At 46.0% G+C, this 57,671-nt stretch carries 53 protein-coding genes and 3 pseudogenes (1 of these 56 running past the window's edge); 12 read left to right on the top strand and 44 right to left on the bottom strand.

Annotated features, from left to right (window positions below; all coding sequences use genetic code 11):
- The 4 genes from AC50YO_RS22130 to AC50YO_RS22145 all read right to left on the bottom strand — a co-directional run.
- Positions 1-135 (bottom strand): Rha family transcriptional regulator (locus AC50YO_RS22130; RefSeq protein WP_494850517.1); only part of this gene is annotated, 135 nt, incomplete at its 3' end.
- Positions 136-155: 20 nt separating this feature from the next.
- Positions 156-422 carry a group-specific protein gene (locus tag AC50YO_RS22135; RefSeq protein ID WP_494850380.1) on the bottom strand — a complete coding sequence of 89 codons (267 nt, stop codon included), beginning with the start codon at positions 420-422 and terminating at the stop codon, positions 156-158.
- A gap of 14 nt (positions 423-436) precedes the next feature.
- Positions 437-1,117 carry a Rha family transcriptional regulator gene (locus tag AC50YO_RS22140; protein WP_494850382.1) on the bottom strand — a complete coding sequence of 227 codons (681 nt, stop codon included), beginning with the start codon at positions 1,115-1,117 and terminating at the stop codon, positions 437-439.
- A 127-nt stretch (positions 1,118-1,244) separates the two neighbouring features.
- Positions 1,245-1,478: a helix-turn-helix domain-containing protein gene (locus AC50YO_RS22145; RefSeq protein ID WP_494850383.1), complete on the bottom strand. Its 234-nt coding sequence runs from the start codon at positions 1,476-1,478 to the stop codon at positions 1,245-1,247.
- A 93-nt stretch (positions 1,479-1,571) separates the two neighbouring features.
- On the opposite strand from AC50YO_RS22145, the pseudogene AC50YO_RS22150 reads away from it, so the two are divergent.
- The 3 genes and pseudogenes from AC50YO_RS22150 to AC50YO_RS22160 form a co-directional block, all read left to right on the top strand.
- A pseudogene (locus tag AC50YO_RS22150) lies at positions 1,572-1,757 on the top strand (helix-turn-helix domain-containing protein); the annotation flags it as partial.
- Between the two features lie 288 nt (positions 1,758-2,045).
- A pseudogene (locus AC50YO_RS22155) lies at positions 2,046-2,234 on the top strand (transcriptional regulator); the annotation flags it as partial.
- 297 nt (positions 2,235-2,531) lie between these two features.
- Positions 2,532-3,695, top strand: a complete 1,164-nt coding sequence (locus tag AC50YO_RS22160) for a site-specific integrase (protein WP_494850385.1) — start codon at positions 2,532-2,534, stop codon at positions 3,693-3,695.
- 64 nt (positions 3,696-3,759) lie between these two features.
- Here AC50YO_RS22160 and glnA read toward each other — a convergent pair whose 3' ends face one another.
- From glnA to AC50YO_RS22190, 6 genes are all read right to left on the bottom strand, one after another.
- Entirely contained in the window at positions 3,760-5,088 is a 1,329-nt protein-coding gene (gene glnA / locus AC50YO_RS22165) for a type I glutamate--ammonia ligase (protein ID WP_494850386.1), read from the bottom strand.
- Between the two features lie 54 nt (positions 5,089-5,142).
- A complete protein-coding gene (locus AC50YO_RS22170) occupies positions 5,143-5,553 on the bottom strand; it encodes a MerR family transcriptional regulator (RefSeq protein WP_494850387.1) in 411 nt (136 codons plus the stop codon).
- 61 nt (positions 5,554-5,614) lie between these two features.
- Positions 5,615-6,901: a methionine gamma-lyase family protein gene (locus tag AC50YO_RS22175; protein WP_494850389.1), complete on the bottom strand. Its 1,287-nt coding sequence runs from the start codon at positions 6,899-6,901 to the stop codon at positions 5,615-5,617.
- A gap of 37 nt (positions 6,902-6,938) precedes the next feature.
- On the bottom strand, positions 6,939-8,222 hold the full coding sequence (gene hflX / locus AC50YO_RS22180) for a GTPase HflX (RefSeq protein ID WP_494850391.1): 1,284 nt from the start codon (positions 8,220-8,222) through the stop codon (positions 6,939-6,941).
- 211 nt (positions 8,223-8,433) lie between these two features.
- The gene (locus AC50YO_RS22185) at positions 8,434-9,405 is read right to left on the bottom strand and encodes an AAA family ATPase (RefSeq protein WP_494850392.1); all 972 of its coding nucleotides are present in this window, start codon (positions 9,403-9,405) and stop codon (positions 8,434-8,436) included.
- Positions 9,406-9,457: 52 nt separating this feature from the next.
- Entirely contained in the window at positions 9,458-10,357 is a 900-nt protein-coding gene (locus tag AC50YO_RS22190) for an RNA ligase family protein (RefSeq protein WP_494850393.1), read from the bottom strand.
- Between the two features lie 622 nt (positions 10,358-10,979).
- Between AC50YO_RS22190 and AC50YO_RS22195 the strand changes: the two genes are divergently transcribed.
- The gene (locus tag AC50YO_RS22195; protein WP_494850395.1) at positions 10,980-11,225 is read left to right on the top strand and encodes a hypothetical protein; all 246 of its coding nucleotides are present in this window, start codon (positions 10,980-10,982) and stop codon (positions 11,223-11,225) included.
- Positions 11,226-11,387: 162 nt separating this feature from the next.
- Here the strand turns inward: AC50YO_RS22195 and AC50YO_RS22200 are convergent, their stop codons facing one another.
- The 16 genes from AC50YO_RS22200 to AC50YO_RS22275 form a co-directional block, all read right to left on the bottom strand.
- Complete coding sequence (locus AC50YO_RS22200) at positions 11,388-12,065, bottom strand: SanA/YdcF family protein (RefSeq protein ID WP_494850396.1); 678 nt, start codon at positions 12,063-12,065, stop codon at positions 11,388-11,390.
- Positions 12,062-12,619: a ribonuclease FAU-1 family protein gene (locus AC50YO_RS22205; RefSeq protein WP_494850397.1), complete on the bottom strand. Its 558-nt coding sequence runs from the start codon at positions 12,617-12,619 to the stop codon at positions 12,062-12,064. The genes AC50YO_RS22200 and AC50YO_RS22205 overlap by 4 nt, the downstream gene beginning before the upstream one ends.
- 174 nt (positions 12,620-12,793) lie before the next feature.
- Positions 12,794-13,444 carry a peptidylprolyl isomerase gene (locus AC50YO_RS22210; RefSeq protein ID WP_494850398.1) on the bottom strand — a complete coding sequence of 217 codons (651 nt, stop codon included), beginning with the start codon at positions 13,442-13,444 and terminating at the stop codon, positions 12,794-12,796.
- Between the two features lie 79 nt (positions 13,445-13,523).
- Positions 13,524-16,085 carry a transglycosylase domain-containing protein gene (locus AC50YO_RS22215; RefSeq protein WP_494850400.1) on the bottom strand — a complete coding sequence of 854 codons (2,562 nt, stop codon included), beginning with the start codon at positions 16,083-16,085 and terminating at the stop codon, positions 13,524-13,526.
- Between the two features lie 155 nt (positions 16,086-16,240).
- Complete coding sequence (gene hfq, locus AC50YO_RS22220) at positions 16,241-16,483, bottom strand: RNA chaperone Hfq (protein WP_494850401.1); 243 nt, start codon at positions 16,481-16,483, stop codon at positions 16,241-16,243.
- 17 nt (positions 16,484-16,500) lie between these two features.
- Positions 16,501-17,469, bottom strand: coding sequence for a tRNA (adenosine(37)-N6)-dimethylallyltransferase MiaA (miaA, locus tag AC50YO_RS22225; protein WP_494850519.1), 969 nt, complete (start codon positions 17,467-17,469; stop codon positions 16,501-16,503).
- Between the two features lies 1 nt (position 17,470).
- Positions 17,471-18,259 carry a class I SAM-dependent methyltransferase gene (locus tag AC50YO_RS22230; protein WP_494850405.1) on the bottom strand — a complete coding sequence of 263 codons (789 nt, stop codon included), beginning with the start codon at positions 18,257-18,259 and terminating at the stop codon, positions 17,471-17,473.
- A complete protein-coding gene (mutL, locus tag AC50YO_RS22235; RefSeq protein WP_494850407.1) occupies positions 18,256-20,310 on the bottom strand; it encodes a DNA mismatch repair endonuclease MutL in 2,055 nt (684 codons plus the stop codon). The genes AC50YO_RS22230 and mutL overlap by 4 nt, the downstream gene beginning before the upstream one ends.
- Before the next feature lie 39 nt (positions 20,311-20,349).
- On the bottom strand, positions 20,350-23,019 hold the full coding sequence (gene mutS, locus AC50YO_RS22240; RefSeq protein WP_494850408.1) for a DNA mismatch repair protein MutS: 2,670 nt from the start codon (positions 23,017-23,019) through the stop codon (positions 20,350-20,352).
- A 203-nt stretch (positions 23,020-23,222) separates the two neighbouring features.
- Positions 23,223-24,641, bottom strand: a complete 1,419-nt coding sequence (locus AC50YO_RS22245) for a putative amidoligase domain-containing protein (protein WP_494850409.1) — start codon at positions 24,639-24,641, stop codon at positions 23,223-23,225.
- Between the two features lie 195 nt (positions 24,642-24,836).
- Positions 24,837-25,400 carry an outer spore coat protein CotE gene (locus AC50YO_RS22250; RefSeq protein WP_494850411.1) on the bottom strand — a complete coding sequence of 188 codons (564 nt, stop codon included), beginning with the start codon at positions 25,398-25,400 and terminating at the stop codon, positions 24,837-24,839.
- A 107-nt stretch (positions 25,401-25,507) separates the two neighbouring features.
- Positions 25,508-26,476 (bottom strand): aromatic acid exporter family protein, encoded by a 969-nt coding sequence (locus tag AC50YO_RS22255; protein ID WP_494850412.1) that lies wholly within the window; start codon positions 26,474-26,476, stop codon positions 25,508-25,510.
- 37 nt (positions 26,477-26,513) lie between these two features.
- Positions 26,514-27,362 (bottom strand): ABC transporter permease, encoded by an 849-nt coding sequence (locus AC50YO_RS22260; protein WP_494850520.1) that lies wholly within the window; start codon positions 27,360-27,362, stop codon positions 26,514-26,516.
- Between the two features lie 43 nt (positions 27,363-27,405).
- The gene (locus tag AC50YO_RS22265) at positions 27,406-28,233 is read right to left on the bottom strand and encodes an ABC transporter ATP-binding protein (protein WP_494850413.1); all 828 of its coding nucleotides are present in this window, start codon (positions 28,231-28,233) and stop codon (positions 27,406-27,408) included.
- A gap of 25 nt (positions 28,234-28,258) precedes the next feature.
- A complete protein-coding gene (locus tag AC50YO_RS22270) occupies positions 28,259-29,269 on the bottom strand; it encodes an ABC transporter substrate-binding protein (RefSeq protein WP_494850414.1) in 1,011 nt (336 codons plus the stop codon).
- Positions 29,270-29,411: 142 nt separating this feature from the next.
- Positions 29,412-30,926, bottom strand: a complete 1,515-nt coding sequence (locus AC50YO_RS22275) for a carboxypeptidase M32 (protein ID WP_494850415.1) — start codon at positions 30,924-30,926, stop codon at positions 29,412-29,414.
- A gap of 134 nt (positions 30,927-31,060) precedes the next feature.
- Here AC50YO_RS22275 and AC50YO_RS22280 point away from each other — a divergent pair, with 134 nt between their 5' ends.
- Together AC50YO_RS22280 and AC50YO_RS22285 are read left to right on the top strand one after the other, a co-directional pair.
- The gene (locus AC50YO_RS22280; protein ID WP_494850416.1) at positions 31,061-31,378 is read left to right on the top strand and encodes an iron-sulfur cluster biosynthesis family protein; all 318 of its coding nucleotides are present in this window, start codon (positions 31,061-31,063) and stop codon (positions 31,376-31,378) included.
- A gap of 50 nt (positions 31,379-31,428) precedes the next feature.
- The gene (locus tag AC50YO_RS22285) at positions 31,429-32,004 is read left to right on the top strand and encodes a beta-class carbonic anhydrase (RefSeq protein ID WP_494850417.1); all 576 of its coding nucleotides are present in this window, start codon (positions 31,429-31,431) and stop codon (positions 32,002-32,004) included.
- A gap of 22 nt (positions 32,005-32,026) precedes the next feature.
- Here the strand turns inward: AC50YO_RS22285 and AC50YO_RS22290 are convergent, their stop codons facing one another.
- Positions 32,027-32,563: a DUF309 domain-containing protein gene (locus tag AC50YO_RS22290; protein WP_494850418.1), complete on the bottom strand. Its 537-nt coding sequence runs from the start codon at positions 32,561-32,563 to the stop codon at positions 32,027-32,029.
- A gap of 133 nt (positions 32,564-32,696) precedes the next feature.
- Here AC50YO_RS22290 and AC50YO_RS22295 point away from each other — a divergent pair, with 133 nt between their 5' ends.
- On the top strand, positions 32,697-33,119 hold the full coding sequence (locus tag AC50YO_RS22295) for a hypothetical protein (protein WP_494850420.1): 423 nt from the start codon (positions 32,697-32,699) through the stop codon (positions 33,117-33,119).
- Positions 33,119-33,400 carry a YxcD family protein gene (locus AC50YO_RS22300; RefSeq protein WP_494850421.1) on the top strand — a complete coding sequence of 94 codons (282 nt, stop codon included), beginning with the start codon at positions 33,119-33,121 and terminating at the stop codon, positions 33,398-33,400. Before AC50YO_RS22295 ends, AC50YO_RS22300 begins: the two co-directional genes overlap by 1 nt.
- A 73-nt stretch (positions 33,401-33,473) precedes the next feature.
- Here AC50YO_RS22300 and AC50YO_RS22305 read toward each other — a convergent pair whose 3' ends face one another.
- The 4 genes from AC50YO_RS22305 to AC50YO_RS22320 are packed head-to-tail and all read right to left on the bottom strand — an operon-like array spanning position 33,474 to position 37,070.
- Positions 33,474-34,706 (bottom strand): beta-ketoacyl-[acyl-carrier-protein] synthase family protein, encoded by a 1,233-nt coding sequence (locus AC50YO_RS22305; RefSeq protein WP_494850422.1) that lies wholly within the window; start codon positions 34,704-34,706, stop codon positions 33,474-33,476.
- Positions 34,655-35,176, bottom strand: coding sequence for an SRPBCC family protein (locus tag AC50YO_RS22310; protein WP_494850423.1), 522 nt, complete (start codon positions 35,174-35,176; stop codon positions 34,655-34,657). Before AC50YO_RS22310 ends, AC50YO_RS22305 begins: the two co-directional genes overlap by 52 nt.
- Positions 35,177-35,221: 45 nt before the next feature.
- Positions 35,222-36,376 carry an NAD(P)/FAD-dependent oxidoreductase gene (locus AC50YO_RS22315; RefSeq protein ID WP_494850424.1) on the bottom strand — a complete coding sequence of 385 codons (1,155 nt, stop codon included), beginning with the start codon at positions 36,374-36,376 and terminating at the stop codon, positions 35,222-35,224.
- A complete protein-coding gene (locus AC50YO_RS22320; protein WP_494850425.1) occupies positions 36,369-37,070 on the bottom strand; it encodes a methyltransferase domain-containing protein in 702 nt (233 codons plus the stop codon). Before AC50YO_RS22320 ends, AC50YO_RS22315 begins: the two co-directional genes overlap by 8 nt.
- Before the next feature lie 181 nt (positions 37,071-37,251).
- On the opposite strand from AC50YO_RS22320, the gene AC50YO_RS22325 reads away from it, so the two are divergent.
- Complete coding sequence (locus AC50YO_RS22325) at positions 37,252-39,171, top strand: glycosyl hydrolase family 18 protein (protein ID WP_494850426.1); 1,920 nt, start codon at positions 37,252-37,254, stop codon at positions 39,169-39,171.
- Positions 39,172-39,268: 97 nt separating this feature from the next.
- On the opposite strand, the gene AC50YO_RS22330 is transcribed toward AC50YO_RS22325, so the two are convergent.
- From AC50YO_RS22330 to AC50YO_RS22345, 4 genes are all read right to left on the bottom strand, one after another.
- Complete coding sequence (locus AC50YO_RS22330; protein ID WP_494850427.1) at positions 39,269-39,670, bottom strand: DUF4259 domain-containing protein; 402 nt, start codon at positions 39,668-39,670, stop codon at positions 39,269-39,271.
- A 41-nt stretch (positions 39,671-39,711) separates the two neighbouring features.
- Positions 39,712-40,875: a hypothetical protein gene (locus AC50YO_RS22335; protein WP_494850428.1), complete on the bottom strand. Its 1,164-nt coding sequence runs from the start codon at positions 40,873-40,875 to the stop codon at positions 39,712-39,714.
- Positions 40,876-40,995: 120 nt separating this feature from the next.
- Entirely contained in the window at positions 40,996-41,724 is a 729-nt protein-coding gene (locus AC50YO_RS22340) for an ATP-grasp domain-containing protein (protein WP_494850429.1), read from the bottom strand.
- Positions 41,725-41,864: 140 nt separating this feature from the next.
- Entirely contained in the window at positions 41,865-42,785 is a 921-nt protein-coding gene (locus tag AC50YO_RS22345) for a GIY-YIG nuclease family protein (RefSeq protein WP_494850431.1), read from the bottom strand.
- 372 nt (positions 42,786-43,157) lie between these two features.
- Between AC50YO_RS22345 and AC50YO_RS22350 the strand changes: the two genes are divergently transcribed.
- Positions 43,158-43,400 carry an antibiotic biosynthesis monooxygenase family protein gene (locus tag AC50YO_RS22350; protein ID WP_494850432.1) on the top strand — a complete coding sequence of 81 codons (243 nt, stop codon included), beginning with the start codon at positions 43,158-43,160 and terminating at the stop codon, positions 43,398-43,400.
- 434 nt (positions 43,401-43,834) lie between these two features.
- On the opposite strand, the gene AC50YO_RS22355 is transcribed toward AC50YO_RS22350, so the two are convergent.
- The 5 genes from AC50YO_RS22355 to AC50YO_RS22375 all read right to left on the bottom strand — a co-directional run bounded on the left by AC50YO_RS22355 (position 43,835) and on the right by AC50YO_RS22375 (position 48,156).
- Entirely contained in the window at positions 43,835-44,323 is a 489-nt protein-coding gene (locus AC50YO_RS22355; protein WP_494850434.1) for a DUF2798 domain-containing protein, read from the bottom strand.
- A 355-nt stretch (positions 44,324-44,678) separates the two neighbouring features.
- The gene (locus tag AC50YO_RS22360; RefSeq protein WP_494850435.1) at positions 44,679-45,488 is read right to left on the bottom strand and encodes a DUF4097 family beta strand repeat-containing protein; all 810 of its coding nucleotides are present in this window, start codon (positions 45,486-45,488) and stop codon (positions 44,679-44,681) included.
- 2 nt (positions 45,489-45,490) lie between these two features.
- Positions 45,491-46,066, bottom strand: a complete 576-nt coding sequence (locus tag AC50YO_RS22365; protein WP_494850436.1) for a DUF1700 domain-containing protein — start codon at positions 46,064-46,066, stop codon at positions 45,491-45,493.
- The gene (locus AC50YO_RS22370; RefSeq protein WP_494850437.1) at positions 46,059-46,403 is read right to left on the bottom strand and encodes a PadR family transcriptional regulator; all 345 of its coding nucleotides are present in this window, start codon (positions 46,401-46,403) and stop codon (positions 46,059-46,061) included. The genes AC50YO_RS22365 and AC50YO_RS22370 overlap by 8 nt, the downstream gene beginning before the upstream one ends.
- Before the next feature lie 220 nt (positions 46,404-46,623).
- Positions 46,624-48,156: a putative nucleotidyltransferase substrate binding domain-containing protein gene (locus AC50YO_RS22375; protein ID WP_494850439.1), complete on the bottom strand. Its 1,533-nt coding sequence runs from the start codon at positions 48,154-48,156 to the stop codon at positions 46,624-46,626.
- Between the two features lie 236 nt (positions 48,157-48,392).
- Between AC50YO_RS22375 and AC50YO_RS22380 the strand changes: the two genes are divergently transcribed.
- Positions 48,393-50,483 carry a methyl-accepting chemotaxis protein gene (locus AC50YO_RS22380; RefSeq protein WP_494850441.1) on the top strand — a complete coding sequence of 697 codons (2,091 nt, stop codon included), beginning with the start codon at positions 48,393-48,395 and terminating at the stop codon, positions 50,481-50,483.
- A gap of 153 nt (positions 50,484-50,636) precedes the next feature.
- Here the strand turns inward: AC50YO_RS22380 and AC50YO_RS22385 are convergent, their stop codons facing one another.
- Entirely contained in the window at positions 50,637-51,713 is a 1,077-nt protein-coding gene (locus AC50YO_RS22385) for an NAD(P)H-dependent flavin oxidoreductase (protein ID WP_494850442.1), read from the bottom strand.
- 277 nt (positions 51,714-51,990) lie between these two features.
- Between AC50YO_RS22385 and AC50YO_RS22390 the strand changes: the two are divergent.
- Positions 51,991-52,860 (top strand): annotated as a pseudogene (locus AC50YO_RS22390) (LysR family transcriptional regulator).
- Positions 52,861-53,130: 270 nt separating this feature from the next.
- Here the strand turns inward: AC50YO_RS22390 and AC50YO_RS22395 are convergent.
- The 3 genes from AC50YO_RS22395 to AC50YO_RS22405 form a co-directional block, all read right to left on the bottom strand.
- Positions 53,131-54,519: an MATE family efflux transporter gene (locus tag AC50YO_RS22395; RefSeq protein WP_494850443.1), complete on the bottom strand. Its 1,389-nt coding sequence runs from the start codon at positions 54,517-54,519 to the stop codon at positions 53,131-53,133.
- A gap of 128 nt (positions 54,520-54,647) precedes the next feature.
- Positions 54,648-56,387 (bottom strand): ABC transporter ATP-binding protein, encoded by a 1,740-nt coding sequence (locus tag AC50YO_RS22400; RefSeq protein WP_494850445.1) that lies wholly within the window; start codon positions 56,385-56,387, stop codon positions 54,648-54,650.
- Positions 56,384-57,671, bottom strand: partial view of an ABC transporter ATP-binding protein gene (locus AC50YO_RS22405; protein WP_494850446.1) — the 3' portion only. Its footprint extends 554 nt past the window's final position; only the last 1,288 of its 1,842 coding nucleotides appear in the window; its start codon lies off the right edge, out of view — the gene reads right to left on this strand; the stop codon is at positions 56,384-56,386. Before AC50YO_RS22405 ends, AC50YO_RS22400 begins: the two co-directional genes overlap by 4 nt.

Genomic DNA, 57,671 nt, shown 5'->3' on the forward strand with positions numbered 1-57,671 from the left:
GGCGTGTGAAAATTCCTCACTACATTCTAGTCCTCTTATGTCCCTAAGAACCTTATCGTGATCTTTCCCAAACACTTCCGATACTGTTAGACTGTCTGTTACTGCTTGTCCATTTTCAATGTGTACTAAGTTCATGTTGTTTCATCCTTTCTTATTTAAGACGAATGTTCTGCTAACCAAGTAAGTAGAAATTCTCTCGACTCCTTGGCAGGGTAGTACCACTTCCCGCCGATTTTGTACTTTGGAAACAATGGATGATAGAAAAATGTTTTTTGAATCGTTTCCATACTCATGCATGTTCGCTTGATCAATTCGTTTGAATCCCAAAACACATATTCAGCATCAACCTGCTTAACCAAATCATCAATACGTTGACGAACAAGGTTACGGGTTTCTTCTTCATTAACTGAGATGGAGATCACAGTATAGTACCTCCTTATGCGATTAATTTAAGGCGACATCTATCATAAAATTGAACTAACGCCTGTTTTCTCTGCTCGAAATCTGGCATTGCCAAAAGCAATCCAATGTCAGCGCGCTGCAGCGATTCAACTGCAAGAATTTGAGTGCTGCTCAAATATGGGCGAATCGATTGCCCCTTTGCTATGCCGTGCAGTTCCCGGAATTGCTTTGCGTTCATCCCAAGCACAATTCGATTAATCATGTCGGCCTCATTGCTGAAATGATGGAAAGAGACGTCCTTGCCCTGCATTTCTCTTGCTGTCTGAATTGCATTGGTGAACGCAGGATGTTCGAGTTTTGCAGTAATTACAGACTTGATGAACAATTCCATTTCGTTGAAGCGCTGAATGTAGGCTTCTTTGAATTTCATTGCTTTTCTGCCGTTAAACCCCATTGCGATAATTGAAAAACCGTCTTTCGTGAGTAAGTATTCAGGGTTCCGTTTACCTGAAGCGTCTTTGTAACGACTGAGCGCAAAATTGCGTTCAGTGAATTCTACACTCGCTCCACTTGTTGGTGCAGTGATCTGCTCAATTGAACGAAGTACATCTGCATGTCGCTTTCCAAACTCTTCGGCTACTTGCCGACTGCTGCAAAATACTTTTCCACCACGTTCATACAGACCGTATTCCGGGTTAAGGATCAGCTTTATCATTTCGTCACCTAACTTTATCAAATTTAATTTTAGTTATAGGCAAAACTAAATAAGACCACAAATAATACTTGCGCAAACCCAAATGAAAGTATATAATTCTAACTGTTGGTAAAACTAAATTTGAGTTTTATCGCAAGTAAAACTCCGGCTTATGCAAGTCGGGAAACAACTCAGTGTCTGAAACTTTAAAATAGAACTGCATTCTTTTGAGAAGCCGTGTCCCTGGAACGGAACGTCCGTTTTCTAATTCCCTTAGATGGGTTTCTGTAATTCCAAGTTCATCAGCAATAAATCTTTGCGTGCCTTTTGCTTCACGCACTTCTTTTAAACGTGTTCTAACGTTTGTTTTTGTTGAAATCATTCACACTCACCTCCTGTTCTAAAACAATAATATCACTCAAATATAATTTGAGCAATAGGTGATTACTAAAATTTTATTTGTGGAGTTGGTATTATGCAGTCCCTTGGTAATAGAATACGAGAATATCGTAAAAAAAGAGGATACACACAGCTTCAAATGGCCGAAAAATTAGAAATGACTGAAGCTAATTTTTCGAGTTATGAGAGAGATAAAAGCAAACCGCCCGTTGAAAAGTTAATTAAAATTGCATCCATACTTGGTGTATCAACAGACTTCTTAATGTACGGCGAGTACACGGCAACCGAACTAGTGAAAATTGAATTAGACCGTTTCAAAGTCAATAAGTTAGTTTTAGAAAATTATCATGAATTACTAGTTTTTTTAATTAATATAGCCAATAAATACGATGGAGTTATAGGGGTAGATTATGCTATTTCTGCTGGAGTCTGCGGTTTGCATCATGCTTGTCAAGAATATGATGAAAATTCAGATATTCAATTTCTTGATTTTGCCTTTATGAAAATCGAAAGCGAAGTACTGGATGCATTAAAAGAGACTGGGTTTCCCCCTATTTGGGCAACACCAAAAGATAAACTAGACCTAAAAAAAATGTTGAAAGAAGATGGTCTAATGTTTGATGGAACACCGCTGACTGAAAGCGACCGCCAACGTGTTATGGACGTTTTGACCGGCCTGTTCTGGGAAGCAAAGCAAATGAACAAACGACCAAAAAAAAGCGATGACCATTCTGATTAAACCGACAACAAGCAGGTGCTGCCATGGATACGTTTCCTTTGCGCCCATGAATCGGGCATTATCAGTTTCACCTTGGCTTCAACCGCTTTGGGCTTGAAGAGCATCCCTATTTCAACGTCTGCCTGCTGACGGCCGGCGATAACTGGAGAGCAGCGAGACCTTAGCGGAGCTGCTTTCCCACAACCGAATACCGAAAGAAATGGACAAATTTTATTGATGAAATCCTTGCGCTTACCAGCCGGAAGGCTGTTTAAATATACCCAAAAACCGAACGTATGTTTGATTGGAGGAATAAAATTGGCAAATTATAAGAAGCATCCAACAGGTTGGGAGTTTCGGCTAAAGTACGCAGACCCCTTTACCAAAAAGGAGAAGGAAAAATCAAGGCGAGGATTTAAAACGAAAGCGGAGGCTGAACTGGCCGCAGGAGATTTTTTAAGAAGCCTTAAACGAGGGTTTGAACAGGAAGATATCCCTCTAGTTGACTACCTTAATAACTGGATCGAGAAATACAAAAAAGGGGTGGTAAGAAAAAATACATTGAACATCCATAAAAACAATGTCAAAAATCACATAACTCCTTATTTTAAGAAGCTTATGTTGCTTAATCTTAAACCTGACATGTACCAATCTTTTTTAGATCATCTTGTAGAAACAGGATTAAGTCGCCGCACCATTGAAATAATAAACTCTACAATGTACGGGGCTCTTGAGCATGCGGTAGTACAAGGCAAACTGGAACGTAACCCCATCATAGGATCAGTTATTAAAGCTAGGAAGAATAAAAAAGTTGTAAGCTTTATAGACTCAGATGACATACCAAAATTTCTATCAGCTGCTCACCATTATGGATATATATACTGGATATTCTTCAATCTATTAATTGAGACTGGTATGCGTAAAGGAGAAGCAGCAGCATTAAAATGGGAGGACATAAATTTCAAGGAGAGGACTATTCGGATTGATGAAACGTTGGATTTCCAAGCTGGAGAAGAGGAAGAGTTATTCGGGGATACTAAAACATTACGGTCAGAACGTTTAATTACCATCAGTACAAGACTTGTAAATGATCTAAAGTTTCATGCAAACTGGCAAAACCAAAATAAGCTCAACCTCGGAAATCTATATCGCCATGATTTAAATCTAGTACTATGCCGAGTCGATGGAAACTTCATGCCAAAATCTTCATTATTCAATGCCTTTCAGCGCATCCTAACCCGAGCTGAGATACCGATGCTCCCTATCCATTCATTACGCCATACTTGTGCAGTTATCATGCTTGAGGCAGGCGCCGACATGAAGTATGTCCAAGAATACTTAGGACATGGCAGTATACAAATTACTTCTGATGTCTATGCTCACATTTCCAAAAAAATTGATGTAAGAAATAGCGACAAAATTGAAGCCTATAAAAACAAAAAGTTCGGGGGCATTTCGGGGGCATCCCCGGAAAAGAGTTAATCCCCTCCAGAGTGCCCCCGAATAAAAACCCCCGAAACCCCGCGCCATTACTGGATTCTTCGTCCTAGTAAAGCGTCAAATATTGATCTCTCTCCCATTGGTGAACTTGCGTCTTATACATGTCCCACTCAATGGCTTTGAGCTCGTAGAAGTGAGCTAGCGCATGATCGCCAAGCGCATCACATACCACTTCGCTGCGAAGCATTTCGTCCAACGCTTCCTTCAGATCTGCCGGTAAGCTTGGAACACCTGATTCGATTCGCTCTTCTTCCGTCATAATATAAATATTACGGTCGATTGGAGCAGGCAATGCTGTTTTGTTCTTAATGCCATCCAGGCCTGCTTTGAGCATGACAGCCAGCGCCAAATATGGATTAGCAGCAGGATCGGGATTACGAACTTCAACACGTGTGCTAAGCCCACGAGAAGCTGGAATTCTGATCATCGGAGACCGATTGCTTGCTGACCAAGCAACGTAACAAGGCGCTTCATAGCCTGGAACCAGACGTTTGTAAGAATTAATTGTCGGATTCGTAATAGCAGCCATTGCACGAGCATGCTCCAATATACCTGCCATATAATAACGAGCTGTATCGCTAAGCCCAAGCTTATCCGATTCCTCGTAGAATACATTTGTATTGCCTTGGAATAAAGATTGGTGGCAGTGCATGCCTGAACCGTTAACCCCAAATAGTGGCTTCGGCATGAATGTTGCATGCAGGCCATGCTGTCTTGCTATCGTTTTTACAACCAATTTGAACGTTTGAATCTGATCGGCTGCTTTAATTGCGTCTGCATATTTAAAGTCGATCTCATGCTGGCCAGGAGCAACTTCATGGTGAGAAGCCTCAATCTCGAAGTCCATTTCTTCAAGAGTAAGTACAATCTCTCTACGACAGTTCTCCCCCATATCCATTGGCGCCAGGTCGAAATATCCGCCCTGATCGTTAAGCTCTGTTGTTGGATCACCATTCGCATCGGTTTTGAACAGGAAAAATTCCGGTTCTGGACCAACATTCATCGCTGTGTAACCCATTTCCTCTGCTTCTTGCAAAGCACGCTTGAGAATACCGCGCGGGTCACCTGCGAACGGTGTACCGTCCGTCATATAGATATCACAAATCAAACGAGCAACACGGTCTTGTGAAACCCATGGGAATACAACCCAAGTATCTAAATCGGGATATAAGTACATGTCAGATTCTTCAATACGAACATAGCCTTCAATTGAAGATCCATCAAACATCATTTTATTGTCAAGCGCCTTGTCCAACTGGCTTACAGGAATCTCAACATTCTTGATTGTTCCAAGTAAGTCAGTGAATTGCAGGCGGATAAAACGAACATTTTGCTCTTGCGCGATACGTTTAATATCTTCTTTAGTAAAGCTCACACGAATCATCTCCTAAGTTTGGTGATGGGTGATGCTAAGTCACTCCAATCAGAATTATCGCTTGTTCAGGAAGCGCGACAATTGGCCTTGAATAAGGGAAGCTTGCCCCGGCCTTTTCTCAATCAATTGTTGCTTAAGCAAACGATGAAGCTGTGCATCGGATAACTCTTTACGCTTTACTTCGGACTGCTCGCTGACGATAGTAGCATCATCGGATTCCTTAGAAACCGGATTCATAACTTGCTTGATTCCAGCGATATTGACACCCTTCTCAATTAACGCTTTAATCTCAAGAAGCCGTTCCACGTCGTTAAATGAGAATAAACGTTGATTGCCTGCCGTTCTAGCTGGCACAATTAATTCATGCTGCTCGTAATAACGGATTTGGCGGGCCGTTAGATCCGTTAGCTTCATTACGATGCCTATCGGAAATAAGGCCATATTTCTACGTATATCATCACCCATGTCGCATCAACCTTCCAGTCCTACATTTATATGTCTAGTTTAACGTCCTTCCAAAAACATGTCAAGTTATGTTAGCTTCTATCACAACCAATCCTCTGTCAACCATGCGATTCAAGGCGGTCAAAACGCCGAATTTGGCATGTGCAAAGGTTAGTCCTCCCTGCATATAAGCAATATACGGCTCTCGGATGGGCGCATCAGCGGATAACTCCAAGCTTCCGCCTTGGATGAATGTTCCTGCAGCCATAATAACGGGATGCTCATACCCCGGCATATCCCAAGGCTCCGGAACGACATGTGCATCAACAGCGGCAGCTTGTTGAATACCCTGAACGAAAGCAATTAAATGCTCGGCACTGCCAAAGCGTACGGCCTGAATCAGATCCGTCCTAGAAGCATCCCAACGAGGCTGTGTCTCGAAGCCAAGCTTTTCAAATAAGGCAGCCGCGAATACACTTCCTTTTACAGCCTGTCCAACCAGATGTGGCGCGAGGAACAGTCCCTGATAGATCGAACGCAGCGTTCCTAGCATAGCTCCAACCTCTACACCAATGCCTGGAGCAATTAGGCGATTCGCTGCTGCTTCAACCGCCGAGGCAATCCCCGTTATATAGCCGCCTGTAGACGCAAGGCCACCACCCGGATTTTTGATTAAAGAACCCGCCATAAGATCCACACCAACCTGTGTAGGCTCCAGCAACTCGGTAAACTCCCCATAGCAATTATCAACGAATACAAGCACATCAGGCTTAATCTGTTTAACCCTGCGAACCATTTCCCCTATAGCTTCCACGGAGTAGGAATTACGCCAGCTGTACCCACGGGAGCGTTGAATACCGATAACCTTTGTGTGCTCGGTCATTTTTTGCTCAATTTCTTCCCAATTCAAATCACCGTTATCTAGTAAAGGAACTTCCCCGTATTTCACTCCCCAATCTTGCAGGGAGCCTGTCCCATCCCCAGGCTTGCCAATCACCTTATGAAGTGTGTCATAAGGCGTTCCTGTCATATAGAGCAGTTCGTCTCCTGGCCTAAGCAGACCGAACAGCGCACAGCTTATCGTATGGGTTCCTGAAGCAAAATGAGGACGAACCAAAGCAGCCTCTGCGCCAAATACATCCGCATAGACGAGGTCAAGCACCTCACGCCCTCTATCGTTGTAGCCATAGCCTGTCGACCCATTAAAGTGGAAATCACTAACTTTATGTCGTTGGAATGCCTGAATCACCTTCCATTGATTCTTCTCTGCAATGCGATCAATTGACCGCAGCTGTTGCTCCGCAAGCTGCTCAGCGGCATCCGCTAGCTGCTCTAGCTGTGTCCAAGTTTCATTATGTTGCTTATTCATGCTGGTATTCCCTCTCCCTATGTTCTCATAACCTATCTCATACAATATATGGCTTCAAACGATGTCCATTCACTTCATAATCTTGACGGCTTACTTGCAACGTGATTCGCATATATTCCGATTCAATTTCCTGCCTAATAACCTCGCCGCTGCGATAGGCTAGAGCGATTAATTCACCGCGGTCAGCAGGAAGAGCAAAGGTAATCGTGTCTCCCGTCAGCTTATCCTGAATCTTTTGACGAAGCAGTAGCTGATCTTCCGGATCATAAGCATTGATAACTAACGTATCGCCTGCTGCATGCGGCAATTCACTGCTTTCTTCCGTACACAGATCTTTTTTATTATAGACTGTCAAGCTGGGCGTACTGGCTGCTCCGAGATCACCTAATATGTTGTCCACGACGAGCATTTGCTCATCCCGCATCGGTGAGCTGCTGTCTACGATATGTAGAACAAGATCGGCTTCGAGAACCTCCTCCAATGTGGCACGGAACGCCGCAATTAGGTCATGAGGCAGGTTCTGGATAAAGCCTACTGTATCAGTCAGAATCACTTCCCTGCCATTAGGAAGCTCTAAGGTTCTTGATGTCGGATCAAGCGTTGCGAATAATTGATTCTCGACATAAACATCTGCACTGGTCAATTCACGGAGCAGCGTAGACTTGCCTGCATTCGTATAACCAACAAGCGCAACTTGGGTAACGCCTGCTTTGCGCCGCCTTGCACGATGGAGCTCTCTATGACGAACGACTTCTTTCAGTTGCGATTTCAGGTCAGAAATTCGATCGCGAATATGTCTGCGATCGGTCTCCAGCTTTGATTCTCCCGGCCCCCGTGTGCCAATTCCCCCACCGAGTCGAGACAGATTCTTGCCATGGCCCGATAGCCTTGGCAGCAAATAACTGAGCTGAGCCAATTCTACCTGAATAATGCCTTCCTTGGTCTTCGCACGTTGAGCAAATATATCCAGAATAAGCTGAGTACGGTCAACTATTTTTAAATCGAGCGCAGCCTCCAGATTACGAACCTGAGCACCCGACAGCTCCTGATCAAAAATTGCCGTTGTTGCCCCCATCTCATCTGCGATGAGGCGCAGCTCCTCTACCTTTCCCTTTCCAATAAACCATTTCGTATCCCGTGCTTCCTTGTTCTGGGTCATTGTGGTCAGAACTTCAGTCCCCGCAGTCTCAGCTAACTGAACAAGCTCTTCAAGCGAATGCTCCGGATCACTAATACCGCGCTTCACCTCAGGAGTAACCAAGCTGACGAGTACAGCCCGTTCATTCATCGTCATCGTCGTATCATACGTTTTATCACTCATGGCCTGCTCCTTTGGTTTACATGACTAAGTTTATCATTAGGGCTTGCGCTGCCAAAGCTATTTTATCATTTTCAACTGATTCGCACATCATCTTATCATTTATTATTAGAATATCCTTGTCGTTCTAAACGAATAATAGCTCCCCAGCTTAGGTTCAAAGCGTTCCAAAACAAAGACATGCAGTTTCATAAAGGGGCTTTCTCATGTCCCTTTATGAAACTGCATTTCCTTCACTTGATTTATAATCTGCTTGATCCGTTAAATCCTGAGGAAGAAGCTCCATTAAATCCTGCCTTGATAAGACGCGATGCTTGCTCATTAGCCTGACAGCTTGCTTCCTGATTGATTTTTCCAGTACATTTCTAATATATCTGCCATTGCTGAAATTATCGCTCTCTAGCTTTTCAGCAGTAATTAATCCTAACATTCTATATTTCGATTCTTTTGCCAAAATATAATCTCTTTCAAGTACCATTTTATCAGCAATTGTCATTAATTCTTCCACAGTATAGTCAGGAAAATCAATTTGTAGAGGAAACCGTGAAGGCAGGCCTGGATTCGTTTGCAGGAAGTAGTCTGTTTCTACAGGATATCCTGCAAGAATGATGACGATATCATGCTTGTTATCCTCCATTGCTTTAACGAGACAATCGATTGCTTCTTTGCCAAAATCTTTTTCTCCGCCGCGCGCCAAGCTATAAGCTTCATCTATGAACAGAATGCCGCCAATTGCTTTTTTTATTAGATCTCTTGTCTTAGAGGCGGTATGTCCTATGTACTCACCCACCAAATCAGCTCGTTCTACCTCTATAAAATGACCCTTGCTCAAAACGCCCATTGCTTTGAATAGCTTGGCGATTATTCTGGCCACTGTAGTCTTCCCTGTTCCTGTATTGCCTTTGAAAATCATATGATAAACCTGATTATCAGATCTAAGCCCTGCCTCGGCTCTTAGTTTGTTTACGCGAAGTATGGCATAAATCTGATAGATTAATTCTTTAACCTCTTTCAAGCCCACCATTTTGTTAAGCTCATTAAAAACCTCCACATACGTCTCTTCTAGCTGCGTCTTTATTGAAACCTCCTCTTGCTTTACTAATTGACCGCCATTACTTTCATTGGACTTAAACACTACATTTATTTTGGCGTTGTTAACCGTAATTTCACGTTCGTTCTGATTCATGCACATCACCTCTAGACTAGTCTATGCCATAGCTTGAGGGATTAATTCTATTTCAATATGCGGTTCTTCCTTCACCAGCTTCTCGTTCATTCAAGATTGATTTGATCATCGAAGGCAAACTCTTACCTATACATCTTCCAATAGCTTTTTCTTCATAGGTGTGGTGTGAATCTGATTCTTCTTTCATAATATCGTCATAAACTCTATTCCCGAGATGCTTTAAAATGATCCCCATATCTTCGATTCCAAATTGCTCATCAAGTACGTTTTCATCAACAAGTTTGTACAATAATTTCTCTACTCTTGCCTTAGTTACACACTCTTCAACAAATAATGCTTCTGGTGATTGGGTCCTCGTAGCTTTTGGTGCTCTCTGTTTGTGAACTTCTTTAAATTCATCAGTAACCACTTTAATAAAGCACTGTTTTCCATAGCTATTTTTATAATGTACGTTCTTAACAACCACTCCCTCGCCTCTTGCTCCTAATACCGACTGGCCAACAAATGATTGCACATGCTCGACAGACTGATACTTGCCCTCATAGAACAACGGAATTAAATTTATGGATAGACGATGAGACTCCTCTTGCACTAGTGAAAAGCTCGCATACTCTCCCATACAGTCATTGTAAATATCGTACAAATAGAACTGGTCCTTATGGCTTCCATAATTCAGCTTGTGCTTGACAAGCCATTCGCCATAATAAATAACACCTACGAGCAATTTAGAGGAATCTAGCGTTTGAGTCCATTCATAGAACCCTCTTAAATTATTCTCGGGGCTTAACTGAGTATTGCGTGAGAATGCTTCAACTATATCTCCAGATCGTTTGAATGAGGCATTAGCTCCATCCAGCTTTTCTTGAATGACAATCTCATCGCCTTCATTCAACACACCTACTGCAGTTTTATGACCAAGACGAATAATATCCGTATACTTATGAACTTCCATTTGATCGCAGCTCCTAGTCGTTTCTTTAATAGTAAGCACGCAAAAAAACACCTTAATCCAATTAGATATAAGATGGTTTTATTGTTAATATATATATAAAAATCTCATTAAATGATAAACATCTCTTTCATTGCCTGTCAATAGGAAGCTATTCTCGCTTCTTAATTTTAACCGCAACTGCTTATTTTTTAAATTTTGATTTGAAAATAACGATGACTCCGCCAAGGAAAATTCCAACTATAGCCCAACCTGCTATAAATAATGCTGAATCCATACCAAACACCCCTTATCTAAAAATGTTCATAAATATGTTGAAATTATAGTTTACTTCTGGAGCTCATCACGTTAAGCTTACAAAGGCGATGTTTGCTGCTATCTTATATTTCTACATAAGATACTTATTTTCAAAACAACAATGTACCAAGCCACAGGTGCAAAGTCAAGTTTGTTCTTACAATGGACATACGTAAGCAGCTTGTATTGTCATTTCAGAATCGCTTACAATAATGAAGAATAAATATTTGCTGCTTTAGAAGGGGATTGAATATCCGCCCGCTATTGGGAAACCCTAATAACTCAAATGTTGATTTCCATTGTTAGTATTTTTAGGAGGGTAATATATATGATTCAGAAACCAACATTCTCACCTGGACAAGAACTAAAATCAGATCAAGATATTCAAAACGCAAAGTCAGCCAAAGTGCCTGTTACGGTCTATCAAGATGCTATGCGTCTAAGACCAGCACAGCCAATAATCGCGTATAATGAAGATATTGTTAAAATTGCTGACGGCACAACTTTTCTTCGCAGAGTCACAAGCTTCTATACTTTGACCGAAGAAGAGCAAGAAGCATATACGGCGAAATAAGAATCTATCTGAGGGGAGGAGCTTAACGCTCTGTACCCAGAGGATGTCGTTCCCATTCCTATTATACATAAGGAGTGAAATTAAAAATCCCTACTGACTCATCTGAATTTCGGATGTCTCAGAGGGATTTTTAATTTTGTGCAACGGCAAATATAAACCAAACTACGTTGTAACATCAGGGGTTCGATAACCCAGCTTGAGAAGGGCTGCATCGAGCTTCCATTTCGTAAAAGCAAGCACCTCTCGCGTCTCATTGTACAGAGGATTAAGAACCTTAGACTCGGTCCCTGCTACATCTACATTCGAATAATTAAGAGCTTGTGCAATATCCAGAGCTCTCGCTGAATGATAATCATGTGTAATAACGAGAAGCTTGTCCCAGCCCTCTGTCTCTGCAATCAGCTTGCTGAATAACAGATTCTCATAAGTGCTGCGTGCTGCATTTTCTAACTCCAGCTTGTCCGCAGGAATGCCTTTGCTAACCAAATAATCGCGCATTCCTTCTGCTTCCGTCTTCTTTGAACTCGCGTAATCCAAGCCGCCAGTCAATATGAGGTACTCAACCGTGCCATTCTTGTACAGCTCATACGCATAATCCAGGCGCTCTCTAAGCGCAGGGCTTGGCGCATCATTCCATAAAGCTGCCCCCAATACAATTCCCGCATCTGCCTTGGAGAGCGTCTTGGAGGAATCATAGCCGTTAATTAACCATAATAAATAACCACACCATATAACGCCCGCGACTATACCCCATGCTATAGTGCGAAACAGGAGCAGCCACGGACGAAATTTCTTCCGTCGTTTGTGTGTTCTGCTCCTCGCCCCAACTACATTTCTCATGATTCACTTAGCTCCCCGGTTCTTTGGGATAAGCTCTTGCGATGCTTCAAGCTTAAGGTGAAATAGCGGAACCTTCCGTTCCGAATACTGGATAGCAATCTTCCTGCCGTCTTGCGTGCCATAGCTGCTTCTTTCCCTGTGACTTCACCAAGACGCAATGCGTCCTCGAGCTCATCTTCATCTAATAAGAACACTTCGCCAGTTGGAAGCACAACTACATCGAGATAAAGGTCATCGAACCAGGGAACCTGCTGGTCTGTCATGCCTTGTGTCTTGCAAATATCAATATACCATTGCACGACACGGCCCTTATCGTCGAACATCGTTGTTACTACAAAATGCTCACCCTTCGGAAAATGCTGCATCCACAAGTAGCCGCGATCTGCCAAGCAAAGTCTTCTGCCGTTATATTCTTTCCAAAGAGGTTCTCGGAGCTCATGAATACGGTAAAATGTGACGAGTCCTTTGAACTCATCGCTGTCTAGCACCAAGCAAGAATAGCTTTTGCGTAAAATCCGGCGCCAGTTAGCCCGATCAGAAAATTTTCGTTTCATACGGAACGTACCTTTCCGTTGAGATAAGCCTCGACGGCTTTCATTGATGATGGATTGCTTTGTAAAAAGCTTACCATATCTTAACGTCCATCTCCAGTTGTCAAGAAAAATAAACCAAGCTTCAAGAAGGCATAAAAAAGCTTCGCCGCTCTTATAGGGCGGCGAAGCTTGGTTTTATTTGACTTCAATCGTTATGGACTCAATAATAACATCCTCAATCGGGGTCGTCGTGTTAACAGGAGATTGCGAAATTAGCTGTACAATATCCATTCCTTGTGTAACCTTGCCGAATACAGAGTAATTCGGTGCTTGATTCAGGTTATCAGCATCAGGGCCTGTACAGATGAAGAATTGGCTTCCTCCTGTATTGGCCTGTCCCATATTGTACATCGCTACTACACCAGTCTCATACTTTAGGTCTGCATCCAGCTCATCGGGAATAAAATATCCCGGGTTGCCAGTACCATTGCCTTTTGGATCGCCGCTCTGAATCATGAACGACTCAATCACGCGGTGAAAGGTTAGACCATTATAAAAGCCTTCCTTCGCTAAAAAGACGAAGTTATTTACTGTAACTGGAGCTTCCTTCGCATACAATAGAACCGAAAAGTTACCCTTATTCGTCTTGAAATTCGCGTGATAAGACTTATTCAGCTCAATTGACATCTCCGGCATTTTGTCCCATTTCATTTGCTTTGCCGATACAGTGGAAGCCGGCTGGCTACCGGACTGCGATTCAGGAGACGATCCGCAGCCTCCGAGTAATGCTGCGGCTGTCAGCAGCATAATGATCGCGCTCCAGCCGCTCCCCTTCTTCTTGCTCATCTCTTACAATCAACTCCTACCCGCTTCAGCCAAATACAGTAACTGCATAAGCATCATGCTATACATCCTTCAGCATCTTTTATTCAAATTCCATAAAGTCCTCACTGCCATCTTCTCCACCGGTCGCTCCAACACTGCCATCACCTGGCTTATTAGTTTGACCATTTCCTTGCCCGTTTCCGTTTCCTTGTCCATTCCCATTCCCAGCCCCGTCACCTGGTACGGTAGGGGTCGGCGTAGGGGTTGGCTCAAGCCCTCCGCCATTACCTGGATTATTCGGATCGGTTGGGGTTGGCGTAGGGGTTGGCTCGATTCCAGGGCTCTCTCCTGGATCCAGGCTTCCATCCGGATTCGGTTCTGGCTCCATCGGAACTTCCGGTATATCAATCTCCGTCTCCGGTATTTGGACCTTGACCGTATTAGACGCTTTACTTTCCAGATTCGCCTCTGCATTATAGGCAACGACATAGTAATCATACGTGATTCCTGGGAAGACACTCATATCATCAACCCCAGTTGCCGTTAGGGAATCAACAAAACGGATAAACTCACCTTGCGATTCATCTTTTCTGAATACTTGATACGTAATGCCTTCGCTGTTCGCAGGGGCTGTCCATGACAGCTGTACCTTCATTTGTTCAGGTATATAAGTCGCATTGAAATTCGATACGCCAGCCTGCTCTGCTGGAACCTCTTCCTTCACGCCTGAAGGCTGCTTGAAGCTAGAAGCCGGAACACCCTTCATCGCTTGGCTCATAACCTTAGAGAACATCTTAGCGGACTGTGAGCTGCCTTTCTTAATAACATGCTGCTCATTAGTAATATCGTAGCCCATCCAGACTGCTGCTGTCCACTCTGGCGTATAACCCACGAACCAAGCATCACGGTTAGCGCTGGAATTAAAATTTTTCAATCCGTGCTGTGTCGTTCCTGTCTTGCCGGCTACTGGTCTATCAATACGTGCACTGGTGCCCGTACCGCCCTTTTGAACAACCTTCTGCAGCATCTCCGTCATATACCAAGCTGCCTGCTCACTGATGATCTGCTTGGAAGCTGGTGCCTTATACGTATAGATGTTTTTCTTCGCACTATTGGTAATCTTGGTAATTGTGTGAGAATCAACTGACTTGCCGCCATTAGCGAATACGCTGTACGCTTCGGCCATCTGCAAAGGTGTCACGCCATGGGTTAATCCACCTAACGCAATAGTCAAGTTACGGTCATTTTTGCTATCTAGCTCAAAGCCGAATTTCTTAGCGTATTCCAATCCGCTCTTCACGCCAACTTCATTAAGCATCCATACTGCTGGCAAATTTCGCGATTGCTTAACGGCTTCCGCCATGGAGATCGGAGTTGCGCCTTTGGAATCTCGCGGACAATAATTTCCAAAGCATTTCTTGTCATTCGCAAGAACCGTCCAGGGGAAGTATTTCCCAGTATCCAGTGCCGGAGCATATGACGTTATTGGCTTAAATGCCGAGCCTGGCTGACGTGGCACCTCTACACGGTTAAGACCTTTTTTGACATAATCACGTCCGCCAGCCATTGCTTGAATCGTACCGTCACGATGATCCATTATAATCATCGCACCCTGTACCTTTTGATCTTCCGGGCTTTCCTCGAAGTTGCTGTCATCAGCAAATTCTTTTTCAACCGTTTCCTGAGCTTTCGGATTCAGTGAAGTATAGATCCGGTAGCCGCCTATTCTTAGCTCTTCCTCTGTCATTCCCTGAGGCATCACCTTAACGGCTTCCTCTACTACATAATCGACATAGGCTTTATACGGATCAGCAAATTTCTCATCCGTATTAGTTGGCTGTACATATTTGGCCGCCTTCGCTTCATCCATCTCAGCCTGTGTAACGAGTCCTTGATCGAACATCAGCTTCAGCACGACTGCGCGGCGCGCTTCGGAAGATTCCAGATCTTTAATCGGATTGTAACGGTTCGGAGCCTTCGGCATTCCTGCCAATGTAGCAATTTCCCATAGCTCCAGCTCTTCAAGCGGCTTGTCGAAATAATAATCGGCAGCTGCCTTCACGCCATATACTTTACCGAAATAAATCCGATTCAAGTACATCGTCAGAATTTCGTCTTTTGTCTTATTATTCTCAAGCGCGACCGCAATAGAAGCTTCCGTCGCTTTCCGGAATAACGTCTTGTCTGCGGTCAGGAACATATTTTTAGCTAACTGCTGCGTTATTGTACTTCCGCCCTCTACTGCACTGCGGGCAATCACGTCTTTTACAACCGCCCGTCCAATGGCCCAGAAGTCAATCCCGGAGTGTTCATAGAAACGTTGGTCCTCTGTAGCAACGAATGCTTGGAGAAGCAGCTTTGGAATTTCATCAAATTCAGCGATTTCACGATTCTCATTCGCATGATAGAGCTTCGTTACTTCCTGTCCATTCACATCATATATGATGGATGCTTCGCCCATGACGAGCATATCTGCTCTTTCCGTTAGAATCCTTTCCCCGTTCAGAATAATAAGCAAATATCCAATGATTCCGCATACGATTGCAATGACTCCGGTAAAAAATAAAGCAAAAAACCATTTTCGCGGTGTCAGCTTTCTTTTTTTCTTGCCCTTTCCCTGCGTCTTGGGCGCAGGTGATCTTCTACTAGGTTGTTCAGCCATGCCGATTCCCCTCCTGTTGTCCGTATAATCGGATCTATCTCTTTATTTATACCCCGGAATAGAAAGAACAACCCTGATGGAGCGGGTTGTTCTACCTTACCGCTATCTAGTTAAACGTTACGCAGGATTAGAAAGTTTCAGTCTCTGCTATGACCTTAGGACTCTGAGCTGCTGTTATCCTGCATAAGAGATACGTTCCGCTGTGGCGTAAACGTCGAAATCGCATGCTTGTACACCATTTGTTGACGACCTTCACTATCAATGATAATAGTGAAATTATCAAACGCTTTAATAACGCCCCTGATTTGAAAGCCATTCATAAGAAACACCGTAACCGGAATGCTGTCTTTGCGCAATTGGTTCAAGAACGTATCCTGAATATTGATCGATTTGTTCATTGGACGTTACCTCCGTCTTAAAAAGATTGATTAGAAGTATATTCAAGATTGTCTTGAAACTTTCCTGCTATTATACCATGAATATGCTCTAAATTGTTGTGAAAATTTGCGTCCATGTCAATCCACGCAATATCCTTCATATGCCGGAACCAGGAAAGCTGACGTTTGGCAAATCTTCTTGTATCTCTTTTGAGCAAGGTAACGGCTGCCTCAAGTGTGCATTCCCCCCGCAAATACATGGCAATCTCCTTATAGCCTAAGCCTTGCATCGCAACCGCATGAGGCGGTACACCGCCAGACAGAAGCTTACGGACCTCTTCTACAAGCCCTTCCTCCATCATAAGATCGATCCGCTGCTCAATCCGCGCATATAGCACGGCACGATCCATTGTAAGGCCTATTAGACATAGTTCGTAAGGAGACTCCTTTTTCTGTCCCTCAAGCTGAGAAGATAGCGTCTGGCCCGTCAAATGGTAAATTTCGAGCGCTCGAATAATTCTCCGCTGGTCATTGGGATGCAGCCGCTTGGCTGAAGGCGGGTCAATCTCCTCCAACCTTTGGTGAAGCGCTTCTGCCCCATGCTCCAGCGCATAACGCTCCTGTTCCTGCCGGAACAGCTCATCAGAGCCGCTCTCAGCAAACTCAAACCCATAGCAGACCGACTCCACGTAGAGCCCTGTACCGCCTACAATAAAAGGCAGCTTCCCTTTTCCTGCGATTTCCTCAATACTGGCTCTGCAGCCAGTCTGGAAATCTGCTACAGAATAAGGGGTCTGCGGATCACAAATATCAATCAGATGATGCTCGATTCCTTCACGCTCCGCAAGCGGAAGCTTAGCGGTTCCGATATCCATGCCTCGATATACCTGCATCGAATCTCCCGATATAATCTCGGCATTCCAAGCTTTGGCAAGTTCGAGGCTTAGCTGGGTCTTGCCAACGGCCGTTGGGCCAATTAGTACAAGCAGCGGCTGCTTCTGTGTCATACTATTGTTCTCGCGCAACTTCTATCACTCCATAAGCAATTTTCGACGTGTTCACATGGCGCCGTTCGAAACCAAGCCTTGCAAATTCTCCGCTGTCCCGGTGCTCTTTCATTACCACAGTCTTGCGTGCAACACGCAGCGCTTCGGCAACCGATTCAGGAGAGAGCGCATTAGCATTCGCAAGCGTCCGCAGCGGCTCAATCGCGCTTGATTCATGAATTGGCTGCCGAAACATCGGATCAAAATATACGACATCAACACTATTGTCCGGCAATCCGCTCAAATAGCGATAATGCTGCTCACAGCGCATCTCTATTCTTCTCATTGCCGCATCTACGTCAGGCAAGCCCGACTTATAAATGGCAAGGCCTTCTCGCACAACCGTGCATAGCACTGGCTCGCTCTCCGTCGCAATAACCGCTCCTGCCTCCCCTACGGCATAGGAGAAAACAAGGGCATCTGAGCCCAAGCCAGCTGTACAATCAACGACAGTGTCGCCTTCCAAGCAGCCTGACAGCACAATCATCGGATCATTTTCCCCCCGCCGTAACCGTTTGACCCTGACAAAGGCCATACTAGGGTGAAAATATAAGGGAGTCTCCGTCTGCCCTTCATAAAACCGAACTTCCCTCTCCGTTACCACAAGGATGCGGATGTTCTCCATTTGCTCTCCCATTTGCCTGAGAGTCTTTCTGCCGCGCGGAATATAAGGCACTTCTAATTCTGCTGCAAGCCTCTTAGCCGTGTCTGATGCTTCCGCTGACGGCTTATCCGCTGTTGTTACAATCATGACATCACCCGTTTGAACATTTTTTCTAGTTGATAGTTAGACATATGCACGACAATCGGTCGCCCATGCGGACAAGTATATGGCTGCTCACAAGCAGCCAATTGCGCTAATAAAGAGTCTCCCTCTTCCCTAGTCTTGCGGTCATTTGCTTTAATTGAAGCCTTGCAGGAACACATAATAGCGGCTTTCTCACGCAGCTTGGCAATATCAATCGCTTTTTTATCCGACAGCAGCAGATCGGCCATCTCTTCGACGATGGCTTGCTCCTCGCCCTTGGGCAGCCATTCCGGATAAGAGCGGACAAGAAAGGTTTGTGCACCGAATGGCTCCAGCTCTACGCCGGCATCGGCAAAAAGAGCAATCATTCCGCGTAATTGCGCTGCTTCACCAGGCGTAAATTCAAGTGTCAGCGGTACGAGCAGCTGCTGGCTTGCCGCAGCTGGATTGCCGAACTTTTTGTAATAATATTCATAATTAACCCGCTCATGCGCCGCATGCTGATCAATCAGGTACAGGCCATCCTCCGCCTCCGCGACAATATAAGTGCCATGAAGCTGACCAATCCAGTGCAGCTCAGGGAAGAAAGGGGCAGCTTCAGAAGTCTGCGGCGCGTTAGCCTCTTCTCCCTGCTTATCCGCCTGCTGCCCTTCATTCGTAGAAGGGATAGCCTGAGCAGAACTGTCATAAGCTGCATCAAGCCCACTCCCGAAGGTAGCTTGTTTGATTGGATAGCTTGCTTGATCGCTTGTATATTGCTGGGTCGGCAACTGCAATGAAGGAGCTGCTTCCTCCCATGGCGCTGCTGTTTCCCTGAACGCTGTCTCCCGCTGCTCAGCTGGCTTATATAGCTTTTCTGCCGCATTTCGAGGGACATATTCCCGATTGTCACGTATGGAGGAAGGCGCGTTGTAAGGCCGGCTGGAAGTCTGCCTATCCCCTGTTCCTGATGAAGGCATAACCTTGTCATCCTTCGGCTCAGGCCGATGGAATGACATTGCATCCTGTACGAATAAAGGCTTTGAGCGCTCTTGCTTGTAGGCTGATTCCGGTCCCGGAATATGGCGCACCGTACCTAGCGCTGCTCGAACGGCCTGCTCGATCAACGTTCTTAGCTCAGCTTCCTTGCTAAAGCGGACCTCCATCTTGGATGGATGCACATTCACATCGAGCAGGCTAGGATGCATGCCAATCTCCAGTACGACTAGTGGAAAACGATTGATAGGAAGCAAAGTATGATACGCTTGAAGCACCGCCTGATTAATCGCATGACTTCGGATATACCGCCCATTGACGATAGCCGTCATGCCATTGCGATTCGCTCTCGTAAGCTCAGGCTTGGAGATATAGCCTGTCAAATCATAATCGCCGCTCTCGCCCTCTACCTTCATCATCGCCTTAGCTGTATTGGAGCCATACACGGCTGCAATAACTTGTAGTCGGTCTCCCGTCCCTAATGTACGAAGCAAGGTATTGCCATTATGCTTGAGCGTGAAAGCAATGCTCGGATGAGCCAAAGCTATTCGATAGACATAATCTGATATATGCCCCAGCTCCGTTTGGATCGACTTCATATATTTCAGCCGGGCAGGGGTGTTATAGAACAAATCCCGTACGGTCATATCCGTCCCTTGCGGGGCATTCGCCGGTTGATCTATGGTTACTGTACCGCCCTCAAAGCTCATCCGATGAGCCAGACCCGTCGTCTCAATGGAAGAGATGCATTCAAGCCTCGACACCGCCGCTATACTTGGCAGCGCCTCTCCACGGAAGCCTAGGCTGGCGATCTTGAACAAATCGCTGCTTGACATAATTTTGCTCGTTGCATGACGTTGGAAGGCTGTTCCCATATCCTCCGGCTCGATACCCGTCCCGTTATCCGTCACCCGAATAAGAGAAAGTCCGCCCTCCTCGACTGTTATATCTATGACCGAGCTGCCCGCATCAACCGCATTCTCAACCAGCTCCTTAATAACAGAAGATGGCCGTTCGACGACTTCGCCTGCAGCAATCTGATTCGCAAGCTGCTCGTCCAGCACTTGAATTTTCCCCATTCGAATGACTCCCCTCTCTGGCTATAGTACCGTTATCCGTTATAGCTTGCTTTTCCTATCATTAAGCCATTGCATGGCCTGCATTGGCGTCATATTGAATAAATCCAGCTTGCGAAGCTCATCCGCCAGCTGCTCTGCCTTAGGACTCGCTTTACGCTTGCCAGCTTCCGGCTGAACGACAGGCTCGTCGAAAATGGACAGCTGAACAGCCGCTGTCGCAGCCGTTTCCTTGAAGGCATCCTGCGTTGATGCATGATCTGCATGCCGTTCGTATCGTGCTTCGGACGCTGCACCCTTGCGTTCCTTGATCGGATGCTCTGACTCGGTGCGGGCAAGAAGTTCATAGGAGCGCCCAATAATCGACTCAGGAAGACCCGCGAGCTGAGCGCAATAAATACCGTAGCTCGTACTTGCGGCTCCAGGAATCAGCTTACGCAAGAAGGTCACATGATCTCCGCTTTCTTGAACCGCCATACAAGCATTCGCCAGAGAAGGAAGAGAATCTTCCAGATGCGATAGCTCGTGGAAGTGAGTGGAGACCAGCGCTTTGCAGCCAATATGATGGTGTACGTATTCAATAACAGCTTGGGCAATTGCCATTCCCTCTCCAGTGGAGGTGCCTCTTCCCAGCTCGTCGATAATAACCAGACTGTCTGCTGTCGCCTTCTCTGTCATGATCTGAATATCCTTCATTTCAACCATGAAGGTGCTTTGGCCGCCAATCAAGTCATCGGCTGCTCCAATCCGGGTGAAAATCCGGTCAATCATCGGAATTTGAGCCGACTTCGCTGGAACGAAGCAGCCTATCTGCGCCATGATAGACAACAAAGCCACTTGGCGCATATAAGTGCTTTTGCCCGCCATATTCGGACCTGTAATAAGCAGCATAGACTGCTCACCCTTGCGAAGAGCCGTTCCATTAGCTATAAAAGGCACTCCTTCTACAACGGCTTCAACGACAGGATGCCTTCCCTCTTCAACGATAAGGTCGTATTGCTCTGTAATGACAGGACGTGTAAAGCGCCGCTCTGCACTGACCGTAGCGAAGGATTGGTATACATCCAGCTCCGCAATTACCTCTGCGAGGCGCTGCAGTCGATGAAGCTGAAGCGACAGATGGTCTCTGAGCTCCACGAATCTGGCATACTCCAGGTCCACCATTTTGTCCTCGGCTTCAAGAATGAGACGCTCCTTCTCCTTGAGCTCTGGCGTTACGAAGCGTTCGGCATTAGCCAGCGTCTGCTTCCGCTCATAGCGGCCTTCCGGCAGCATCGCCAGGTTCGCCTTAGAGATTTCCAAGTAGTAACCGAATACTTTGTTGAAGCCAATCTTAATAGACTTGATGCCCGTCGCTTCACGCTCTTGCCGTTCCAGCTCTGCAAGCCATTTTTTCCCGTTCGTGCTTGCTTCCCGCAATTGATCCAGATAATCATCATAGCCCGCACGGATTAAGCCGCCTTCCCGAATCGAGACAGGAGGCTCGTCCACCACTACAGTCTCAATCATATCCGCTAGATCCTGACAATCATCCAATCCCTCCACCAGACGCTGAAGCCTGTCTGAGTCCGAGCTGGCACATAGCAAAGTCAATTGCGGCACTCTGCGAATCGAGCTTTTGAGTGCGTTCATATCTCTCCCGTTCGCGCTGCCGAAGGCAACTCTGCCTACCAGCCGTTCCAGATCATAGATCTGATGAAGCTCGGAGCGAATATCGTCGCGCAAAATAAGATTGCGGTAAAGCGTATCTACTGCTTCATAACGCGCTTCGATTGCCGTGCGGCTGAGGAGCGGTTTATCAATCCAGCGGCGCAGCAGCCTTGCTCCCATTGACGTCTGAGTCCGATCTAGCAGCCATAGCAATGAGCCTTTTTTGCTCCTGTCGCGGACGGTCTCGGTCAATTCCAGATTACGCCTTGTATAATGGTCCAGAATCATATATTGGTTGGGTTCATAGCTTCGTATCGTCCGAACATGGCCGAGCGAACGTTTTTGCGTATCATCCAAATAGCCAGTCAACAGGCTGACGGCACGAAGCCTCGTCTCATTAAGCGATTCCAGCTCTACGGGCTCAAACTGCTGCCCTAGCTTACTCTGGTTCATCGGCTCACGCGGCGTCAATAAGACAGGCCTGTTCCATACCGCTTTCTGGCGCAGCTGCTCTAATAGAATCTCATCGCCGACGATCTCAGCAGGCTGATAGACATTGATCTCATCAATCAAGGTGTCTATCTGTCCAGCCATAGATGTCACATACAACTCGCCTGTAGATAGATCGCAGGCTGCCAAACCCAGCCGCTCTGGCGAGGAAGAAAGCGCTCCTACGGATACAATGAAGTTATTCGTTTTGTCTGCAAGCGACTTGGACTCCATCACCGTGCCCGGAGTAATGAATCGGACAATCTCGCGGCGCACGACGCCTTTGGCAGCCGCTGGGTCCTCTACCTGCTCGCATACAGCTACTTTAAACCCTTTATCTACTAAACGGGCTATGTAATTGTCCGCGGAATGATGCGGCACGCCGCACATCGGAATTTTTTCCGTGCCTCCGCCTTCCCTGCCAGTCAACGTAATTTCCAGCTCACGCGATGCCGCTATGGCATCCTCAAAAAACATTTCATAAAAATCACCCAATCGAAAAAACAAAAAAGCATCCTTCGCCTCTTCCTTAATAGCGAGGTATTGCTGAATCATCGGAGTATAGCTAGCCACTGTTGCCCCTCCTACTTAGTTATATATTAACTATCAGATTATTGAACAAATGAATACGCAGGTGTAAGAAAAAGAAATGAGAAAAATACCATTAGACTATTATAGCAACCAGATTGGATAACGCCAACCACAGCAACTTGTTCGGCATAAATTCCCTACTCTTATACAAAAAAAAGCTCACCAAGCCTAATCCCGATACAGGATTAGCTAGGTGAGCTTGGTATACGCCATTTGATGCGGATGTCTGCGCGCTCATCCCAAGTGATGCCGCGCCGCGCCGCATCGAGGAGCGGCTCAATATAAGGCGCCAGCGAGGGATAGCTTGGCGCCTTGGCCATTGCGGCGGCGATACCATCCAAGCAGCCGGCAAGCTCCGTGCGATCGCCGGCGTAGAAGGCCTCGACATACCGCTCATCAAGCGCAGGCAGGTCCGTGAGGGTCCAGGTCTCCCGAGCGCATAGCAGCGAGAGCGCGAAGGCGGCTTTGGCGGCTGCCGGGGAGACGAGCCAACTAGGCAGCGTTCGATATTCGAAGCCGCCATGCGGCTGCCGGCGGTAATCGCCAAGGGCGCCATAGCGAGGCCGCCGGCCCCGCCCGGCGGAATCCTCTACGACAGCGAGCGGGAAAGCCACGTAGCTGTCAAGAAGCCGGAGCAGCCGACTAGTGAGTGGCGTACCGCTCAGGTGAATATGCCCGCCGAGTGCCAGCCCCGGCACAGGCATGGCCCCAGCGGCCCAGCGCAGCTCGGGGTCACTAATACGAGCAGCGGCGCGCATCAGCAGCCGCCGCACATGCCCCGTCAATACGGCAGGATCAGCCGCTGGCTCTGGACGCAATTCAGCGACGGGATAGATAATCCGCCGCCCAATAAGCATCGCATCGCTGCCAGCCGCTCCTCCCACCCCTTCCCCCAAATACCGTGAGGCCGGGACGATCTTGCCGTCCTGCCTCAATAGAACAAACTCCGGGTCTGCTCCAATCAGCAGCCCCTTGCCTGTTCCTTCGCTCCTCGCTCTTGCTTCCGCCTCATGCCAAAGGGCGAACCGTCTTAGCGCAGCCGCTTGCAGCGGACCTTCTCTAAGCGGTCTAACCTCCCTTGCCGCGGCTCTTCCATCCGCACCAAGCGCCACATCGACCTCGCCAAGGTCGAGGCCAAGCGAATAGAGCGCAGAGACAGCTGTACGCACCACACGGCGCAGTCCGATATCATCAGGCATGACTTGGCTTCTTTGCTTCATTCGAAGCAATGGCGCTGCCTCGCCAAAGGGCCTGCCAGCGATATCTATACGCATCAGCTCAGCAAGCTCCAGATGAACAAGGCTAACGCGGTATAACCGCTCGTCCATTGTTGCCGCGCGATAAAGACCAGCACGGCTCCATATCTGCAGCCTCTCAGATGGCCGCTTCGCAGCTAGAACAGCCGCGCCCTCATTAAATAAATGAGCGCCAGGAAACTTGTTCGAGTCAATGGTTCGCCGCTCCGATAAGGCGATGACAGCATCGCCTGGTTGAACAGCGGTTGCAGGACCGAAGCAAAGGACCGATGGTACCTCAGCTTCCAAGCGTTCCAGTCGCTCATCATTGCCTTGCCAGATCCAAGTATAAGCCTTTCCCGCAGCCATGGCCGCCACCTTCTTATCGGAAATGGATTGCTAATCATAACGTTATTATGCTCAGCCTACGAGGTAGGCCTAGCTTTATGGCATTGTTGGCAGGAACAGCCGTAGTCTAATACCCATTTTCAACAAAAAGAGGGCTTTCGCCCTCAAATTTACCGCAATAGCGGCATATCATACCGTACAGAAATGGAAACCGGATTACAGCTCATCGTCCAGCAGGTCCGGGTCCAAATCCTCGTAATCCCCATCGCCGAGATTATAGTCGAGTTCCTTCGCTTCCAGGCCGTCGTAACCGCCCGGGAAGACAGCAACCCATACTTTAGTCTCGGCAATCATTTCCACTGAGAATTCCCGCTCGACGCGAATGACAACGCCGGAACCGCTCGAAGAGATGTTGGCCTCAATACAATTAGGCTCTTGAAGCGCCTCGGCAGACACTTCCTCTGTCGCTGTCCTATGCTTGGGATCTACATAAGACAACGGAACATGCTCAACATAATGTACGGATTCCTTAGCTACCTCGGTCTGCGAGTTTTTGCTGTACGAATACCAGATATTGATATCGTAAGTACCGATTACCTCAATACCGTCGCCCGATCGAACCGCTTCATACTGATGGTTGATAATCCATGCACCAAGAATGCTGGTTGGTTGATGAGGCGGCGTTACGGTATGGGTTACAGTGGAAAACTTACGACCTTTTCCGCAGACAGCTTTCGTTATAATCTCTCTACCCTGAAGCTGTTTATCTGCATTAGTCATCGATTTAACCTCCTCCATACAATCATTCATTTAAAGTGTATGCAGGACATTCGTCTAGGGTGACTGTTTCTTTTCCTGCTCCGCAACGAATTTTTTCCCTTTTTAGTTTATGAGGGATCTTTGTCTAAAATGACTTTTCTTTTTTTAAGCCGTTTGGCTGTAGCCAAATACCGCTCCAAATCATGCATCATCTTGAGCAGAGCAGCCCGAACCTCGAATTCTTCACGCGTATGAGGCAACTCCATCGTCCGGAACATTCGGCGAAGCTCCGACAAGCGCCGCTCTGTCATTCCTTCATAGACATCCGACCGCACATCCTTCACCAACTGCTCCAGCAGCTCCGCGATCAGATCATTTTGCGGCCATTTCTCGTAGACAAGCGCAAGCTCTACGAGCATGAGCTGGACGGATTCCAGCTGCTCGCTCCGCATTTCAAAATAAATCAGCCAATCATGCTCTTGCCCCCACAGCTGATTATCCCGATTAAGCATCGAGCGCCTTTCCCCTTCTGCTATGACGCGCTCGACCTCCAGCAGCTCGCTCCCGTTCCACACATGGTCCGGGCTGCGCAGCGTAGTCGCCATCTCCAAAAAGATCGTACTGAATAAGCGCTCTGTCTCCTTCTTAAGCGATTGCAGCACATGCTTGTCCTTCGGCATGTAGATCACGTTAATGACCGTAGCCCATCCAAGGCCTGCAAGGAGCAGCATAATCTCGTTGCCGATAATGCCTACCGTGACGCTTTTGTAATTGAATAGATGAAACACGATAACGGAGCTGGTCACAATGCCATCCTTGAGCTGGAAGCGCGACAAGAACGAAAAGGTAATTAATATAAACAAAGCAACCGCCCAGATATGAAATCCGAACAGCGTAAAAATAAGCGAAGCGAAGAACAATCCTAATACAGAAGCAACAAACCGGACAAAAGCGCTCTTCAGCCCTTTCATCCGGCTCACCTCAACGCCAAGTATCGCTAGAATGCCCGCCCCAAGAGGAGGCTCCAATCCGAAATAAACTGCCGTATAGATTGCTGCTATAGCCGCCAATGCGGTTTTTACAATTCTTATGCCCATAATACCCCACCAAGTTCATTCATTATTTCCGTCTATCCTAACGCTCCCGCCAGCCTGACGTCAACTTTCTCTCCAGCATAGCTACCAACTGGTACATAATGGTCGCAACGACGGCAATAACGAGCAGGCTGGATAGCACTAACGTGAAGTTGAATACCTGAAAGCCATAAATAATCAAGTAACCAAGGCCAAGCTTTGCCACTAGAAACTCCCCTACGATAACGCCGATCCATGCAAGACCGACATTTACTTTTAGAGCGGATATAATGACAGGGAATGACGCGGGCAAAATAACGAGCCGGAATAATTGCGCCCTGCTTGCCCCGAACAATCTCACCACCTTAATATACCCCGCTTCTATTTCACGGAAACGATTATAAATATTAATTGTCGTAATAATTACGGTGACCGATAGCGTAACCGCGACGATCGACATGAATCCTGGGCCCAGACCTACGATGAAGATAGGACCAAGCGCAACCTTAGGCATGCTGTTCAGAACGACGAGATAAGGGTCAAGCACGCGTGACAAAAAAGGAAACCACCAGAGAGCAGCAGCAATTGCCGTGCCGAGCAGCGTCCCGAGCGCGAACCCAATCGCCGTCTCTGCGACGGTCATCCCGACATGCGGCCATAAGGAGCCGTCCGCCATCGTTCTCCATAGCTGGTTGATCATTTTGGAGGGATAGCTGAACAGAAGCGGATCGACCCATTTGTTCCTTCCTGCCGCTTCCCACAGCGCGATGAACAAGATGAGTATGGCAGCCTGTGTCAAGCCGACCGCAGCCGACACTCGTCTGGCACGCCTCTTGAAGCGGATATGAAGCTCACCCAGCCAATTCGATCGATCGTCTTGAATGCCCGATATTGCTGCACGCTCCAGCATTTCTTCATCCCGGTAAGCCTCGCCCTCAGATGTATTTCTAGGCTCATAGCTGTACGGCAATCTCCTCACCTCCTTCTTCATCCTGCTCATTGACAGCTTCCGCTGCCTCAAGCTCCGCCCACAGCTGATCGAAGGTCTCCTGAAAGCTTGGAAGCTTTCTTGCCTCCATCGGCGACGCCTTTCTAATCTCGTCTGGCACGAGAATCTCTGCAATCTTGCGTCCGGGATTGGCAGCCAGCACAATAACGCGGTCGCTCATTGCGGCTGCTTCCGCCAAATCATGAGTGACAAGAACTGCTGTTTTACCTAATCGCTTCAACGTCTCCTGCACCAGATCCTCAAGCTGAAGCTTAATATGAAGATCAAGCGCCGAGAACGGTTCATCGAGCAGCATAATCTCAGGCTCTGTAGCGAGCATTCGCGCCAATGCCACACGCTGCCGCATGCCGCCTGACAGCTCATGCGGATAGCGGCTGCCCGATCCGGGCAGGCCAAGCTCCGCAAGCAATTCATCAATGTAGGCAAGCGAGGCTGAGGTCTTCCTACCCGTTATTTCGAGCCCAATGGCGGCATTATCTCGTATCGTTCGCCACGGAAATAAATAGTCCTGTTGAAGCATGTACCCAACCTTCGTCGAAGGTCCAGATACCTGCTCGCCTCCCAGCGTCACCAGCCCTTTCGTCGGTGGGAATAAGCCAGCGAGCATGCTTAGAATAGTCGTCTTCCCGCAGCCGCTCGGTCCGACAAGGCTGACGAACTCTCCGCGATGAACCGTCAGATCCAGATTTTCAACAGCCAATGACGCACCTTTAGCATTCACATACACTTGGGACACATCTGCCAGCACCAGCATTGCCTCTTCGTCAGCCATCGTCTCTCCTCCCAGCTACTGTAAGTTATTTCAAGCCTTCAATTGCTTTCTCAGCAAACGTATTATTCACAATGGCATGATGCTCAGTACGCTCCTTGAGCTCGCCAGCTGAGGTCATCACATCCAGCAGATTATTCCACTCTTGTTCGTCTATAATCGGATCAGCTGCGTAAGAGCCCTGCTGCTTGTAACGGTCGATCGAGCTCACCACGATGTCGCGGTCCACATTGTCGAAATAAGGGAGAACCACTTCCGCGATCGACTCTGCATCATTGTCCTTCACCCATTGCTGCGCTTTTTGGATCGCATTGGTGAAGGCTTGAACCGTCTTGCTATGTTTTTTCGTGAAGCTTTGCTTCGCCATGAATACGGTGTAAGGCAGGTGACCGCTCTCAACTCCGAATGAAGCAACGACATGGCCCTTGCCTTCTTTCTCGAAGATCGAGGCAGTTGGCTCGAATAGCTGCACATATTTGCCTGTGCCAGAAGCGAATGCTGCCGAGATATTGGCGAAGTCGATATTTTGTATAAGCTCAAGGTCCTGATGAGGGTCAATGCCGAATTTCTTCAGCGTGAACTCTCCCGCCATTTGGGGCATACCACCTTTTCTCTGCCCAAGGAATACTTCTCCCTTCAGCTTATTCCAATCAAAGGAAGCATCCGGCTCCCGAGCCACTAGGAAGGTGCCATCCGTCTGCGTCAATTGGGCAAAGTTTATGACTGGATCATCAGCTCCTTGCTGATAGACATAGATCGACGTCTCCGAGCCAACAAGAGCTACATCAATGACACCTGAGAGCAAAGCCGTCATCGTCTTGTCGCCGCCAGCTGTCGTAGTCAGCTCTACATCCAAGCCTTCTTCCTTGAAAAAGCCCTTCTCAATAGCGACATATTGCGGCGCATAAAATAGCGAGCGCGTAACCTCGCCAATCGTTATCTTCGTATTTCCTGAACTGCTGCTGCCACAGCCCGCGAGCGCAGCGGTTGCAATCAATGCCATCGTAAGCAGCAGTAGCATCCCTACTCGTCTTCCCATTCCCATTCCTCCCGCTAACCTGGTTGTAGTGATTTCAGCCTATGCACAACAAGGGAACGCGGTGATTTCTATCCATGCCCAAAATAAAAAACGGCCGTCCCTTCATTTGCAAAAGGGCGACCGTTTTATTGAGCTATTTTTATTACAGCTTATAAATATCCTTATACTTCTGTTCCAGATAGGTTACCAGATGCTGCGGGTCAAGGGGCTTGCCAGTAACGCCCTCAATCAACTCCGAAGGTGTTCTCAGCTTGCCGTATTGATAGATGCGCTCTGTCAGCCAGTCCTTGATCGGCAGAAGATCTCCCCGTCCGATCATATCCCAGAAGCCGTCCAGCTCCCGCTCCATCGTATCGGCGAATTGGGCAGCATACATATTGCCGAGCGAATAAGAAGGGAAGTAGCCGAATGCGCCGCCGGACCAATGAACATCCTGCAAGACGCCTTCTTCGTCCGTCTCTGGAACGATTCCCAGATATTCCTTATACTTTTCATTCCATATTGCTGGAAGATCAGCGGCCTTCACGCCCTCATTAAAGATCAGCTTCTCAATCTCATATCGAATAATAATATGCAGATTGTAAGTCAGTTCATCCGCTTCTATCCGAATAAGAGACGGCTGTACAACATTGATGCCGCGGTAGAACTGCTCGACCGACACATCCAGCTGTCCAGGGAACAGCTTCTGCAATTCGCCGAAGTTATGCTCCCAGAAGGGCTTGCTGCGTCCGATCATATTTTCCCAGAAGCGTGATTGCGATTCGTGGATGCCCATGGAAGTGCCCGTGCACAAGGTTGTGCCAATTAATTCAGGCATGATGTTCTGCTCGTAGAGAGCATGGCCGCCTTCATGAATCGTTCCGAACAAAGCACTCGTCACGTCGTCCTCCAGATAACGGGTCGTGATGCGGACATCACCAGGATTCAGGCCAGTCGCAAAAGGATGCATGCTCTCGTCCAAGCGTCCTGCTTCGAAGCTGAAGCCCATCTGCTTCAGAATAGACAGGCTGTATGCTTTCTGAGCTTGCTTATCATAAGTCTGACGAAGGAATGCGGTATCGGGCTGATGCTTCGAGTCTGCGATCGCTTTGGCAAGCGGAACGAGCTGCTCACGAAGGCTTCCGAAGATTTGGTCAAGCTTGGCAGTCGTCATGCCAGGCTCATATTGATCCAGCAGCGTATCATAACGAGTCGCCTTAGGCCCCCATAGATCTATGAATTGCTGCGTATAATCAATGATCTTCTCCAGATAAGGCTGGAAGCTGGCATAATCATTCGCCTCTTTGGCTTCCTCCCACTTGGATTCTGCTTGGGCGGCGAGGACGACATATTCCTGATAGAGCTGCGGCGGGATTTTGACACTGCGGTCATAGTCCTTGCGCATCTCACGTACCAGCCTTTGCTCAATCTCGCTTAAGCCTTCTATCGTTCCCGGTGCTTCAAGCTCCGTCAAGTAGTTGCCTAACTCAGGTGAAGTGGACAGCTTGAACATTTCCCCCGACAATGAACCGATAACCTCCGACCGTGCATCCATCCCTTTACGCGGAGCACCTGTACGAAGATCCCAATAGAGGACGCCTAACGCCTCTTCATACCCTTTAATTTTGCGAACCGTTTCCAAAAAAGCGGGTAACGCTTTCACTGCATGTGCCGTCATTATTCATCCATCCTCCCTAGTGAATTCCCCTATAATTACATAGGAACTTAACTTGATCTTACCGATAACAAAACGTATAATCAACCTTAACCTATGCGGCTCGTTGGTATACATAATAAGAAAGAGGAATCCTTATGCGAATTACTTTCTCAGCATCTGCCATTGCAGCCATAACGCCCCATTTGGCAGAGGGCAAGCAGCTCAAGCTGCTTCATGACACCGAAGGCTGCGGCTGCGTCGTCAGCGGGGTTCCTGCTCTGCAGCTCATCGAGCACAGCGGTCCTGATGATCGTCTGGCGCAAGGAGACCCTTTCCCATTCTGGTATGAGCCCAGACATGAAGTCTTCTATGATCCCGAGCTTCGAATCGATTATGATCCGAATAGCTCAGCCTTCAGCTTGAAGAGCGACAACCAGATTTATACTCTTCATTTGCGTTTCTTGAAAAATTAACAGAGCTTCAAAGCTTCGAAACCGTCTATTTTAGGAGGAAATGATCACCGATGAATAAACTTAATCAAATTATGAGCTATAACCAAAGCTTCGTAGAGAACAAAGAGTATGAGCAATATTTAACTACCAAATTTCCCGACCGCAAAATGGTCATCGTTACTTGTATGGATACACGCCTGACCGAGCTGCTTCCCAAGGCGATGTGCTTGAAGAACGGCGATGCCAAAATTATAAAAAATGCCGGCGCCATTATTACACAGCCCTTCGGCAACCTAATGCGCAGCGTGCTCGTCGCTGTCTATGAGCTGCAAGCCGATGAAGTATTCGTTATCGGCCATCATGAATGCGGAATGACGGGACTCAACCCTGAGGTAGTCGTGAGCCATATGGTTGAGCGCGGCATTCCCGAGGCACGCATCGAGACTTTGCGCCATTCCGGCTTGAATCTGATGCGCTGGCTGACAGGCTTCGACAACTTGACGGAAAGCGTAGAGAAAAGCGTAAGCATTGTGCGCAACCATCCACTGCTCCCGCCTAACATTCCTGTGCATGGACTGGCGATTCACCCGGAGACTGGTGCGCTTGATGTCATTGTCGACGGCTATGAAAACTTGAAAAATAAATAACGATAAGGAATCGTTCGAGTGCCTAAGATGCACCCGGACGATTCTTTTTTTTGGCTTCTGCTGCGGCAGCCCTGTCTGCAATTACACCGCTTCGATCCCTGAGCCTATGGCGATGAACAAGAGCTTCATCTGTCATGCTGCTGCTTATACCCCATTGGAGGCTTTCAGCTTCACATTGCTGCATACACAGCTGCTTCAGCAGCGGATCAATTATGTTCATGTTGAAATCTGCATAAGGCACTGTCTCGCCTGCTATTAACGCATTCAATCTTAGCGTCAGCACCGCTAGCACTTGCTTGCCATCCAGTCCCCAATGATTAAGCGACTGCTCCGTTAGCTTAGCGATTGCTCCCGTGTACATTTTGCGTGCGCCTACCTCGTTCCCGCGTCGCTCGTGGTACTGGCCCACTGCCAGCTGAATAAGGCCGACCCATAGCTCTGACCACACATCATTAGGATGTTCTTTCCAGTATTCCTCCAGCAGCTCATGGCATTCGAAAAAATCTCGCTTTGCATGAAATTCGACGAGATAAGAAATATAAGATTGTGGGTAATTCATGGCAGATGCCTCCCAGAACAAATTTTTTCCAAGCTATTTCTTTGAAAAATGTGAAACCTTCGTTTATCTTAGCCGTAATTGTATATGATAGCAACGAGAGTATTAAACAGATTAGCAGGAGGAGAATAAGGATATGAAAAAAGGGATACTGGTTATGATGGCGTTGACGTTGTTCCTGACGCTAAGCTTCACCTTCGCTTCAGAAGCTGATGCAAGACGAGGCGGCGGCGGTGGAATTAAATCACCGAAACAAAGCTTCACACAGAAACCAGCTAAGAAAGCTGATAATGCAAGCCAATCGAACTCTGGAAGCAAATCTTCTACTGCTGGCAAAGCTGGCGCTTCCAAGACAGGCGGCTTCATGAAAGGCATGATGCTCGGCGGCTTGGCTGGTCTGTTGTTCGGCAGCATGTTCGCAGGAATGGGCGCTCTTGGCTCGATATTGGGCTTCATGATTAATATGCTTGCTATTGTGGCATTGGTAATGGTGGTTGTTGCCGCATTCAAGTACATTCGCAATAAAAAGAATACACCTGATTCACGGAGACCCTACTAATGACTCGGATTTACACGGATGAGATTATTAATGCAGTATGCTTGAATGTAGCGGAACGTCGAGGCGTACAGCCAACCGACGTCGAAGTACAATTGTCTTGGGAAGAGCAATACGGCTTCACTGCTGAGATTTGGGTTCAAGGAAGAAGCCAATATTTATTGGAATCCAATATCCTTGAAGCTATCGAACAATATATGTACAAGCAATATAATCGCCGGGTATTCCGCTCTAATATTACGCTGGATGCGGATGAGGATTTCTGGGCGGATATCGCAGACTAATGAAAAAGGCATTTCGGATAAGCCGATGATTGATCGGCCCACATCCGGAATGCCTTTTTGTTGATTACACCAATTACACTCTGCGAAACGCAAGCGCCGCATTCACGCCGCCGAATCCGTATGAGTTCGAGACAGCAGCCTCTGCCTTCACTTCTCGTCCACAAGAAGTAACCAGATCGATCTCTGCCTGTGGATCAGGCTCATCCAGATTCGTCGTAGGCGGCAGCCAGTTCTCATGCAGAGACAACAATGTAATAGCAGCTTCAATCGCACCGGATGCTCCTAACGGGTGGCCATACAGCCCCTTCGTTCCACTAACAGGGACAGGGCGGCTGCCGAATACATTACGAATGACCTTCGATTCTGTCACATCATTCAACAAGGTCGAAGAGCCGTGCGCATTCACATAACCGATATCCTCAGGTGATAGATCAGCGCTCGACAGCGCCATCCGCAATGCACGTGCTGCTTGTGTCCCGCATGGCAGCGGTGCGCTCATATGATGGGCATCGTTCGTTAGGCCAAAGCCCGCTGCCTCGCCATAGATTCTGGCCCCTCGCGCTTTGGCATGATGCTCTGCCTCAAGCACAAGTACGGCGGCGCCCTCTCCCATTACGAAGCCGTCTCGGTTGCGGTCGAATGGCCGGCTTGCACTTGAAGGCTTCTCATTACGTGTCGACATCGCCCGCAGCATATCAAAGGCACCGAATGACAACGGCGCAAGCGGCGCTTCCGATCCGCCCGCAAGAATAACATCCGCTTCCCCCCGCTGTATGGCCTGCAACGCTCGTCCAATTGCTATCGCCCCAGAAGCACAGGACATTGCATTCGTCTCGTTAAGCCCAGTAAATCCAAATTCCATCGCTAGGTTGCACGAGGCGGCGCCTCCGAATACAGAGAATCCGAGTGTCGGCGATACCGAGCGGAATCCCCCGTTATAGTATTGTCCGCATTGCTCCTCTGCAAAAGCGATTCCACCCAGCGCACTGCCCATGAAAATACCCGCTCGCTCGGAATCGAGCTCTTCTCTTGTTAATCCAGCATCACGCAGCGCCATTGTTCCACCTGCCACAGCAAGCTGGGAGAAGCGATCCATACGATGCGCCCGTTTGCGGTCCATATAATCCTCGGCATTAAAGCTTGGAATTTGTGCAGCAATCCGGCTGCGCAGCCCCTCTGGCACGAATCGGTCAATGGGCTTAACCGCGCTTTCCCCTCGGCGTACCCCTTCCCAGAATGCTTCGACCCCTGTCCCTATCGGCGTAATGCATCCAATCCCCGTAACGACGACCCTAATAGATCCCATATCATCTCTCCTTCTCTGCTTTTTTCTTGTTCGGCTTGAAGCTTCAGCCCGTGCAGTGTACGATCTGCTATGACATGGACGAATAGGCTGCCAATCAGATTCGCCAGCAGCTTCCTTCCGAATGGCGGACGATCCCATTTATGGACGATAGATACTCTGACCGTATCCTCCTCTGCCTGCAGCCGCCACTCGACTTCCATCCCTCGCGTCACGCCCTTCACATGCTTATAGCCGACAAAATGCTCCTCCGGGCGTACATCCATCTCGCTCATCCACCATACCGGCCAGTTGAAAATCTTGAAGCGTCTGACGGCTCCCATCTCTACAATTCCGCCGCGCTCGCTGCCTCCTTTACGGAATCGAATTGTTCGATAATGAGGCAGCAGCTCCGGCCAACGCTCCACCTCGCTTGCATAACGAAAAGCCGTTTCAGGCGAGCATTTCATAACCACTTCATTATAGGTATACATCCGTTAACCTCGCTCTCTTCGTCTAAGCTGTATGATCTATGTACACTACGGGCAATCTCCGATCGTACTTACCAATTTGTTCTTGAGAAGCTTGGAAGAACCCGCCAAATGAACAGCAATGCGCCATACGGTGCTGTGCCTGCTCAATCTGTCAATCGTCTTTTGCAAAAACACGCCTGCCGCGAATTGATTGGCTCGCTGAATGTTATATCGTCTCAGCGTTTCATCGCTCCCTGTCTGAAGTGCCTCTATAAGTGCAGGCGCTGCCAGCTCCGCGCTCTTAATCGCGCGATATAACCCTTGCCCGGTCAAAGGATCGTAGTAGCCTGCAGCATCACCTACTAACACCATACCCCTCAATGCAGCTGCAGTTACCTGCCGATCAAATGGCCCGCAGGCCAGCACGTCTCCAACAAATTCCGCTTCTCGAAGCCTGCGCCTGAGCTCGTCTACTTGCCGTACCGATTCCATAACGAAGGCTTCCTTACCCAATGCTGCGGCAGAGGCTGCTCCTGCTGTTCCTGCTACGGCAACCGTCATATTAGCTAGTCCATCGCCTATCGGCGCAAGTCCGATAGCCATGCCAGTGCTGCGCATGAAGAGCTCCACCTTGGCGTTTAATCCCTGAACACCAATTAGCCTTGCGGTAAAGGCCGCTTTTCGCAGCGTTCCGAAGCTGCTGAGCCCTGCACTGCGAGCAACAGCTGAACGGATTCCGTCTCCTCCTGCCACATAGGCGGCCTGATATTCCATCATCTGACCGCCCGACGAGCCTCGCACACCGATCACCCGATTGCCTTCCCATAGAAGCCGGTCTACGCGCACCTGCTGCTCGAATCGCACGCCGGACCGGCAGGCTTCCTCGGCTAACCATTGATCCAGCAGCTCTCTTCGGCAGCCAATGCCGAATTGACCCGCCGGATAAGAGCCTTCCAGCCCTCTTCCACCCTCACAATGCAATTGCCAGCCGTGCAAACGGTCCTGAGGCAGCTCGTGCAAGAAGGCCTCCAGCCTTCTTGGCTCTTGTTCCAGTATTCGCGACAGCGCTGCAACCGCGCCTGGATTCAAGGATTCCCCGCAAGGCTTGCGTCTTGGGAATGAAGCAGCGTCCAGCATAAGGACATCTATTCCTTGCCTTGCGAGCAGCAGGGACAACAGGCTGCCAGATGGTCCAGCACCGACAACGATGACGTCAGGCATGACCAACCAGCGCTAGCCGGAATGGAAAATGCCGATGGACCAAAGCATCTACTCCTGCTGTCTTCACAAGCTTCCTCGCCTCCTCCGCTGTGAAGGAGCGTTGTACCGACAACGGTCCATCATGCTGGGTGACGGGACTCCGCCAGACGAACTTAGCCATCAGCCTTGCTGCCAGATAAGCATATTTATGGCGTTCCAGATCCGTAATAATCCAGCCGACCTTGGCTACACGATTCATCTCAGCAACCAGCTTCACAGCAGCCTCGTCGTCCATATGATGAAGGGCCAGATTGCTATATACAATATCGAAGCTGTCATTCGCGAACGGGAGCTTTGTGCCATCCGCTCTTACAATCTCAATCTTCGGATGGTCGATGGTCTTCCTGCCCGCCAACTCCACGATTCGTGGATGAGAGTCAACACCGACGATCGAAATATCCATGTTGCGCCTGCGGGACCATTCCAGAAGTGCGATCGGTATATCTGCAAGTCCGGTAGCTACATCTAGAACGGTTATGCTGCTTTTGGGACTCTTGTGCTCCATGCGTTTCATTAAACGATTCATATGATGGAACAAGGCTGGATTGCCTCCCAGGAAACGATTGACGTTCCACACCTCACCCAGACTTCTTTCCAGCTCAGCCAGCTCCACATCCTCTTCATCCAGCCATTCCCTTGTGTACAGCCGTTCCAATTGATCACCAACTTTTATCCATTTTTTATATTGTTATTGTTTTCCACTCTTTTTATCCATGCATTAAAAAATAGGCTGGAATAATTTGCTGACTTTTATTTCGCAGCTTCTATCGCAACCTCTATGAAACTAGCGCGTCTATATATTAGATAACGAGAGGAGAGTGATAGAGAAGATTATGATGAAGAGATTAACGGTAGCAATCCTGCTGATATTCGTCTGTCAAACCTTCGGTATGGCGGCAGTCAGCACAGCTGCAAGCAGCGCCGCTGGAACGATCACCAAGTACCGCGTCTATCAGAATGATAAAGCACTGCGTGAATATGCAACGGAGCAGCAGGCGATCGGCTACGCGAAGAACTTCGAATACAGCCATGTCGAGACCATTACCGGGCGCAAGTGGGTATGGGACAATTTTCCGAGCTACAAAATTTATCAAGGCAGCTTCTCCAATACCAAGTGGGAGTATCAGACATACGCCCAGGCATTAGCCGCTGCGAAGCAGATGAGCAACGTACATATACGGGATTTGGAGAAAACAGGCTGGGTGTATCATTCCTATCCGAAATACCAGCTCTATCAAGGTGACAATACGAAGGTCAATTGGGGCTATCCGACACTTGAAGCCGCGAAGAAGGAAGCGAAGAAGTGGACGAACTCTCATGTCATTGAGCTGTCGTCGAATACATGGATATGGGATAACCTGACCGCTGATCAGAAGAAAAAACAGCGTGCAGGCAAAGCAGTCTACCAAATTACCGTTGACAGCAAGCAAGCAGCGAATACGAAAACGTATGCATTCCTATACGATGCGATAAAGGCAGCAGCAAGCATCTCGAACAGCATCGTCTTAAACCAAAGCACGGGCAAAACCGCTTATTCTAATGAGCCGTTCTACCAAGTGCTGCAAAGCAATAAGCCAATCAAGTCCTTTGTAAGCCTGGACAAGGCCATTCAATATGCGAAGTATTACACGAATGCCGAAATCCAAGTGAATGGAGCCACGCTGTGGACGAATATCCCTTACCTCACTGTCTACCAAGGCGACAAGAAGGTAAAAGGCTTCCATTCTCTGCAATCGGCTATCGCATTCGCGAAGGGCTACACGAATAGCAGCGTTCGCAATGCAGATGGACGCAAGCTATGGAGCAATGCAAAGACACTTGTCTACCTTGGCTGGAATGGCTCTTCGAACACGACAACCATTCTGAATCACGTGGCGAATACACAAGGCTTGTCTATCGACTCCCCGAGCTGGTTCGTGCTTAGTGAAGCTGATGGCACAATGACCGATTCATCCGATCCTGTCGTTGTGAATACTCTGAAAGCCAAGGGCACACTTGTCACACCGCTGGTGCATAACCAGTTCGACAAAGCCATGACAAGTAAATTCCTAGCGGATGCCAAGGCACAGCAGAAATTCATCACGAGCCTTGCCAATAGGCTAGATGAGCTGGGCGTCTATGGCGTTAATCTTGACTTTGAGGAGGTCGCGGGTACAGATCGTGCCAAGTACACGGCGTTCGTAAAGTCGCTAACCAAGGCTGTTCATGCCAAAGGCTTGAAGATTTCCATAGACCTCCCTCGTGGAAGTCTCAGCTGGAATCACAAAACCGCCTATGATCATGCAGCTCTCGGCCAAATCGTCGATACCGTGATCATTATGGCCTATGACCAGCACTGGAAAGGCAGTGATACACCAGGTCCTGTAGCCGGATTGAAATGGGTAGAAGAAGGCGTAGAGCAATTCTTATCCTACGGCATTCCGCGCAGTAAACTCATGCTGGGCATTCCCTTCTACGTGAGAGAATGGAAGATTGACAGCGCGGGCAAGCTGGTAAGCAATCGCGCGATCTTTATGAAAGAAGTACCGCAGCTAATCGAAGATACGAAAGCAGTTGGAACCTTCGATGCTGAAGCTGGACAGACCAAATATACGTATGTGAAGGACGGTTACTCTTACGTATTCTGGGCAGAGACAACGGACACTGTTCAAGCAAGAATCGATATCGCCAAGAAATACGATTTGGCAGGCATTGGCGCATGGCGTCTCGGCTACGAAAGCGCAGACCTATGGACAATGATGCTTCGTAATAAGTAAGAGGTAGAAAAATACCCGTACACTTGTCATGATGACGAGGTGTACGGGTATTTTTTCCAGTGCTGGGAGTAAATTTGTGATGGTAGGCTTTCCCTGGTTAGTCTTGTAGCCGAGCTTCGAGACTTTTTATATGGCTATTCCATTTCTCATAGTCTTCGCTTTCTTTCCATAATTCTTTTAGTTCTGATTGATCGCTTAGCACTAGCCTTATCGCTTTTCTTGATAATTCGACCAAATCATGATCAAGCTCACGATGCTCACCGATCCATTCTATTATCTCTTCAGGCAAATCAGCATCTCTCCTTCCCTTCAATGCAGATACCACTTCAGCTGCTGCCAAGACCTGCTCACCTTCTGTTGCATCAATGTATTGGCTCCCTCCATCCACTACAATTCTCAATGTCTCCTCAACAAAGCTCCAATCATCCGACTCCGTTAATTCCTCTACCCAGTCTAATGCAGAATCGTTTTCAAATGCTTTAGCTCCCCATGCTCCCATGATGTGCTGCCTCCTTTTTGATAAACTATATCCCTAATACATTACGATTTTGCGATGTTTATTTTAGAGATAACATTGGTTTGATCGATTCGATAGACAATCCCTGCGCCCGCATATACAAAATGATCATCATTATTGGCTTCTGACAAGCTAACGGAATGTAACAGCGATAGATTGGAAGCCTTATAAATTTCTAATTTCTTATCATGATGCAGCATAACAGTTTGATCTTTTGCAGTCTGGAAATAAAAATCGCCAACCGGCAGCTGCTGCGTATTCCCTTTACGGTCAATTAAAAAGAATTTGTTTCCGACGGTTCCGCCAAAACCATTAAATGTACCGTCTCCAGGATGATGATGATCGTACATAGTGTCTCGGCCAGCTTGTCCCTTCATTTCTTTACTCCAAACGATTTTCTCAGTCCGATCTTTGGCAAAGTATGTAGTTTTATCTCTTGTGCTGTTGTATTTATAGAAAATAACAAGGCCATCAGAGGTAATTCCAGAGTAATAACCTTCGCTAAACTTAAAATCAAGCGAGAATGCCAGTTCCATAGCATCATCGTAGAAGGATATTCGTGTAGCTTGTTTTCCAATGACTGTCATTGTTACTAAATAACCGTTCTGATATCCGTTAATATAGCTTTTCCATTCTTTCTTTTCTTTTAATTGACCCTTAGCATCATAGGTATAGGTCACAAATCTTTCTGATGCCGTCTCCAAGTAAGTCACGATATTGCCATTGTTTAATGTTAAAACACCTGCGGAGGACCGAATTTTTTCTTTATAAGCTTTTTCCCACAGCTTTGTGCCAACATCATTGTAGGCCGTAAGCTTGTATGCATAGTTACCAGAGCTGTTTTTGCTAGCTGTCATAGCATACACGTTGCCTTTACTATCAATTTTGGCAAATGAGCCGAAAGAAGCATAAATGAAGTTAGAATTTTTCAAGTAGTCAATGCTTGCTTTATGTTTTCCTGTATTGGTATTAATGATATGTAATTTTTTATTGGAGAAATAGTATAAATTATTATTGCGGATTTCTGTATTGAATTGACTAATTTCATCATAATAATCTTTTGGATTAGGATCGGTATAACTCCAAGCTGCTGCTGGCATACTTGTCCATGCGCGTGCTGAAACTTGGGTTGGCAATAACAAAAGGATAGCGATCATTGTGCTTAGTAATAACTTTTTGGCATTCATTTTCGTAAGTAACCTCCTATGGTGTCAATTCATATATGCTTTGTATGAGATGAAAGCTAAATACGACAATCCGTCATATAAATAAAAACATAGAAATCTGCATCTGGGATCTGAAATCAACTAAAAATAACACTCATCTATCGTATTTGTTAGCTCGGCCCACCTTGCAGATAATAATTTTGCATAGTCCAGTGAGAATAATCCGTAATGCCCTAATGCATATCCATCATTTACTTCTATTAGTAATGTTTCGCCTTTATCTGTTAACCCAAAGTCTACGGAATAACCGTTAGGGGCTGATTTGAAATCAGAGACAACGTTTTCAACTATTTTATAGTCAAAATGCGCTCTCCAGTCCCCTCTATATCTTCGTATATCGAGAATCCTGCCGTACCTTACAAAGCATCTCCATTCTGCTAGAAAGTTTACTACCTCTGAGCATAAGATCTCTGGGTCTTCGCCTTCTGCGCCACATCCAACCAAATCCTTCGTGCTTTTAACTACTACACCGGTGAACTTCTTATCCTCGACAGGTTTAATAAATACATTCCAACTCTCTGGATTGTTAGCAATTATACTTAACTTAGACTTCCAAACCTTTCTTCCCAAGTAGTTTGTCAAATCCTCCGGGTAATCAATTTCTGGCGCGACTATATTATGTTTACTAAGAACGGTTCTAACATCATCAACATAGCTTACAATAATATCTTCTTTTCTATTATCTATTAATTCGTTCATATCGTTATAATAAACAATTTCAAATCCCATCTGCTTAAAACCATCATATGCTGCATAAAAATTGTGATTTGCTATTTCATTATCAAAATTTTTCCTTATGTACACCCTCATTAGTTCACCGCGTTTCTACTATGATCTCATGGTATGTCTCGCCTACAAATCCAGACTATCATTGTCCTTACTCTCTACGTTATTTATATGTTTGAAAGGTTATGGTGAAGATTTTGGTTTAAGTAAATTCTATTAACTAATTAACTATTATTTTCTCTACTTTCATGTTCATCTAAACTTAATCCATTTCTCGTTTTCCATTCTTTTCTTCCATTCACTGAACTGTTTCTTACAACAGCGGCTGCAGCCGATGGAGATGTGAAATCAATATCCTTTGATAATTCAAAAAAACTGTCGCTATTTGAAGGACTAAAAAAGCCATCTGCTTCTAATTGTTTTCTCAACTTTGCATAATTATGACTAGAAATACTATTAGTAAGTTCTTTCCTTATGTATGAGCCACTTAGAAGTTTATAAATATTATCTATTATCACAAGATTTGCTTCTCTAGCATGTTCTCCTTTTTTACCCGTTACACTTAAATAAAAAGGAGTTTCTCTATTCTCTTTAATACCTAATGTATGATGATTTTTTGTGAAATTTAAAATTCCTAAATTACTCAAAACAAAAATTATATTATCGCTAAAATCTTTCATATCATCGGAATCTGAGGCTGGCAATTTAGAACCAGGAGGAGTATTGGTATTGAAGGTTTTAATAGTCGTCTGACTTTCTTGCGCGACCTCATACAATATTTTTTCAAGATATCTCACGTGCGACTTTGTTAAATTAGTATCCTTACTAATAAAAATTACAAAATCACTCCACCAATCTTTACTTTTAAATTGTTCGGATATTCTTTTATTTACTTCATCCGCTTCTCCAATGTATATCTTTTTTTGATAGGAGTCTTCTATTTCAGAAATTAAAAAATATATACCTGGAGTCGATAATTCTTCGAAAGTTTGTAAGACTTGAACATGTTTTCTCTGTCCAATGAATGCCTTGCCAATCCAATTGCTTAATTCTGCAGACTTGAGATTTTTTTGATCGTCACTCATAATATATAATTTTATAGATTTCCCTCTCATTAAAATGCCTCCGCAAATTTCTTTGTCCATTTTTTATGAAATGCACTTAATACATTATACTTCAAAATGAAAATTATTTAACTATTTACATATTATCCTTGTAACAAGCAATCTAACACTTTAGCTTAATAAATCCATCACTCAAATATATAAATATAAATTAATCGCTAGCTATATACAGAGACACGAAGACAGGTTTTCTTCTGTTTATTTTTGTAAATCACTGCCCTCAGCCATTCTATTGAGCTTACAAAATCACCAAGATCGGCGTATAATCATCTTCTACATACTAACTTTTAAGACAGAAGGGACCTGATAGGAATGGTTGGGGAGATGAATGGATCGTATTATGCTGTTATATTTTCAAGTCAACGTACTGAGGGAGATAACGGATATAGCAGAATGGCCGACGCAATGGAACAGCTTGCAGCTAAGCAGCCTGGCTTCATAGGAGTAGAAAGTGTCAGAGATGCTTCAGGAGCTGGCATTACGATTTCTTACTGGGATAGCATGGAAGCTATCCGCAATTGGAAAAAGAACGAGTCTCATATGGCTGCCCAAGAAAAGGGTATACAGGACTGGTATCAAAACTATAAAGTGAAAATCTGCAAAGTTGAGAGGGAATATAGCTCAAAGGAGCTGTAGCACTGTTCTCATAGTAGATTATTGCGATAAAATATAACTTTACCTGAACCGCCTTCCATAAGACGGTTCTTTCTTTTGTTCCCAAGAACTGGCTCATCATTCCCCTTAATGCTAGGAACCAGCAGACCCGTAACATCAGCTACATCAGGAACGGATTTTCCTCCAATGCTGCTATCTCCAGCAAGCACTAAGGTTCCATCGCTTTTTAAGCCTAGTGTATAGTAATGACTCGCATCTATGGCAACAACATCTGCCCACTCATTGCCAGATCCTGCTCATTAAGCTGTTTCGTTTGCGAGCAGATGATACACGTGCAAATAACCATAAAACAAAATAACGGCAGTCCAAGACTGAACGGAGCGTCTTCCAGCTCTTGTCATGTCGATGTTCTGCCGCTTTAATAACAACCATTACAACCGTGAATCAATAATCCTTTAATTCAATACTTCCGACCTTGTTCTGCCTTTAACAAATTTAACGAACAAATACCGTACAATCGGCCCTACAATAAGGAGCTGTAGAGGAAGAGCGAAAATAAAATTTTTAAATACTAACGAAAAATAGCTTGCGAGCAGTGATTCTCCAATTAGGCTGTCCGAAAGGTACGCCGTTATCAATCCATACAGAGACATGCAGAGAACCATTCCAATTACCATGCAACAGGCAAGAGCGATTATGACATATGCTTTCTTCGATTTGTCATAGGGCAATGAAAAAGCAATTTTCTTCGCCACAGGGCCGACGATAAATAGTTCTAATAATGAAGCCGTAATAAAGATCGTAATAAGCTGAACAAGTATTTCTTTCACAGTAATCGTGCCAATCAGACCATGAGTAAATAGATTGTAAAAGGTCATGAATACAACCATCCCAAAGCACATCATCAATCCAAAATAAAAATTCTCTCTCTTATTAACTGGCAACTTCCATCATCCTTTCTTGTTTACCTTTGTTATTATAGAGAAATGAAGTAGCTCTTCATAAGTGAACAGTCTGTGAATATTTCAAAAACCCACAAATGAAAGGCACTGCCTCACATCTTAGGGATTCACTTGAGAAGCTACTCGATCGCTCGCTAGTTCAACACACGTTATAGGTTTAACAGAAGCATTCAAAAAATCGACTGTATTAAAAAAAAGCGCAGGCTACGGGCTAATTCTGCCCTAACCTACGCTTTTTTTTTCATGAACTCTATCCTAACTTGCTTATTGCGACTGTGTTCCTATAGGAAAATCTAGATTTAAGACAGTCCCTATCGTTTACTCACAATAGTTACGACTATTTAACGAGCTCAAGCTGTATGTCACCATTATTCGTGCTGACATTTAATGTTTTACTACCCCCGCTTTTGTTTTCCGGGAGATTTGTTTTTCCTTTGGAGGCTTTGCTTGAAATTGCAAAGTCATCATAAGAGCCATTAACAGTGCCCGTGATGTTCCCGTTTTTTGATTTTAATTTCAAAGTATCATCAACCGCAATTTTTGACACCTCGATGTTGCCATTTGAAATGGAGGCATCAATAGAGCCTTTACTGCTGACCTCAGACAATATCATATTGTCATTTTTGGTTTGCAATTTCAAAGTCTGATCAACCGCTACATTCGTAAACTCAATTGTCCCATCTGAAGTTGCTGCATCGACAGCGCCAGCTATATTCACTTCTTCAAAGAGGATATCCCCTTTGGAGGTGTTAATCGTAATTCCGCTGGCAAGGCCATCTGGAACAGCAATCTTAACTGTACGATGCTCTTTATCAGTATCCAGCCCAATATAATCCTTCCAATCCTTATTGTTGACAGCTTTCATTGTAAGTTCTTTTTCATCTGAAACATTAAGCTCATAGGCTTCTTTTTTGCTTTCAAAATAGTTGATATGAATCTGGTCATCGGTTGATTCTAACAGCTCAACTGCACGGCCTTTAGCAGTAAAGGACAGCTGGGCAATCTTCTCCGCATTAACAGAATAGCTCTTCTCTTCGTATGAAGTAGCAGTATTGTCCGAACCAGAATCTGTAGTACACGCTGAAGTTAACAGTGCTAAACCAAGTGCAGCAAAGGCAACCGTTGTTCGTTTAAATGTTCTTTTCATAGCTATAATACCTCTTTCTTTTGAAATAGAGATTTCACATATCTTGTAAACCATATGGTAAGTCCCATAAACTTTCTGGTCATTTTTCTTATTGGCCTAAATGTAAATATGCCGACAGCTATACTAATTAAACCTCCGAAAAGCATGAGTAAAGCGAATGGAATATTCTCACTAAAGTCGATAATTGAAGCAATAACTGCTGCTATGCCAGCTAACAAAAAGGACAGTTCAATTAAAAATAGTGTGAGAATGATCAACCAGACAGATGCATAAAAAATGAATAACAGTGCAACGACTATAAAGAATACTGGTAAAGCTAATACAAATAACGCAATGTTTGATTTTGAAAAAGAAGGGCTCGGAACGATAAGCTTAAATAGTGGCGTAGCATCAAGCATGACCTCTCGTACAATGTCCTCGATATTCCCAAGTCCACAGACGGCTTCTTGTTCACTCATTCCTTCATCCATGCGATCGTCAATGATTTCAGAATAAAAATCTAGTGATTTGTTCATTTCACTCTTAGGCAAGGCCTTTAATTGTGAAGCAAGCTCGGACAAAAACATGGATTTATTCATACCCTGCTCCTTTCCGCACAAACTTATACAAAGCTAGAACGGACTCCCATTCATTTAGAAAGTTTTGAATTTTATCTTTTCCCTGCTCTGTTATTTTGTAATATTTTCGCAAGCGGCTGTTGTGTTCAACGGAGTATACGGTGACACAATTCTGCGTCTCCAATCGTTTCAATATTGGATAAAGCGTTGATTCAGAAATCTCAATATGTCCCGATAAGTCCTTTACAATTTGATATCCATAAGAATCATCCTTGGAAAGCACCGTCAATACACAGACCTCCAGCAAACCGCGTTTTAGCTGTATATCCATAGCATCCCCCCTCAATACTTCATTCATGGAAAGCTCCATTATTAATTACTTTCCCTAACAATCTCTCAAGCTATACTACGCATTATACTATGCAACGCATAGTATTGCAACATAAGCATAGGCAAGCCGCCTACCCAAGGAAAGTAAGGACTATATGTGAATACAAAAATAGAACAGCTCCAGCGACAGTTAAGACTCTACCTGCGCGTCTTAGCCTGCCGCTGTGTATGGGTGTACTTTTATAAAATTAAAACCAGCCAAATATCCCTTTCTTCTTCTCAGCCCAGCGCTCGCCCCTGCTGGTAATAAACATACGCAGCATCGCTTGAAATTCGGCTAAATGTGCATTCGCCTGTGCAATCGCCTGGCGTTCCTCTTCTTTCAAGGTATATAGCCCGTTCTGGGAATCTATCGGTCCTGTGTGGAAATCATCCTTTTCGCCTTTGTAGTGGCTATGAAGCTGCTGCCGAATAGCGGCATAGGTCTGGAATGCAGCCGACAATTTTTTCACAACCCCTGAATCCAACTGCTTAATCTTGCCCAATTCTACAATTCGTCCCTCTGTAGAGTTTGCACTTAATCCGAAGTAGGTGGCGAGCTTCTGCATACTCATCGTCATCAACCTCAACCATGGCTCCTTAATATTATACGTTTGATTCGCTCGCAGCTCAGGAACTCCATATTGCTCAATGATGTCGCGTAGTCCGCCGAAAGCGATCTTTGGATCCCGAAGCCCCTTCTTGCTCTCCATAAAACGTTGGGGCAAAGCCTCTCCTTTTTCCTCCTTTCCATCAAAATGTTTGATCAGTCTTGCATCCTCAACTGTCCCTTTGGCGTTACTGTGTTCAGCTACTTTCTCCGGTTCGACCGATTCCGGGCTTTGCAGCCACAATGGATCAGCCTCGAAGCCAGCCTTCACACCTTCCGGTAAATTCAATTGCTTGGCAAGAATGCCTCGCGCCAGATTGATTTTATTCATCATCAGACTTGTTAGGGAACGAATAAGTGCCATATCCGAATCGTCGCCAATTACACCGAAATCCAGATCAGAAGCAGGCATTGTTTCTTCACGGCCGAATCCGCCTGTCGCTAGTACAGACATGCCTTTTTTAGGAGTCCCGAGCAGCCTCATCGCTTGCTCTGTTACTTGCTCCATTATAAAATCACCAACGTTAGTCAGATAAGCCATCTTTCCCTTTGCATCGAGATCTTTATTTGTAGTAACCAACTCCAATGATTTTACCATTTGGTGGGCAAGTCCTTTGGCTTGTTGAGCTAGCTGCGCTAGATCCTTATCATTCACAGCATTATCACGAATCAGATCAGTGAATTCATCTAACTTCAATACCTCTTCATTTCCCTCCTTATTCATTTCTTCATGCCCTTGCATTAACCGAGCACGGGCTTCCTCCGTCATCTGCAAAGCAGTTTTGGCATTATCATTCCTCTCTGCTTCTCTCTTCAAATTACTCATGATATAGGTTAGAAAGCTAATCGGATTATCTTGCCCTTCCTCAACGCCCTTAATTTTCTCTTGAAAAGCTGCTAAGTCTGCGGTATCAAATCCTTCTATCGGGCTGCCTTCCCGGTCCTTCACTATGTAGCGTTGAATCGGATTATTCCTCGATGCATTCATCATCTGAATGACAGCCTGATTGCCGACCAAGCTCTGCATCTGCAGAATTTGACTATGTAAGGGGTTCACACTAGTAGCTCTTTCTGCTGGCTTTGGCTTTGAGTCTGTTCTAGTTGACTTTGGTTTTACTGCATCTTGTTTCATAACTACCTCCGTCTATGAAGCTGCAAGATTATATTTAAGACAATATTCGACATGAGTCTCATTTCCCCCTTCCAGAAGTACTAAATTTGTCCATTATAGTTTGTAAGCAGCAATTGCATCATAAGGCCTGCTAATGGGTTATTTTGTAACATGTATTTTTTTCCCACTCAACATGTCATTTATATTTGTCGATAAAATCATTATTCTAGCATGAAACTACATAATGGGGGTTCACAATGAAAAGATTTAAATTTGCTCAATTGCGCCATGTATTCAAAAAAATAAACTTAACCGGTTTATTCGCCAAAATTATGTTGATCTCCATCGCTTGCATGATAATACCTATGTTAATTGCCTTGTGGTATGCAAGCAGCACAGCAGCAAATTCTCTAGAGAGTGAAGCAAGCGAATTCATGACGAATATCGTCTCGGAAAAGGTTAATCAAATGGATCTGTCCTTCAAAAACTTGTCACTCAGCTCGTCAACGATTGCGAACAATCCTTTTCTGGTCAATACGTTCAAAGAAATTAAAAATACGAGCAATCTAAAATCAAATAATACAATGGCTGCTTCCAACTATCTCAACAAAATCATCACGGATGCAGACGGTTTGTATGAAAATATTTATGCAGCTTACAACAGCGTGATTGTCTCTGATGGGATCGGCGGCCAATCTCTGGGCATCGACATTGGTGTTGCCGAGCTGGATTCAGCTCTCCTTGAAGGGATGAAAAAAGGGGCCGTTCTCTACGGACCTGTTCAATCTCCGGTAACCGGCGGTCCAATTATGGCCTTGCTCAATCATATTCCAGACGGAAGCACAGATGTAATGCCCTCCATCGTAGGGACAGCGGTTGATCTGTCGAAGCTATCGGAGGAAATCGTCAAGACGACAGATAAAGGCAACGTCAAAACTTACATGGTCAATTCCGTTGGTGTTCTGGTCGCTTCAGCAAACAAGGAAGATGTGCTGAATTTCGATATGACAAAAGCTGAAGGCGACATTCCTGCTTTCTTCGAGGATGTGAGACTTAACAAGAATGGGATCGGTTATTTCAGCTTGAACGGTCAAAAACAAATCGCTTCGTACGGCAAATCAACACTTCAGGATATGTATATCGTGTCCTTCAAGCCTGTCGATGAATATTTGCATAATGTAGACAAGATGAAGCAAGGGCTGCTTATCGTCATTATTGGCAGTATCATCGTGTTCGCAGCTATTCTCGTCGTCCTGTCGTACCGTATTACAACACCGATCAAGCTGGCAACCGAGAGTCTCAAAGTACTTGCAAGCGGCGACCTCTCTCAACAGATTCCACAGAAGTATAGGAAGGCCAAGGATGAGACTGGTGTTCTAATGGAATCCATGCAGACCATGCAGACCTCCATTTGTCAGACGATTAGCACCATTATGGAGGAGTCAGATAAGCTTGGCGGTTCCGTTACGACTGTTAACAACCATCTCATGGAGCTCAACAAACAAATTCAAGATGTATCGGGTACATCGGAGCAAATGGCTGCCTCCATGGAAGAAACAGCCGCCGCGACGGAAGAAATGAATCAGTCCTCTGTCAGTATTCTTCAGTCTGTTGATCAAATTTCGAATAAAGCGAAGCAAGGAGAGCTTATTTCCAAGGAAGTCAGCAAGCGCGCCGAAAACTTGCGTCAGACTGCGGTCCTGTCATCTGATCGCGCTGTTCATATTGGTGACCAAATGCGGGTGAACCTTGGCAGTGCCATTGAACAAGCTAAGGCTGTCGAGCAAATTCAAGTGCTGGCAAGCTCTATTCTAGAAATTACCGCACAGACGAATCTCCTCGCCTTGAATGCCAATATTGAGGCTGCAAGAGCCGGAGAAGCTGGACGCGGCTTTGCTGTTGTCGCTGGCGAGATTCGCAAGTTAGCTGAAGTATCCGGGCAGTCTGCGAACAAAATTCGGGACGTCGTGCAGATCGTAACCTCTTCTGTCCAGAACTTGAAGAACAACTCGGAGAATATGCTGGAATTCATTGATAAGACCGTCATCAGTGATTATAAAGCGATGGTCGAAACCGGCATGCAATATTACCGCGATGCCGAATATTATGAGAATCTGCTCGGCGATTTCAATGCAACCTCTCAAGAGCTAAGCAAAGCGATCCAGAGCATGGCCGTAACGATTAACGAAATTTCCCTTGCCAACACCGAATCAGCTCACGGAACCGAGAGCATCTCGGATAAAGCTGGCTTTGCCCTCGACCGCTCAAGCAAAGTGCTGGACATTGTCGGGGATACGAAAGATAGTGCTGAACAACTGAAAGAGACGATTTCAAATTTTAAAATTTAACTGCGAAATAAGGAGTCTATCGTTAGTTCGATAGACTCCTTATTTATTTTATTCAGGCATCCAAATGTAGGCTTAGTCCCAAACCTATTATACTCATCACAATAAGAAGCGGCAGATTAGCCACATATGCACGGATCGGACTTGTTTCTTGAACTAGAGGAAATTTTCTTTAACAATAGAAACTGCTTGCTCGACAGTTTGTTTGACAATTGTAGCAGCAGATTGGTTGCGGGCTAATCGAAGACCCTGCCCTGCCCAAAGTGACATATACTCAGGATTATTCACTTTCGCAGCTACCTGTCGAATATCTTGGGTCAGTTTGTTTTGTATTGGGAACGGGGGGATTGTTCCGGAATACTGCTTCATATCACTCATGAATTTTGTTCGAATACCTCTTGCTGCTTTGCCCGAGTAAGCATGTGTAATTTCAGTAGAATTCTCATCTGATGAGAGGATCATCTTTTTGTAAATTGGATGGGCTCCGCTTTCCGTACAGGCTAGAAATGCAGTTCCCATCTGCACAGCTCCAGCCCCTAAAGCCAGGCTTGCTACAAGTCCTCTTCCATCCATGATGCCTCCTGAGGCGATGACCGGGATCTGCACATGGTCTACAATCTGTGGAACCAGAGCCATGGTTCCGATCAGGGATTCAGAAACATTTTTCAAGAAAGTGCCTCTGTGACCTCCTGCCTCGTATCCTTGAGCTACAACCGCGTTTACACCAGCCACTTCCAGATGTTTAGCTTCTTCAACTGTTGTAGCAGTCCCTATAACGACAGTCCTACGCTCCTTCAATGCGCGGATTACATCTTCTGGCGGTACACCAAAAGTAAAACTAAATACGGGGATATTTTCTTCTAACAATACTTGCACTTGCTCCTCGAAAAATTCAGTAAACATAGAAATTGATGGATTTGAAGCAATTCCAAGTTTGAGTCGAAGTTTATTGAGGTGATCCGTCATTTGAACGATTGATTCTTTCGAAGCTTCCGATTGCTCTGGCTCAGGCACAAACAAGTTTACTCCGAATGGCTTGTCAGTCCGTTCTCTGACCTGTTGGATTGTGCTTCGAAGCTCATTTGGTTTTAAGTATGCGGCACCCAAATTACCTAAGCCGCCTGAATTTGATACTGCAGCTACTAAGTCGGGAGTTGTAGGGCCACCTGCCATAGGGGCTTGGATTATTGGGAAACGAATTTTCAGCATCTGTGTTAACTTCGTTTCAAACACTGATGAACGCCTCCTGTTCATTAGTTTTATATGACTGCATCAACGGCAAAATTGAAGTATAGGAAAAACATCCAATATCATTGCAATAATTAGGATAATAATACCAGATATCATAGTCTTTGCTGGATCAAGCATTCTTGTAATCTTTGGATTTGAAACCTTCATAATATCGTTCCCCCTGACACATATCATTGTAGTCCTATAATGACATCGTGTAAAATGAACATAAACAATGTTTTGCATTAAAATTTTCAATACAAAGAACAGGAGAACAAATATGGATATTCGAGATTTGAAAATTTTCCTTGCAGTTGCAAATGAGGGGAGTATCACCAGAGCAGCTGAGAAGCTGGAATACGTTCAATCGAGTGTGAGTATCCGAATTCGGCACCTTGAACACGAATTAAAAACTTATTTATTTCATCGCGGTAGGCAAGGGGTTACGCTTACAACATCTGGTGAGTCCCTCAAGTCCTATGCCGAAAAAATCATCTATCTGACCCAAGAGGCAGAACGAAATGTATCTGATAACTCCATTCCTCGCGGCCCCCTTCGTATCGGATCGCTTGAAACCACGGCAGCGATTCGTTTGCCTTCTATTCTCACCGACTACCTTCAGTCATATCCTGAGGTCGACTTGACATTAAAAACGGGAACGACCGAAGAACTCATCCATTCCGTTTTGAAGTATCAACTAGATGGGGCCTTTGTATCTGCTCCAGTTGAGCACCCTGAGCTTGATATTATAGAAATTGGGGTTGAGGAACTTGTGTTCATATCTGGAGGAAAACCAAACTCCAGCGATTGGACGCAAAAACTCTAAAAAATTACTTTACTAGTCTTTCGCTCAGGTTGCAATTACCGAAGAAAACTAGAGGATTGGTTGCATATGGAGGGACTGATCCCCGATAAAGTCATAGAACTCGGAACATTAGAAGGAATACTAGGATGTGTACATGCTGGTTTAGGAGTAACTCTTATGCCCCGTTCAGTGATCGAAAGGGCTACGCTTCAATTTAATGTGCACTATAAAGAAATACCTGAGGATTTCCTTAAAACACCGACTCTATTTATACGACGAAAAGATACCTTTAAAACTGTAGCCATATCAGAGTTTATACGGGTTTCAAGTGAGAGATTCTGCTAACCCCATTCACTTTACGTGAAATGAAATGTGTGCTTTTTCCATCCTGCCCCGTACATCCATTTATCCTCCTCGTGTAAACGTACCGCTTCTTTCCTTACTTCATTGGAATGCCATTTATTCGTTTGCTCTCTTTTCCTCATAAAAATACACCCCTAAAGCATCATCGGTTTCCCATATGGGTTTTTCCAATGTCTACTATAAGGGGTGCACTTCATTCTACACTATGGGCTCAGACTCCTTGAACGTCGATTTGACTTATATACAACCGCACTAAATATTTATAACAGAGGTCTGATCTTTTGTCTTAAGAATCGTGAATTCTTTTCTGACCATAACAGCAGTCCAAAATACAATAATCGCATCAATCGCTAGCGAACCATAATAAATGCCAGAGACTCCCATCATTCTTGGTAAAATCAGCATGACTGGTATATAGAAAACCAGCTGTCTTGCCATTCCTATAATGACTGCCGGTTTTCCTTTATTAATAGAAGGGAAAAATGTCATTGCCATAAAAATCATCGACAATAGCGGTAGAATAGCCATGTGAATTCGGAAATACATCGATTGCGTTCCCGTAAATACTTGATCCGGCAACATGAAGCCCAGAATCACTTCGGGAGCGGTCATAGAAAAGATCCAGAAAGGCAAGGTTAACAGCATGGAGACAACGGTGAATATTCGATAGGACTTTATGACGCGCTCATATTGCCTAGCGCCATAGTTTATGCCAATGACCGGCTGCAGTGCACGCATCAAGCCAAAGATCGGCGTAAGTAAAAAGGTGAACACACGATAGACCACGCCATAAAAGGCAATATCCAGCATTGTACCAAATTTAGAAAGTGCGTTGAACACGAGAACCGCCTGTACCAGGCTCATCACATTCATAATTAGCGAAGACAAACCGAGTCCAATAATCGATTTAATCGTGGCGGCATTTCTATAGATGGAGAAAACCTTGGTTCTGAAGGAGGCAAATCCTTTGCCAAAGTAAAGCCAGCCCAGAAGCGTGTAGACAAGCATACTGATATTGGTCGCCCATGCTGCCCCTTCCACGCCTAGATCAAGAACTGCCACTAAAATATAGTTAAACAATATATCTGCCGCCAGACCGATTCCCATGATGATGGCCGCCGACTTCATCTTTCCTTCTCCTCTTACAATCATGTTGGCCGCCAGACCATAGATCCAGAAAAACGAGCCTATAACTGTAATTCTAAAGAAACGGTCCCCCAGGAGTAGCACATCCCCTTCTCCTCCCATCATCCTTATTAATTGAGTTGAGAATAGCAGGCCCAGTATCATATAAATCACCGTTACGATAAGAGAAAGATAGTTGACATGCCCGAGCAATTGTTCCTGTGTACGTTTGTCTTGCCGGCCGATGGCCATGCTTAATACTGAGCCAGCGCCAACCCCTATTAAGGAGCCTAAACCGACACTGATCTGGGTTAGAGGATAGGCCACGGAAACCCCAGCCAAGGCGGTTTCTCCGATATAGCGGCCTACAAAAGCGGCAGCAATGACAGCATTCAATCCATAGAGAACCATAGCAACGATCGCCGGCCATGATAATTGGAGCATAACTTTCCAGAGATTTTCATTTAATATAAAATACTGCTGTTTTCCTTTTTCATCTACAGATGATTGACTCATATAAAGCCTCCTAGCTTTCTAGTACAAAGCTTCCGCTCCATTCCGTGTCGTGATTCACACTAGCATTAATAACTCACAGGCGCTTAATTGTTTTACCGAAATAGGACACGGTCCGTGCTTGTGTATCCTTATTTGACTCGCCATCCATCGGATTCTTGCTGCAAGCTCCACAAATTCGCATATAGCCCTTCCATTTTCAACAACTCCATATGAGTACCTTCTTCAACAAGTTGTCCTTGATCCAGCACAAGTATCTTATCCGCATTTTGAACCGTCTTCAGTCGATGCGCGATAAGGATGACGGTTTTATCAGCGACCAGTTCGTTAATCGCCTCTTGTACAGCAGATTCATTCTCAGGATCAAGTGAGGCGGTTGCTTCGTCGAGCAGCACGATTGATGCGTCTTTCAGTAAAGCACGGGCGATCGATATCCGCTGCTTCTCTCCACCGGACAACGTCGAGCCGCCCTCTCCTACTGGAGTGTCATAGCCTTGAGGCAATTGAGAGATGAATTCATTACAACTAGCACGCTTGGCCGCGGCTTCCACTTCTTCTTGGGTAGCGTCCATCTTTCCAATCCGGATGTTGTTGCCGATAGTATCTTGGAATAAATAAACGTCTTGGAACACCATGGAAATATGCTTCAAAAGCTCCTCTGGATTGGCATGCTGAATAGCTTGACCACCAATCTTGATCGTCCCCTGTTGGATATCCCAGAATCGTGCAATCAAGCGCGTCACTGTACTCTTCCCGCTGCCTGACGGTCCTACCAATGCCGTGATGGTTCGGGGTTCAATCGTAAATGACAGGTCCCTAAGGATAAGTAGATTATCCTCATAGCCAAATTGAACTCGGTCAAAAACGATCTGCCCTTGAGGCTGAATGCTTGCTGCCCCCTCCATCGGTTGTTCATGATGCACGTCCATGATGCGCTTTGCGCTAAAGGCCGAATAGCGCATTTCCCCATAGTTCATCAACACCACGGTCAGTGGCTCGAATATTCGGGTTCCCACCAGCAAGAAGAGGAGGAAAATAGGAAGCGACAGTATTCCGCCGACCAGCAGATAGCTGCCGACAAAAATCATGATCGTCATCCCGGAGCGGGTCAGCAGCATCGCTCCCATAATCAAAGGCCCCATGACGCCTTCCAAGCGAATCGACGCACGCATTAACCGATCAAATGAAAGACGCAATCGCTCAAAACGTTTCCCCCCCATATTATGGGCTTTGATCTCGCGTATGCCAGTTAAATACTCCTGCAAACGGCTGGCGGCTTCATTCTTCGCCTTGACATGAGTATTGCTCAAGCGCGCTTGAATCGCGTCCGTAAGCCAAAGCAGCAGAACACCGAACGGAACAGCAATGAACATAGCTAATGCCATTCGCCAATCCAGGAACACAAGCCCTAACAAAGCCAGAAAGGGCAGCATAATAGCGCTGATGAGCTGGGGCACATTGTGGGAAATGGTGTGCTCAACTTGCGAGTAGTCACTTAATAATAGGTTGGTAACATCCCCCGGATCTCGTTTGCCGAAATAGCCAAGCGACAGGTGTCGCAAATGCTCGGCCAGCTTCAGCCTGCCTGATGCAGCCAGGCTATAGGCAGCTTTGTACGACTTGTCATAAAGTAAAGCGTATGCCCCATAGGATACTATCAGCCAAAAAAACAAAAAGCCGCATACCATCCATAATCGTTCGGTATTCATACCCGTCTCCGGTTCCGCAAAGGAGCTATAGATCGTATTGAAAATATCGACAAGCAAAGCTGCTGGAATGACTTTAGCTATCCCATCCAGCAAGGCCGCCAAGGAGGATGGCCATAAGTTTCTGGCGTTTCCTCCTGAGATGTTGGTAAAATAACGAATCATTCCCCCAAGCCCTCCCCTACAGCGACTGCATGTTGCGGTGAGATGTCTTTCGCTCCCAGTCTCCATGAAGCTGCGCTGATATGCGCTTGCCACATCTGCTCATAGAGACCGTTTAAATTCCGCAGTTCGTCATGCGTTCCCCGTTCCACAATTTCTCCCCGCTTCACGACCAGAATTTGATCTGCCGCGCGAATCGTAGACAGGCGGTGAGCAATAATGAGAACGGTTTTTCCTTTGACCAGTTCAGCTAGACCCCGCTGGATCTTCTTTTCGTTCTCGGCATCCGCATAAGCTGTTGCTTCATCCAAAACCAGAATCGGCGCATTTTTCAGTAAGGCTCGGGCAATCGCAACTCGCTGCGCCTCTCCGCCAGATAAATTGGTTCCGCCTTCCCCGATTTTGGTATCGTACCCGTGCGCCAGCTTCTCAATGAAGTCATGGCAGCAGGCCGTCTTCGCGGCTGCAATGACCTCTTCTATACTAGCGGTCGTATTTCCCATCCGGATATTCGCTTCGATCGTATCGTAGAAGAGATGGACATCCTGAAATACGAAGGAAACCGTATCCATCAGCTTTTCCGTCCCCATCTCACGAATCGGAACCCCTCCAATCATGATGTCGCCCTCCTGAACATCCCAGAACCGCAGCAGCAGATTGGCAATCGTCGACTTGCCACCGCCTGAAGGACCGACCAATGCAGTCATCTCACCCTCTCGCGCAACAAAATGAACACCGTTAAGCACTGGCTTGAAATTCTTGCTTTCTCTAGCTTCATATGCGAAAGAGACCTGCTCAAAGGTGATATCATGTGCTGCTGGAACTTGGGGAGATACCGGCTCCGTCACTATCGCTTCCGAAAAAATAGCCGCAATACGCTTGTTGCCTTCAGCAATTTCTCGCATCCCACTTCCTACATGCATCACCTTCAATAAAGGTGTCGATAAGCTCGGTGTAATGATGAGAAATAGAATAAAAGTTATGGCAAACGATTGACTGCCGGAATGGCCATTTCCAAGTAGGATGCCGACAGGTATAACAAAAGTAAACAGGGAACTGACAATAACGAAAAAAAGACTGTATGGCTTCTTGCATAAATCTGTTATTTTCAATGAAATATCACGGTAATTAGCAACGGACCGCTTAAAGGTCAGAAAAGATTCGGCCGTAATACCGAATATTTTTATAGCGGGCATTGCGCGGATATATTCGACGCCGGTTGCATTCATTTCTTCCACCGCATATTGAAATTCGCGATATGCGGTTTGCCCTCTTTCACTAGTAAAC

It is taken from the genome of Paenibacillus sp. J22P59, assembly GCF_059383895.1.

Coding starts and splice junctions, on each gene's coding strand:
- AC50YO_RS22395 (WP_494850443.1), bottom strand. CDS start 54,519: ATGAGTCAATCATCTGTAGATGAAAAAGGAAAACAGCAGTATTTTATA.
- AC50YO_RS22375 (WP_494850439.1), bottom strand. CDS start 48,156: ATGAAACAAGATGCAGTAAAACCAAAGTCAACTAGAACAGACTCAAAG.
- AC50YO_RS22280 (WP_494850416.1), top strand. CDS start 31,061: ATGCGAATTACTTTCTCAGCATCTGCCATTGCAGCCATAACGCCCCAT.
- AC50YO_RS22310 (WP_494850423.1), bottom strand. CDS start 35,176: ATGTATACCTATAATGAAGTGGTTATGAAATGCTCGCCTGAAACGGCT.
- AC50YO_RS22325 (WP_494850426.1), top strand. CDS start 37,252: ATGAAGAGATTAACGGTAGCAATCCTGCTGATATTCGTCTGTCAAACC.
- AC50YO_RS22205 (WP_494850397.1), bottom strand. CDS start 12,619: ATGAAACGAAAATTTTCTGATCGGGCTAACTGGCGCCGGATTTTACGC.
- hfq (WP_494850401.1), bottom strand. CDS start 16,483: ATGAACAAATCGATCAATATTCAGGATACGTTCTTGAACCAATTGCGC.
- AC50YO_RS22245 (WP_494850409.1), bottom strand. CDS start 24,641: ATGGCTGCGGGAAAGGCTTATACTTGGATCTGGCAAGGCAATGATGAG.
- AC50YO_RS22315 (WP_494850424.1), bottom strand. CDS start 36,376: ATGCCTGACGTCATCGTTGTCGGTGCTGGACCATCTGGCAGCCTGTTG.
- AC50YO_RS22255 (WP_494850412.1), bottom strand. CDS start 26,476: ATGGGCATAAGAATTGTAAAAACCGCATTGGCGGCTATAGCAGCAATC.
- AC50YO_RS22360 (WP_494850435.1), bottom strand. CDS start 45,488: ATGAAAAGAACATTTAAACGAACAACGGTTGCCTTTGCTGCACTTGGT.
- AC50YO_RS22140 (WP_494850382.1), bottom strand. CDS start 1,117: ATGATAAAGCTGATCCTTAACCCGGAATACGGTCTGTATGAACGTGGT.
- AC50YO_RS22260 (WP_494850520.1), bottom strand. CDS start 27,362: ATGCTGGAGCGTGCAGCAATATCGGGCATTCAAGACGATCGATCGAAT.
- AC50YO_RS22250 (WP_494850411.1), bottom strand. CDS start 25,400: ATGACTAATGCAGATAAACAGCTTCAGGGTAGAGAGATTATAACGAAA.
- AC50YO_RS22215 (WP_494850400.1), bottom strand. CDS start 16,085: ATGGCTGAACAACCTAGTAGAAGATCACCTGCGCCCAAGACGCAGGGA.
- AC50YO_RS22295 (WP_494850420.1), top strand. CDS start 32,697: ATGAAAAAAGGGATACTGGTTATGATGGCGTTGACGTTGTTCCTGACG.
- AC50YO_RS22185 (WP_494850392.1), bottom strand. CDS start 9,405: ATGAATCAGAACGAACGTGAAATTACGGTTAACAACGCCAAAATAAAT.
- AC50YO_RS22265 (WP_494850413.1), bottom strand. CDS start 28,233: ATGGCTGACGAAGAGGCAATGCTGGTGCTGGCAGATGTGTCCCAAGTG.
- AC50YO_RS22340 (WP_494850429.1), bottom strand. CDS start 41,724: ATGAGGGTGTACATAAGGAAAAATTTTGATAATGAAATAGCAAATCAC.
- AC50YO_RS22210 (WP_494850398.1), bottom strand. CDS start 13,444: ATGAGCAAGAAGAAGGGGAGCGGCTGGAGCGCGATCATTATGCTGCTG.
- AC50YO_RS22400 (WP_494850445.1), bottom strand. CDS start 56,387: ATGATTCGTTATTTTACCAACATCTCAGGAGGAAACGCCAGAAACTTA.
- AC50YO_RS22170 (WP_494850387.1), bottom strand. CDS start 5,553: ATGGGTGATGATATACGTAGAAATATGGCCTTATTTCCGATAGGCATC.
- mutL (WP_494850407.1), bottom strand. CDS start 20,310: ATGGGGAAAATTCAAGTGCTGGACGAGCAGCTTGCGAATCAGATTGCT.
- miaA (WP_494850519.1), bottom strand. CDS start 17,469: ATGACACAGAAGCAGCCGCTGCTTGTACTAATTGGCCCAACGGCCGTT.
- hflX (WP_494850391.1), bottom strand. CDS start 8,222: ATGAGTGATAAAACGTATGATACGACGATGACGATGAATGAACGGGCT.
- AC50YO_RS22290 (WP_494850418.1), bottom strand. CDS start 32,563: ATGAATTACCCACAATCTTATATTTCTTATCTCGTCGAATTTCATGCA.
- AC50YO_RS22285 (WP_494850417.1), top strand. CDS start 31,429: ATGAATAAACTTAATCAAATTATGAGCTATAACCAAAGCTTCGTAGAG.
- AC50YO_RS22230 (WP_494850405.1), bottom strand. CDS start 18,259: ATGATTGTAACAACAGCGGATAAGCCGTCAGCGGAAGCATCAGACACG.
- AC50YO_RS22270 (WP_494850414.1), bottom strand. CDS start 29,269: ATGGGAAGACGAGTAGGGATGCTACTGCTGCTTACGATGGCATTGATT.
- AC50YO_RS22190 (WP_494850393.1), bottom strand. CDS start 10,357: ATGGAAGTTCATAAGTATACGGATATTATTCGTCTTGGTCATAAAACT.
- AC50YO_RS22305 (WP_494850422.1), bottom strand. CDS start 34,706: ATGGGATCTATTAGGGTCGTCGTTACGGGGATTGGATGCATTACGCCG.
- AC50YO_RS22350 (WP_494850432.1), top strand. CDS start 43,158: ATGGCCGACGCAATGGAACAGCTTGCAGCTAAGCAGCCTGGCTTCATA.
- AC50YO_RS22275 (WP_494850415.1), bottom strand. CDS start 30,926: ATGACGGCACATGCAGTGAAAGCGTTACCCGCTTTTTTGGAAACGGTT.
- AC50YO_RS22380 (WP_494850441.1), top strand. CDS start 48,393: ATGAAAAGATTTAAATTTGCTCAATTGCGCCATGTATTCAAAAAAATA.
- AC50YO_RS22345 (WP_494850431.1), bottom strand. CDS start 42,785: ATGGACAAAGAAATTTGCGGAGGCATTTTAATGAGAGGGAAATCTATA.
- AC50YO_RS22330 (WP_494850427.1), bottom strand. CDS start 39,670: ATGGGAGCATGGGGAGCTAAAGCATTTGAAAACGATTCTGCATTAGAC.
- AC50YO_RS22370 (WP_494850437.1), bottom strand. CDS start 46,403: ATGAATGAAGTATTGAGGGGGGATGCTATGGATATACAGCTAAAACGC.
- AC50YO_RS22195 (WP_494850395.1), top strand. CDS start 10,980: ATGATTCAGAAACCAACATTCTCACCTGGACAAGAACTAAAATCAGAT.
- AC50YO_RS22335 (WP_494850428.1), bottom strand. CDS start 40,875: ATGAATGCCAAAAAGTTATTACTAAGCACAATGATCGCTATCCTTTTG.
- AC50YO_RS22365 (WP_494850436.1), bottom strand. CDS start 46,066: ATGAATAAATCCATGTTTTTGTCCGAGCTTGCTTCACAATTAAAGGCC.
- AC50YO_RS22145 (WP_494850383.1), bottom strand. CDS start 1,478: ATGATTTCAACAAAAACAAACGTTAGAACACGTTTAAAAGAAGTGCGT.
- AC50YO_RS22175 (WP_494850389.1), bottom strand. CDS start 6,901: ATGAATAAGCAACATAATGAAACTTGGACACAGCTAGAGCAGCTAGCG.
- AC50YO_RS22300 (WP_494850421.1), top strand. CDS start 33,119: ATGACTCGGATTTACACGGATGAGATTATTAATGCAGTATGCTTGAAT.
- AC50YO_RS22200 (WP_494850396.1), bottom strand. CDS start 12,065: ATGAGAAATGTAGTTGGGGCGAGGAGCAGAACACACAAACGACGGAAG.